General features: G+C 72.0%; 53 protein-coding genes, 4 tRNA genes and 2 pseudogenes (1 of these 59 running past the window's edge). 42 read left to right on the plus strand and 17 right to left on the minus strand.

The window, feature by feature from the left end:
- Positions 1-1,175, plus strand: a 1,175-nt coding sequence (locus Ade02nite_RS12890; RefSeq protein WP_438870976.1) for a DUF8832 domain-containing protein, incomplete at its 5' end; no start/stop codon positions are given.
- Between the two features lie 61 nt (positions 1,176-1,236).
- Here the strand turns inward: Ade02nite_RS12890 and Ade02nite_RS12895 are convergent.
- Positions 1,237-2,367 carry a class I SAM-dependent methyltransferase gene (locus Ade02nite_RS12895; RefSeq protein ID WP_203761852.1) on the minus strand — a complete coding sequence of 377 codons (1,131 nt, stop codon included), beginning with the start codon at positions 2,365-2,367 and terminating at the stop codon, positions 1,237-1,239.
- Between the two features lie 94 nt (positions 2,368-2,461).
- Here Ade02nite_RS12895 and Ade02nite_RS12900 point away from each other — a divergent pair, with 94 nt between their 5' ends.
- Complete coding sequence (locus Ade02nite_RS12900; RefSeq protein WP_203761853.1) at positions 2,462-3,118, plus strand: biliverdin-producing heme oxygenase; 657 nt, start codon at positions 2,462-2,464, stop codon at positions 3,116-3,118.
- A gap of 4 nt (positions 3,119-3,122) precedes the next feature.
- Positions 3,123-3,422, plus strand: coding sequence for a DUF2470 domain-containing protein (locus tag Ade02nite_RS12905; RefSeq protein ID WP_203761854.1), 300 nt, complete (start codon positions 3,123-3,125; stop codon positions 3,420-3,422).
- A 773-nt stretch (positions 3,423-4,195) separates the two neighbouring features.
- Here the strand turns inward: Ade02nite_RS12905 and Ade02nite_RS12910 are convergent.
- The 3 genes and pseudogenes from Ade02nite_RS12910 to Ade02nite_RS12920 form a co-directional block, all read right to left on the minus strand.
- Positions 4,196-5,989: pseudogene (locus Ade02nite_RS12910) on the minus strand (DEAD/DEAH box helicase); the annotation flags it as partial.
- A gap of 242 nt (positions 5,990-6,231) precedes the next feature.
- A complete protein-coding gene (locus Ade02nite_RS12915; protein ID WP_203761855.1) occupies positions 6,232-6,456 on the minus strand; it encodes a DUF3107 domain-containing protein in 225 nt (74 codons plus the stop codon).
- Positions 6,457-6,494: 38 nt separating this feature from the next.
- Entirely contained in the window at positions 6,495-7,154 is a 660-nt protein-coding gene (locus Ade02nite_RS12920; protein WP_203761856.1) for a TetR/AcrR family transcriptional regulator, read from the minus strand.
- Between the two features lie 143 nt (positions 7,155-7,297).
- Between Ade02nite_RS12920 and Ade02nite_RS12925 the strand changes: the two genes are divergently transcribed.
- The 5 genes from Ade02nite_RS12925 (at position 7,298) to Ade02nite_RS12945 (ending at position 13,787) form a co-directional block, all read left to right on the plus strand.
- Entirely contained in the window at positions 7,298-9,688 is a 2,391-nt protein-coding gene (locus tag Ade02nite_RS12925) for a hypothetical protein (protein WP_203761857.1), read from the plus strand.
- Entirely contained in the window at positions 9,685-10,647 is a 963-nt protein-coding gene (locus Ade02nite_RS12930; RefSeq protein WP_203761858.1) for an alpha/beta hydrolase, read from the plus strand. The genes Ade02nite_RS12925 and Ade02nite_RS12930 overlap by 4 nt, the downstream gene beginning before the upstream one ends.
- A 69-nt stretch (positions 10,648-10,716) precedes the next feature.
- Positions 10,717-11,583 (plus strand): DUF3152 domain-containing protein, encoded by an 867-nt coding sequence (locus tag Ade02nite_RS12935; protein ID WP_203761859.1) that lies wholly within the window; start codon positions 10,717-10,719, stop codon positions 11,581-11,583.
- 106 nt (positions 11,584-11,689) lie between these two features.
- A complete protein-coding gene (gene moeZ / locus Ade02nite_RS12940) occupies positions 11,690-12,871 on the plus strand; it encodes an adenylyltransferase/sulfurtransferase MoeZ (protein WP_203761860.1) in 1,182 nt (393 codons plus the stop codon).
- 106 nt (positions 12,872-12,977) lie between these two features.
- Positions 12,978-13,787: a prenyltransferase/squalene oxidase repeat-containing protein gene (locus Ade02nite_RS12945; protein ID WP_203761861.1), complete on the plus strand. Its 810-nt coding sequence runs from the start codon at positions 12,978-12,980 to the stop codon at positions 13,785-13,787.
- Between the two features lie 4 nt (positions 13,788-13,791).
- Here Ade02nite_RS12945 and Ade02nite_RS12950 read toward each other — a convergent pair whose 3' ends face one another.
- Both Ade02nite_RS12950 and proB read right to left on the minus strand, forming a co-directional pair.
- Positions 13,792-15,036, minus strand: a complete 1,245-nt coding sequence (locus Ade02nite_RS12950) for a glutamate-5-semialdehyde dehydrogenase (RefSeq protein ID WP_203761862.1) — start codon at positions 15,034-15,036, stop codon at positions 13,792-13,794.
- Positions 15,037-15,047: 11 nt separating this feature from the next.
- Positions 15,048-16,160, minus strand: a complete 1,113-nt coding sequence (gene proB / locus Ade02nite_RS12955; protein ID WP_203761863.1) for a glutamate 5-kinase — start codon at positions 16,158-16,160, stop codon at positions 15,048-15,050.
- Between the two features lie 61 nt (positions 16,161-16,221).
- On the opposite strand from proB, the gene Ade02nite_RS12960 reads away from it, so the two are divergent.
- Positions 16,222-16,524: an MGMT family protein gene (locus tag Ade02nite_RS12960; protein ID WP_203761864.1), complete on the plus strand. Its 303-nt coding sequence runs from the start codon at positions 16,222-16,224 to the stop codon at positions 16,522-16,524.
- Positions 16,524-17,327, plus strand: a complete 804-nt coding sequence (locus Ade02nite_RS12965) for a class I SAM-dependent methyltransferase (protein ID WP_203761865.1) — start codon at positions 16,524-16,526, stop codon at positions 17,325-17,327. The genes Ade02nite_RS12960 and Ade02nite_RS12965 overlap by 1 nt, the downstream gene beginning before the upstream one ends.
- Here the strand turns inward: Ade02nite_RS12965 and Ade02nite_RS12970 are convergent.
- The gene (locus tag Ade02nite_RS12970; RefSeq protein ID WP_203761866.1) at positions 17,320-18,000 is read right to left on the minus strand and encodes a TetR/AcrR family transcriptional regulator; all 681 of its coding nucleotides are present in this window, start codon (positions 17,998-18,000) and stop codon (positions 17,320-17,322) included. The genes Ade02nite_RS12965 and Ade02nite_RS12970 overlap by 8 nt on opposite strands.
- 102 nt (positions 18,001-18,102) lie before the next feature.
- Here Ade02nite_RS12970 and Ade02nite_RS12975 point away from each other — a divergent pair, with 102 nt between their 5' ends.
- Entirely contained in the window at positions 18,103-19,035 is a 933-nt protein-coding gene (locus Ade02nite_RS12975) for an NAD-dependent epimerase/dehydratase family protein (protein ID WP_203761867.1), read from the plus strand.
- A 320-nt stretch (positions 19,036-19,355) separates the two neighbouring features.
- On the opposite strand, the gene Ade02nite_RS12980 is transcribed toward Ade02nite_RS12975, so the two are convergent.
- Positions 19,356-20,747 carry a gamma-glutamyltransferase gene (locus tag Ade02nite_RS12980; RefSeq protein ID WP_203761868.1) on the minus strand — a complete coding sequence of 464 codons (1,392 nt, stop codon included), beginning with the start codon at positions 20,745-20,747 and terminating at the stop codon, positions 19,356-19,358.
- A gap of 49 nt (positions 20,748-20,796) precedes the next feature.
- Here Ade02nite_RS12980 and Ade02nite_RS12985 point away from each other — a divergent pair, with 49 nt between their 5' ends.
- From Ade02nite_RS12985 to nuoH, 6 genes are all read left to right on the plus strand, one after another.
- Positions 20,797-22,125, plus strand: a complete 1,329-nt coding sequence (locus Ade02nite_RS12985; protein ID WP_203761869.1) for an MFS transporter — start codon at positions 20,797-20,799, stop codon at positions 22,123-22,125.
- A gap of 72 nt (positions 22,126-22,197) precedes the next feature.
- The gene (locus tag Ade02nite_RS12990) at positions 22,198-23,676 is read left to right on the plus strand and encodes a pyridoxal phosphate-dependent decarboxylase family protein (RefSeq protein ID WP_203761870.1); all 1,479 of its coding nucleotides are present in this window, start codon (positions 22,198-22,200) and stop codon (positions 23,674-23,676) included.
- Positions 23,677-23,680: 4 nt separating this feature from the next.
- Positions 23,681-24,280 carry an NADH-quinone oxidoreductase subunit B gene (locus tag Ade02nite_RS12995; protein WP_203761871.1) on the plus strand — a complete coding sequence of 200 codons (600 nt, stop codon included), beginning with the start codon at positions 23,681-23,683 and terminating at the stop codon, positions 24,278-24,280.
- A gap of 11 nt (positions 24,281-24,291) precedes the next feature.
- Positions 24,292-25,590, plus strand: coding sequence for a DUF2252 domain-containing protein (locus Ade02nite_RS13000; protein ID WP_203761872.1), 1,299 nt, complete (start codon positions 24,292-24,294; stop codon positions 25,588-25,590).
- Between the two features lie 94 nt (positions 25,591-25,684).
- Complete coding sequence (locus Ade02nite_RS13005) at positions 25,685-26,341, plus strand: NADH-quinone oxidoreductase subunit C (RefSeq protein ID WP_203761873.1); 657 nt, start codon at positions 25,685-25,687, stop codon at positions 26,339-26,341.
- The gene (gene nuoH / locus Ade02nite_RS13010) at positions 26,341-27,300 is read left to right on the plus strand and encodes an NADH-quinone oxidoreductase subunit NuoH (protein ID WP_203761874.1); all 960 of its coding nucleotides are present in this window, start codon (positions 26,341-26,343) and stop codon (positions 27,298-27,300) included. Before Ade02nite_RS13005 ends, nuoH begins: the two co-directional genes overlap by 1 nt.
- Position 27,301: 1 nt before the next feature.
- Here the strand turns inward: nuoH and Ade02nite_RS13015 are convergent, their stop codons facing one another.
- Positions 27,302-27,571 (minus strand): hypothetical protein, encoded by a 270-nt coding sequence (locus Ade02nite_RS13015; protein ID WP_203761875.1) that lies wholly within the window; start codon positions 27,569-27,571, stop codon positions 27,302-27,304.
- 202 nt (positions 27,572-27,773) lie between these two features.
- Between Ade02nite_RS13015 and Ade02nite_RS13020 the strand changes: the two genes are divergently transcribed.
- The 8 genes and pseudogenes from Ade02nite_RS13020 to Ade02nite_RS13055 all read left to right on the plus strand — a co-directional run bounded on the left by Ade02nite_RS13020 (position 27,774) and on the right by Ade02nite_RS13055 (position 37,455).
- Positions 27,774-28,424, plus strand: a complete 651-nt coding sequence (locus Ade02nite_RS13020) for a NuoI/complex I 23 kDa subunit family protein (RefSeq protein ID WP_203761876.1) — start codon at positions 27,774-27,776, stop codon at positions 28,422-28,424.
- Positions 28,421-28,931: pseudogene (locus Ade02nite_RS13025) on the plus strand (NADH-quinone oxidoreductase subunit J family protein); the annotation flags it as partial. The gene Ade02nite_RS13020 and the pseudogene Ade02nite_RS13025, both read left to right, overlap by 4 nt.
- 445 nt (positions 28,932-29,376) lie before the next feature.
- Positions 29,377-29,745, plus strand: a complete 369-nt coding sequence (gene nuoK / locus Ade02nite_RS13030; protein ID WP_203761877.1) for an NADH-quinone oxidoreductase subunit NuoK — start codon at positions 29,377-29,379, stop codon at positions 29,743-29,745.
- Positions 29,742-31,637: an NADH-quinone oxidoreductase subunit 5 family protein gene (locus tag Ade02nite_RS13035; protein ID WP_203761878.1), complete on the plus strand. Its 1,896-nt coding sequence runs from the start codon at positions 29,742-29,744 to the stop codon at positions 31,635-31,637. The genes nuoK and Ade02nite_RS13035 overlap by 4 nt, the downstream gene beginning before the upstream one ends.
- The gene (locus Ade02nite_RS13040) at positions 31,634-33,091 is read left to right on the plus strand and encodes a complex I subunit 4 family protein (RefSeq protein ID WP_203761879.1); all 1,458 of its coding nucleotides are present in this window, start codon (positions 31,634-31,636) and stop codon (positions 33,089-33,091) included. The genes Ade02nite_RS13035 and Ade02nite_RS13040 overlap by 4 nt, the downstream gene beginning before the upstream one ends.
- A gap of 58 nt (positions 33,092-33,149) precedes the next feature.
- Positions 33,150-34,613, plus strand: coding sequence for an NADH-quinone oxidoreductase subunit N (locus tag Ade02nite_RS13045; protein WP_203761880.1), 1,464 nt, complete (start codon positions 33,150-33,152; stop codon positions 34,611-34,613).
- 534 nt (positions 34,614-35,147) lie between these two features.
- The gene (gene htpX, locus Ade02nite_RS13050; RefSeq protein ID WP_203761948.1) at positions 35,148-36,035 is read left to right on the plus strand and encodes a zinc metalloprotease HtpX; all 888 of its coding nucleotides are present in this window, start codon (positions 35,148-35,150) and stop codon (positions 36,033-36,035) included.
- A 151-nt stretch (positions 36,036-36,186) separates the two neighbouring features.
- A complete protein-coding gene (locus Ade02nite_RS13055; protein WP_203761881.1) occupies positions 36,187-37,455 on the plus strand; it encodes an MFS transporter in 1,269 nt (422 codons plus the stop codon).
- 92 nt (positions 37,456-37,547) lie between these two features.
- Here the strand turns inward: Ade02nite_RS13055 and Ade02nite_RS13060 are convergent, their stop codons facing one another.
- Genes Ade02nite_RS13060 through Ade02nite_RS13070 form a run of 3 tightly spaced genes read right to left on the minus strand, consistent with a single transcriptional unit; the run spans position 37,548 to position 40,105 of the window.
- The gene (locus tag Ade02nite_RS13060) at positions 37,548-38,213 is read right to left on the minus strand and encodes an MOSC domain-containing protein (protein WP_203761882.1); all 666 of its coding nucleotides are present in this window, start codon (positions 38,211-38,213) and stop codon (positions 37,548-37,550) included.
- Positions 38,210-39,043 carry a GNAT family N-acetyltransferase gene (locus tag Ade02nite_RS13065; RefSeq protein WP_203761883.1) on the minus strand — a complete coding sequence of 278 codons (834 nt, stop codon included), beginning with the start codon at positions 39,041-39,043 and terminating at the stop codon, positions 38,210-38,212. The genes Ade02nite_RS13060 and Ade02nite_RS13065 overlap by 4 nt, the downstream gene beginning before the upstream one ends.
- A 42-nt stretch (positions 39,044-39,085) precedes the next feature.
- Positions 39,086-40,105, minus strand: coding sequence for an LLM class flavin-dependent oxidoreductase (locus Ade02nite_RS13070; RefSeq protein WP_203761884.1), 1,020 nt, complete (start codon positions 40,103-40,105; stop codon positions 39,086-39,088).
- A 123-nt stretch (positions 40,106-40,228) separates the two neighbouring features.
- Between Ade02nite_RS13070 and Ade02nite_RS13075 the strand changes: the two genes are divergently transcribed.
- Positions 40,229-42,355: an acyltransferase family protein gene (locus Ade02nite_RS13075; protein ID WP_203761885.1), complete on the plus strand. Its 2,127-nt coding sequence runs from the start codon at positions 40,229-40,231 to the stop codon at positions 42,353-42,355.
- Here the strand turns inward: Ade02nite_RS13075 and Ade02nite_RS13080 are convergent.
- On the minus strand, positions 42,352-42,810 hold the full coding sequence (locus tag Ade02nite_RS13080) for a DUF1707 SHOCT-like domain-containing protein (RefSeq protein WP_239168725.1): 459 nt from the start codon (positions 42,808-42,810) through the stop codon (positions 42,352-42,354). The two genes, Ade02nite_RS13075 and Ade02nite_RS13080, sit on opposite strands and share 4 nt — an antisense overlap.
- Before the next feature lie 83 nt (positions 42,811-42,893).
- Here Ade02nite_RS13080 and Ade02nite_RS13085 point away from each other — a divergent pair, with 83 nt between their 5' ends.
- Positions 42,894-43,544, plus strand: a complete 651-nt coding sequence (locus tag Ade02nite_RS13085) for a class I SAM-dependent methyltransferase (protein WP_379037400.1) — start codon at positions 42,894-42,896, stop codon at positions 43,542-43,544.
- Here Ade02nite_RS13085 and Ade02nite_RS13090 read toward each other — a convergent pair.
- Complete coding sequence (locus Ade02nite_RS13090; protein ID WP_203761887.1) at positions 43,507-43,926, minus strand: arsenate reductase ArsC; 420 nt, start codon at positions 43,924-43,926, stop codon at positions 43,507-43,509. The two genes, Ade02nite_RS13085 and Ade02nite_RS13090, sit on opposite strands and share 38 nt — an antisense overlap.
- Entirely contained in the window at positions 43,923-44,642 is a 720-nt protein-coding gene (locus tag Ade02nite_RS13095) for an aquaporin (protein ID WP_203761888.1), read from the minus strand. The genes Ade02nite_RS13090 and Ade02nite_RS13095 overlap by 4 nt, the downstream gene beginning before the upstream one ends.
- Before the next feature lie 111 nt (positions 44,643-44,753).
- Between Ade02nite_RS13095 and arsM the strand changes: the two genes are divergently transcribed.
- Positions 44,754-45,602: an arsenite methyltransferase gene (gene arsM, locus Ade02nite_RS13100; RefSeq protein ID WP_203761889.1), complete on the plus strand. Its 849-nt coding sequence runs from the start codon at positions 44,754-44,756 to the stop codon at positions 45,600-45,602.
- Between the two features lie 153 nt (positions 45,603-45,755).
- On the opposite strand, the gene Ade02nite_RS13105 is transcribed toward arsM, so the two are convergent.
- A tRNA-Tyr gene (locus Ade02nite_RS13105) sits at positions 45,756-45,836 on the minus strand.
- Positions 45,837-45,996: 160 nt separating this feature from the next.
- Between Ade02nite_RS13105 and Ade02nite_RS13110 the strand changes: the two genes are divergently transcribed.
- The 3 genes from Ade02nite_RS13110 to Ade02nite_RS13120 are packed head-to-tail and all read left to right on the plus strand — an operon-like array spanning position 45,997 to position 47,656.
- The gene (locus Ade02nite_RS13110; protein ID WP_203761890.1) at positions 45,997-46,491 is read left to right on the plus strand and encodes a YajQ family cyclic di-GMP-binding protein; all 495 of its coding nucleotides are present in this window, start codon (positions 45,997-45,999) and stop codon (positions 46,489-46,491) included.
- A gap of 30 nt (positions 46,492-46,521) precedes the next feature.
- Positions 46,522-46,830: a hypothetical protein gene (locus Ade02nite_RS13115; RefSeq protein ID WP_203761891.1), complete on the plus strand. Its 309-nt coding sequence runs from the start codon at positions 46,522-46,524 to the stop codon at positions 46,828-46,830.
- Between the two features lie 16 nt (positions 46,831-46,846).
- Complete coding sequence (locus Ade02nite_RS13120) at positions 46,847-47,656, plus strand: sulfurtransferase (protein ID WP_203761892.1); 810 nt, start codon at positions 46,847-46,849, stop codon at positions 47,654-47,656.
- A 4-nt stretch (positions 47,657-47,660) separates the two neighbouring features.
- Here the strand turns inward: Ade02nite_RS13120 and Ade02nite_RS13125 are convergent, their stop codons facing one another.
- Entirely contained in the window at positions 47,661-47,987 is a 327-nt protein-coding gene (locus tag Ade02nite_RS13125) for a hypothetical protein (RefSeq protein ID WP_203761893.1), read from the minus strand.
- A gap of 466 nt (positions 47,988-48,453) precedes the next feature.
- Here Ade02nite_RS13125 and Ade02nite_RS13130 point away from each other — a divergent pair, with 466 nt between their 5' ends.
- From Ade02nite_RS13130 to Ade02nite_RS13180, 11 genes are all read left to right on the plus strand, one after another.
- The gene (locus Ade02nite_RS13130; RefSeq protein ID WP_203761894.1) at positions 48,454-50,988 is read left to right on the plus strand and encodes a putative bifunctional diguanylate cyclase/phosphodiesterase; all 2,535 of its coding nucleotides are present in this window, start codon (positions 48,454-48,456) and stop codon (positions 50,986-50,988) included.
- Positions 50,989-51,097: 109 nt separating this feature from the next.
- Positions 51,098-51,170, plus strand: a tRNA-Thr gene (locus Ade02nite_RS13135).
- 47 nt (positions 51,171-51,217) lie between these two features.
- Positions 51,218-51,290: transfer RNA gene (locus tag Ade02nite_RS13140), tRNA-Met, on the plus strand.
- Positions 51,291-51,398: 108 nt separating this feature from the next.
- Positions 51,399-51,566 (plus strand): 50S ribosomal protein L33, encoded by a 168-nt coding sequence (gene rpmG, locus Ade02nite_RS13145; protein WP_067495822.1) that lies wholly within the window; start codon positions 51,399-51,401, stop codon positions 51,564-51,566.
- 71 nt (positions 51,567-51,637) lie between these two features.
- Complete coding sequence (locus tag Ade02nite_RS13150; protein ID WP_203761895.1) at positions 51,638-52,084, plus strand: MaoC family dehydratase N-terminal domain-containing protein; 447 nt, start codon at positions 51,638-51,640, stop codon at positions 52,082-52,084.
- A complete protein-coding gene (locus Ade02nite_RS13155) occupies positions 52,081-52,470 on the plus strand; it encodes a MaoC family dehydratase (protein WP_203761896.1) in 390 nt (129 codons plus the stop codon). Before Ade02nite_RS13150 ends, Ade02nite_RS13155 begins: the two co-directional genes overlap by 4 nt.
- Before the next feature lie 118 nt (positions 52,471-52,588).
- Positions 52,589-52,661: transfer RNA gene (locus tag Ade02nite_RS13160), tRNA-Trp, on the plus strand.
- A gap of 107 nt (positions 52,662-52,768) precedes the next feature.
- A complete protein-coding gene (gene secE, locus Ade02nite_RS13165; RefSeq protein WP_203761897.1) occupies positions 52,769-53,137 on the plus strand; it encodes a preprotein translocase subunit SecE in 369 nt (122 codons plus the stop codon).
- Positions 53,138-53,214: 77 nt separating this feature from the next.
- Positions 53,215-53,937, plus strand: coding sequence for a transcription termination/antitermination protein NusG (nusG, locus tag Ade02nite_RS13170; protein ID WP_203761898.1), 723 nt, complete (start codon positions 53,215-53,217; stop codon positions 53,935-53,937).
- A gap of 68 nt (positions 53,938-54,005) precedes the next feature.
- Entirely contained in the window at positions 54,006-54,719 is a 714-nt protein-coding gene (rplA, locus tag Ade02nite_RS13175; protein ID WP_203761899.1) for a 50S ribosomal protein L1, read from the plus strand.
- Positions 54,720-54,788: 69 nt separating this feature from the next.
- A protein-coding gene (locus Ade02nite_RS13180; RefSeq protein WP_203761900.1) for an ATP-binding cassette domain-containing protein crosses the window boundary here: on the plus strand, positions 54,789-55,487 show its 5' portion. The gene runs 267 nt beyond the window's last position; the window shows 699 of its 966 coding nt (coding positions 1-699); it begins with the start codon at positions 54,789-54,791; its stop codon lies beyond the right edge, outside the window.

Below are 55,487 nucleotides of genomic sequence, written 5' to 3' on the forward strand. Positions count from 1 at the left end.
GGCCCAGCGGGGCGGGCGCGGGCGAGGCGCGGGCCGGCGATGCGGGCGCGGACGAGGGGGGGTCCGGAAAAGCGCAGGAGCCCGTCGTCCTGGGCATCGTGGGCGAGCGCCGAGTCAAAGCGCAGCGCGAAGGCCGGCCGAAGTCCGGTGCGCGGTCCGTGGAGGCTGCGGAGGCGGATGCGGCGGGCGAGCCGGAGTTGGCTGCCGAGACGCCGGCGGGGGACAAGGCTGGGTTTCGGCTGGCCGCTTTCGGGGCCGTGTTGATCCTGGTGCTGTTCGCCGGGTATGGGCTGGGGCGGCTCAACAACTCGACCGCGTCGGCGTCGGCGCCACCGACTACGGGGGCGGGGACAGGGGCGTCCAGCGGTGCGGGGATGGCCGGGATGACGGTCGACGAGAGCCAGCCGCATGTGCACAGCACCGATGGCACGGTCACGCAGGGCGGTGCCACGTCGACCATGGCGATGGGGGCCGCGATCGGCGGGCTGTCGCTCAGCTCGGGCGGGGTGACGCTCGTGCCGGCGGAGACCGCGTTCCAGGCCGGCAAACGGCAGCGGCTCAGCTTCAAGATCACGGGGCCGCAGGGTGCGGCGGTGACGACGTACGCGATCGTGCACGACAAGCCGTTGCACCTGATCGTCGTGCGGCGGGACCTCAGCGGGTTCCAGCATCTGCACCCGGTCATGGCCTCGGACGGGACGTGGAGCATCGACCTGACGCTCGCGCGGCCGGGGATCTACCGGATGATCGCGGACTTCACCGCGGTGGTCGGCGGGCAGCAGGTCGCCACCACGCTCGGCAGCGACCTCACGGTTGCCGGCGACTACGCGCCCGAGGCTCTGCCCGCGCCCGCTCAGGCTGCCGAGACCGGGGGCTTCCGGGTCGCGTACGAGGGGAAGCCGGACACCGCCTCGACCCAGCCGCTCCTGATGAGCGTGACCGGTGCGGACGGCAAGGGCGCCACGCTCGACCCCTACCTGGGGGCCTTCGGGCACCTCGTGGTGATGCGGGAGGGCGACCTGGCCTACGTCCACGTGCACCCGGAGACCCAGCTCGTCGACGGTAAGGTCAAGTTCTGGCTCGCGCTGCCCAGCGCCGGCAGCTACCGGATGTTCTTCGACTTCCAGGTCGCCGGCACCGTCCACACAGCGGCGTGGACGGTCCGCCTCGGCTGAGAACGCCGGTGCGCCTCAGCTGAGAACGCCGGCGCGCCTCAGCTGAGAACGCCGGTGTTCCTCAGCTGAGGAGCATCTTCTCCAGCGCCGGGGTCACGCCCCACTGGGACGTCAGCGCCTCGTACTCCGCCCGCTGGGCCTCGGTCGGGGGAGTCGTGCTCTTGCGGGCGCGCAGCAGCAGGTTGCGCGGGGTGTGTGCCGAGTCGATGAACTCGACGACCTCGACCTTGTAGCCCCGCTGGCGCAGCAGGGCCGCGCGCAGGGAGTCGGTCAGCACGTCCGCGAACCGCTCGCGCATGATCGCGTGGCGGGTCAGCTCGCCGAACGGTGCGGGGGCGGGGCGGCCCTTCAGCTGCGCCGCGATGTCGTGGTGGCAGCACGGCGCCGCCAGCACCCACTCGGCGTTCCAGCCCACCGCGCGGGCCAGCGCCTGATCGGTGGCCGTGTCGCAGGCGTGCAGCGCCAGCACCAGGTCGGGCTCGAACGGCACCACCGCGTCCTCGATCGTCCCCGCCACGAAGGTCACGTCCGCCGCGCAGCCCAGCCGCTCGGCGACCTCCGTGTTGCGCACCCGCTGATCCTCGCGGACGTCGACCCCCACGACCTGGACCTTCGCGCCCCGGCCGGTCAGGTACCGGTAGGCGGCGAAGGTCAAATACGCGTTTCCGCAGCCCAGGTCGACGACGCGCAGCGGCGACGGCAGCTCGGACGGCAGCGCGGCCGCCAACGACCTCAGGAACGCGTCGACCTGGCGCCGCTTGGCCGCGTTGCCCCCGATCACCTCGAAGAGCGGGTCGCCCGGATCGAGCAGCCACTGCTTCGCCCGGTCGTGGGCGCCGGGCGCGGGAGCGGCGACGGCGGCCGACCGATGCACCTGAGCGTCACCCTTCTTGGTGACTCGCAGTTGCAGCGTGCCCGTGGACGACTCGACGTGCCAGTTGCCGAACGGCTCCGCGAGCAGCTCGTCGAGCTCCGGCGAACCGGGCGCGACGTTGCGCGTGAACGGGCGCGAGCCGTCGTTCGTCACGATCTGCAACCGCGGGCCGGACTTGAGTGTCACGGGGCGCACCTCAGCTCGTACCACTGAAGGGGTCTGACCCCGGCGCTTGCCGGCCGCCACCGCGCGGGTGAGACCGGGAGCAAGGATCATGTCCCGGACCTCGGTCAGGGCGTCGTCGAGCGATTGCGGCATCCCTCCATGATGCCTCGGATCTTCGGGCACCCTCGAGGTTGCCTGCCGCCGCAAAAGACTAGGCTGTCGGCGCGAGAAGCGAGGTGCCACGCCGATGTCGTTGATGGCCGACCCGCCCGGGGCCGACCGGCTCTCCGTTCGCGTGCGCCGCGGCACGAGCGCCTGGCACGAGGCGGCGCAGCGCAGCGGCTTCCTCGACGCGCTCGCGGCCGGACGGCTGCCCTGGGAGGCGTACGCGGACCTCACCGCGCAGCACTGGTTCATCTACGAGGCGCTCGAGTCGGCCGCCACCACGATGGCCGACGATCCGGTCGTCGCCACCTTCCTCTTCCCCGAGCTGCGGCGGCTGCCGTCGCTCGAGGCAGATCTGCGTTTCCTGTACGGGCCGGCCTGGTCCGACCACACGGCAGCGCTGCCCGCCACCACCGTCTACTGCACGCGGTTGCGCGACGTGGCGTTCCGCGCGGCGACCGGCTTCGTGGCGCACCAGTACACCCGCTACATCGGTGATCTGTCCGGCGGGCAATACCTGGGCCCGGCGATCGCGAGGTCGTACGGCCTGGACGGCGACGGTCACCGGTTCTTCGTCTTCGCCGGCGTCGACCCCACCTCGTTCAAGGCGCACTACCGCGCCCTGCTCGACGCCGTGCCGTGGTCGCACGCCGAGCAGAACGAGTTCATCACCGAGGTCGCCGAGGCGTACCGCCTGAACATCGACATGCTCGGCGAACTACAGCGCAGATGGAGCTGACACGATGACCGACCCGTTCCCGCCCGAGGTGGTCGAGCAGATCGCCCACCACATGAACGGCGACCACGCCGACGACAACGTGCTGATCGTCCGAGGGCTGGGCGGCATGCCGACGGCCACGGCCGCGCGCATGTCCGGCATGGACGCGGACGCCATGGAGTTCGCCGCGGTGGTCGACGGCATCGAGGTCCCGGTGCGCATCCCGTTCTCCGAGCGCCTCACCGAACGCCGCCAGGTCCGCGCCGAGGCCGTCCGCATGTATCACGACGCCTGCGCCGCGCTCGGGGAGCAGCCCCGCCACTGACCGAGCGGGGCCGCCTCCAAGTTTGTACGGGGCTCAGGCGCGCGTCGCGGGCCCCAGCTCTCGGCGGGCCGGGGTCACGTGCTTACCCAGCTCTCGGCGGGCCGGGGCCACGTGCTTACCCCAGCTGTTGGCGGGCCGGGATCACGCGCTTACCCCGGCTGTTGGCGGGCCGGGGTCACGTGTCTACCCCGGCTCTCGTCGTCGGGTGAGGTCCGCGTGCCGGCCCGCTTTCTGGCGCCCGGGTCAGGCGCTTGAGCCGGGCGCCGCCTCTTGTCGCTCGGTCAGGCGGTGGTGCCGACGCCGGCTTCGGAGCCGCCGGTCATCTCGGCGGGAGCGTCGGAGCCCTCGGCGGCGGCACCGGAGCCGGAGCCCCGGCTGCCACGGCCGCCCCGGCGACGGCGACGGCGCGGCTGGTCGTCCCCGTCACCCTCTCCATCGCCCGACGAATCGGAAATGTCGGAAATGTTCGAGGAGGCGGTGATCGACAGCGCGTCGGTGGAGGCGACGGGCTCACCCGTGGTGCTCGATGAGCCCATGGTGCTGGACGAGCTCATGGTGCTGGATGAGCCCATGGTGCTGGAGGAACTCGCGGGGCTGGAGGAGCTCGCGGTGCTGGATGAGTCCGCGGTGCTGGATGAGTCCGCGGTGCTGGATGAGTCCGCGGTGCTGGATGAGTCCGCGGTGCTGGCGGAAGCGGTGGCGCTGGAGAGCGAGGCGGCGCGCTTTCCAGCGGAGGCCGCACGCTTGCGGGTGACCTTCGCAGGTTCGCCGCCGGCGGTGGGCTGGCCCTCGGAGCCGCCCGTGCCGCCGCTGCTCTCCGTGCCGCCGCTGCTCTTCGTGCCGCCGCTGCTCTCCGTGCCGCCGGTGCTCTCCGTGCTGTCGGAGCCGTCGGAGCCGTCGGAGAAGAGGGGTGCGGTGGCGGCTACGCGTCGCCGGGTGCGCGTGCGGGGTTTGGCCGTCCGCTCCTCGGTGCCGTCGCCGATCTCGGCCGTGGCGGCGCCGGCCTCGACGGCCGAGGTGGAGGCCGTGTCGACAGCTGAGGTGGAGGCCGTGTCGACGGCCGAGGGGGAGGCCGTGTCGACAGCACCGGGCTCGCCCGGCTCCGTCACGCGGCGACGGCGGCGCTGGCGCTTCGGGCGGTCGGTGGCCGCCGCCTCCTCGTCGCCGCCGGTGTTCGACGGGGCCGCGCCGCCCCGGGGGCGGCCACCCCGGCCGCGGCCGCCGGGCTCGCGGCGACCTTGGCGGCGGCCGCCGCCCAAGTCCTCCTCGACCTCGGCGGACAGGCCCGCGCGGTTACGCTCGGCGGTCGGCAGCGTGCCCGACACGTCCGAGGGAATGTCCAGGTCGCTGTAGAGCGCCGGGCTCGTGTGGTAGGTCTCCGGCGGCTGCGGCATGTTGAGGCCCAGCGACTTGTCGATGAGCGCCCAGCGCGGCATGTCCTCCCAGTCGACGAAGGTCACCGCGACGCCGGTCGCTCCGGCGCGGCCGGTGCGGCCGATGCGGTGGGTGTACGTCTCGGGGTCTTCCGGGCAGTCGTAGTTGATCACGTGGGTGACGCCGGAGACGTCGAGGCCGCGGGCGGCGACGTCGGTGGCGACCAGCACGTCGATCTTGCCGGTGCGGAAGGCGCGGAGGGCGCGCTCGCGGGCGCCCTGGCCCAGGTCGCCGTGGACGGCGGCCACCGCGAAGCCGCGGAAGTCGAGGTCCTCGGCCACCTTGTCGGCGGCGCGCTTGGTGCGCGTGAAGATCATCGTGAGGCCGCGGCCGCGGGCCTGGAGGATGCGCGCCACCATCTCGAGCTTGTTGAGCGGGTGGGTGCGGTAGACGACCTGCTTGGTCAGCGGCGACGCGCCGCTGTCGGCGGTGTGGCCGGCGTGGATCGTCACCGGGTGGCTCAGGAAGCGCCGGGACAGCGCCACGATCGGGTCGGGCATGGTGGCCGAGAAGAGCATGGTCTGGCGCTGCTCGGGGAGCATGGCCAGGATCTTCTCGACGTCGTCGAGGAAGCCCAGGTCGAGCATGCGGTCGGCCTCGTCGAGCACGAGCGCCTTGATCGAGCCGAGCTTGAGCTGCTTCTGCTTCGCCAGGTCGAGCAGGCGGCCGGGCGTGCCGACCAGGATCTCGACGCCCTTCTTCAGGGCGTCGACCTGCGGCTCGTACGCCACGCCGCCGTAGATCGGCAGGACCCGGACGCCGCGGGTGCTGCCCGCCGCGGCCAGGTCGCGCGCCACCTGGAGGCCGAGCTCACGGGTGGGCACGACGATGAGGGCCTGCGGCTTGCCGTCGGCGCCCTCGCTCGGCGCGGTGACGCGCTCGAGGATGGGCAGGCCGAAGCCGAGGGTCTTGCCGGTGCCGGTGGGAGCCTGGCCGATCAGGTCGGTGCCGCGCAGGGCGATGGGGAGCGCGTATTCCTGGATGGCGAAGGCCCGGGTGATGCCGGCCTTGGCCAGCGCCTCGACGGTCTCGGCGCGGACGCCCAGCTCCGCGAAGGTGGGGCTGTCGGCGCGGACCGGAGCGCGATCGGTGACTGGTACCAGAGCGGGTTCGTTGGTCTCGATGTCGGTCATGAAGTTTTACGGGTGCCTCTCGTGGTGCGCCCGTAGGAACTCTGGGGCGCGGTATGGGTAGGGCGCGGGCCACACGCTGGAAAAGCGGGCCGCGCGCGGGTCGGCCGCGGCGATCGGAGGAGATCGACGTCGACGGCAGCCAGACCATCTTACCCGACGGAACGATCGTGCACCTCAGAGCGGATATACGCCGAGGGCGCCCCTCGTGGTGAGGGGCGCCCTCGGCGTATCGAGAAACAACCTCAGCGCGTGGTGAAGCCGAACGGACGAGTGTTCGACTCGGCGATCTCCACGTATGCCACCTTGGCGATCGGGATGATCACCTTGCGGCCCTTCTCATCGGTGAGCGACAGGACGCTGTCCTTGGCCATCGCCTCGGTCACGGCCTGCTCGACCTCCGCCGGGGTCTGCGCGCTCTCGAGCACCAGCTCACGCGGCGTGTGCTGCACGCCGATCTTGACCTCCACGGGGCCCTCCCTTTTCGCGGGTCTTACCGCTGGCAAGGCTATCCGATTTCCGACGCCGTGCCCCCCGATGCGCCGCCCTGGAGCGGGAAGCTGGCGATGCCGCGCCAGATCAGCGCAGCTACGAGCGCTTCGGCTTCAGCTTTGGGCGTACGCCGGCCGTTCGCCAGCCAGAACTGGGCCGACTGCCCGGCGGCGCCGACGAGGCCGGAGGCGAGCAGCTCGGCCTGGTCGCTGCTGAGGTTGGTGTCCGAGATGATCGTGTCGGTGACCGCCGCGATGCAGCCCTGCTCGACCCGCTCCACCCGCTGCCGCACCTGGGCGTCGTTGCGCAGATCGGACTCGAAGACGAGACGGAACGCCTCGCTCTCGTGGTCCATGAAGTCGAAGTACGCCCGGACGGCGCCCTTGACGCGCTCCTTGTTGTCGGTGGTGGCGTGCATGGCGTCGCGAACCTTGGCGATTATCGCGTCGCAGTGCGTGTCCAGCAGCGCGAGGTAGAGCTCCAGCTTGCCGGGGAAGTGCTGGTAGAGCACGGGCTTGGAGACGCCCGCCTTCTCCGCGATGTCGTCCATCGCGGCCGCGTGGTAGCCGTGCGCCACGAAGACCTGCTGGGCGGCGGCCAGCAGCTGCTTGCGGCGCGCGGAACGCGGCAGACGGGTCGGCCGTGCCGTCTGGGCCCCGCCGGACGGAGCGGTCATATCTGTCGAACCTCCAGGGGGAGCCTGCTCGGATTGCCCGGATCGGCGTGTGATGCGGTCGGCGGGCAATTGTCGCGACGCTGCAACTTATCGCCACTGCAACCACACGGTAGCCTCAGCGGGGGCGGAGCGAGGAGCGCGCGGTGGATGAATCAGGGCATTCCGGAGACACCGGAGCCGCGGACGGCGGCGACGGTGCCGATGCGCGTGAGCGCACCCGGGTGAACGGCTGGGCGACGCCCGACAGCCCCTGGTCCTACCAGGCGCCGGCGGCCGAGTCCGAGTCCGACGTGCCCGCCTGGCGGCGTTCGGGCGCCGAGAGCCGTGCTTTCCCGCGCAATCCGGCATTTCCCTCTTCCGCCGTGCCCGTGTCGGCCCAGCCCGCCACGCCGCGGCCCGCGTCGAGCGTTCCCGCCGCCACTCCCGCGCCGGCCCCGCCGGGCTTCGTCGACGCCGGCCGTACGGGCGAGATTCCCCCTTCCGGGGACCCGGAGCCGCCCGTCAGCCGATGGGAGGACAGGTCGCGCTACTCCAGTCTCCTGGCCCCGCGGTCCGACCCCGGTCCCGCGCCCGAGTCGCGCCCGCAGAGCCTGTCCACCGCCCCGCCGCCCACCGTCCTGCCGTCCGTCGCCCCGCCGTCCGTCGCCCAGACGAGCGCGCCCGCCGAGCCCGGCATGACCACCGGCGACCTGCGCGACACCGGCCTCACCTCCGGCGGCGCGAGCGAGCCCGGCCTCACGTCGGGCCCGATCCGCGAGCCGGGCCTGCGCACCGGCGACCCGCTGATGTCGTTGCGCCGCTTCGACGTGCCCACACCCAACAGCGCACCCCCTTATCCGTACGAGGGTGACCTCGACGAACAGGCGCAGGAGCCGCCCGCCACGCCGCCCATCACCCGGCAGCGCTCGGCGGTCCCGATGGTCCGCCCGGCCGCGCCCGGTGCCCGCCGCGCCGAGTGGGGCGCCGCCGAGTCCTCGCCCGAGCAGGCCCGGCACGCCCTCGACACGCCCGCCCAGGGCGTCCCGCGGGTCGAGCGCGTTCCCCGGCCCGAGGCGGCCGCCGAGGAGCCCGAGCCGTCGCGCCCGGCGTACGACCCGTCGAGCTACCCGCGCCGCCTGTCCTACGAGCCCCCCGCGCCTTACGAGCCGCCGCCCGCGGTTCCCTACGACCCGTACGAGTCCGCGCCGTACACCGGTCTCGGGAGCAGGCGGTCCGGCGAGCCGGACGCGCGCGGTCTTCCCCAGCGCGTCCCGGCCCAGCCGGACGTGCCCCAGGTCCCGGAGCCGCCATTGGTGGAGCCCACCGCCGAGACGCCCGCGCTGGCGCGGATCGCGACGCATCTGCGCCGCGGCGACGTGTTGCCCGCCGAGGAACGTCAGGAGGGTTTCGACGTGCGAGCGATCCTCGCCGCGGTCCGTGAGGTCGAGGGTGTGCGCGACGCCTCGCTGCGCTCCACCCCCGCCGGAGCGCACAGCCTGCGCCTCGACCTCGCCGAGGGCGCCGACCCGGCCGAGGTGAGCCGCCAGGTCGCCCGCCTGCTCCAGGACCGCATGGGCCTGGACGCCGCGATGCAGGGCGAGGGCCTGCGGCCGGCCGAGAGCCCCGCGCCCGCGCCGGTGTCGCCCTCCGCGCTGGTGCCGGCGGCCCGCCCGCCGCAGCCCGCCGAGCGCGTGCCGGAGCCGCCGCGCAAGCCCGTCTCCGCGCCGCCCGCCCCGCCGGTCGCCCCCGTCGCCGAGACGCCCACGGCGACGCGCCCGCCGGCCGACTCGCCGGCGCCCGCGCGCCCGGCCCGCCCGGTCTCGCCGCCCGCCACGCCCGCCCCCGCTCGTCCGGCCGCGCAGACCGCCGCGCCCGCCCCGGCTCGTCCGGCCGCGCAGGCCGCCACCCCCGCGCCGGCTCATGCGGCCCCGCCCACCGCCCCGGCTCGCGCGGCCGCGCCGCCCACCGCGCCGGCGCACGCGGCCGCCCAGCCCGTGGCGCCCGAGCGGGAGTCGCGCCGCGCCGAGCCGTACAAGCCCGACCAGCCGTACAAGCCGGAAAGGACGGACAAGGCGGAGACCGCCGAGGTCGTCCCGAGCGCCCTCGACTGCGGCCCGCCGCGTCCGCTCTATCCGGGCGAGCACCCCGGACCGCGTGTCGTCATCGAGAACGTGCAGGTCAACACGTTCGGCGCGGACGCCACGGTCGAGGTCAAGCTCGCCGTCGGCGACCGTACTGCCTCCGGTGTGGCCACCGGCCCCGCCGTCGACGGCTACCTGCTGCGGCTCTGCGCGATGGCCACGGCCGGGGCGGTCGACGAGCTGCTGTCCGCCTCGGACCACCCCGAGGGCCCGGCCCGGTGCTTCGTCGAGCACGCCGCGGCCGTCCCGTTCGGCGCCGCCCAGGTCGCGGTCGTCGTGCTGCTGCTCTCCTGCGGCGGCTGGGTCGAGCAGCTGGCCGGCTCGGCCGTGGTCACCAGCGACGACCGGCACGCGATGGTCCGGGCGACGCTGGCAGCGGTCAACCGGCGTCTTGAGGCACTCTTGACAAGATGAAAGGCGCGATCCTGGCCCCCGACAGCGCGCTGCTGCCGGAGGGCGAAGCACCCGCACCCTGGCCTGCCCGCCGCGTCGAGATCAACGGCGCGATGCTGCACGTCCGGGACACGCCCGCGACCGGCCCCGGCGCGGAGCCGGCCGTCTACGTGCACGGCCTCGGCGGCTCGTCGCAGAACTTCACCGACGTCGCCGGGATGCTCGCCGACCGGTTCGACGCGCGCGCCGTCGACCTGCCCGGCTTCGGCTACAGCGATCCGAGCCCGCGATACTCGATCCCGGCGTTCGCCGCGACGCTGATCGGCTATCTCGAACACGACGGGCGCGGCCCGGTCCACCTGGTCGGCAACTCCCTGGGCGGCTCCATCGCCGTACGCGTAGCCGCTCTGCGCCCCGATCTCGTCCGCACCCTCACGCTGATCTCGCCGGCGATGCCGTTCCTCGATCCGCGCCGCACGGCGCAGGGCCCGGTGCTGCCGTTGCTCGCGCTGCCCCGCGCCGATCGCTTGCTTGCCTGGGGAATGGCCCGGCTGACCGCCGAGGAGATGGCCGAGCAGGTGCTCGCGGCGTGCTTCGGCGACACGAGCAAGGTCACCCCGCAGCGCCGTGCCGAGGCGATGGAGGAGATCAAGCTCCGGTACACGGTGGCGCACTATCCCAAGGCATACCTCGGCACGCTGCGCGGACTGGTCTCGAGCTTCCTGCGGGCGTACCTGCCGGGCGCGAACTCGCAGTGGCGGCTCGCCGCCCGCGTGCAGGCGCCGACGCTGGTCATCGGCGGTCTCAACGACAAGCTGGTCGACGCCCGGGTGCCGGTGCAGGTGGCGCGCACGATCCCGGACAGCCGGCTGCTGATCCTGCCGGGAGTCGGCCACGTCGCCCAGATGGAGGTGCCGCGCCTGGTCGCCCGCGCGGTCGTCGGCATGCTCGACGACATCGGCAGCCCCGTCGGCCGATAAAAGCGACGCGGCCAACACAAGATCCATTGGGCGAGACAGCGCTTCCGGCATGTGCGACGCTGGCTGGCGATGATCGACGAAGCCACGGCCCCGCCCGCTGACCGCCCGCCCACCCGGCCGGACCGGTGGCGGCGCTGGTGGCTCGTCCTGTTCGCCCTGGTCATCGTCGTGGCCGCGGGCTTCGCGGTGGGCCGGCGCATCGAGCAGGGCAACCCGGCCGCCGCCGTTCCCTCGGCGACGTCCTCGTCGGTCTCGGCGGCGCCTGTCGCGCCCTCGCCGTCGCTCGAGGCGACCGCCAAGCCGTCGCCGTCGCCGTCGAGCGCTCCGCCGCTGCAGATCTCCGGCGCCGTGCCGGCTCATGGCCAGGGCGTCTTCTCGTACGCGTCCCAGCGCGGCCCGGTGCTCGGCGCGAAGGGGCCGCTGCGCCGGTTCAAGGTGGCCGTCGAGCGCGGCAGCGGGGAGGACGTCAACGCGTTCGCCGCCGTGGTGGCCGCGACGCTCGGCGACCCGCGCAGCTGGACCGGCACCGGTCAGCTGCGGCTCCAGCTGGTGCCCGGCGCCGAGAAGGCCGACTTCACCGTCTTCCTGGCGACCCGGGACACGGCCGGCAAGATGTGCCTGCAGGGCGGCACGAACATCCGGGTGGGCGGCGTGCCGTACACGTCGTGCCGGACGATCGGGCGGGCCATCCTCAACCTCGACCGCTGGCGGCTCTCGTCGGCGCCGTACCTCAAGGCCCGGATCCCGATCGCGACGTACCGGCAATACGTGATCAACCACGAGGTCGGCCACGAGCTGGGGCATCACCACCAGGGCTGCCCCAAGGCGGGCGGACCGGCCCCGGTCATGGTGCAACAGACCCTGACCCTGCGAGGCTGTACGGCGTACGCCTGGCCCACGCGCAACGGCAAGCTCTTCACCGGCCCGGCCGTCTAAAATTCCCGCATCCCGCATGTCGGGCCGGTGGTGATTGTCATGGCCCCCACCGGCCGGTACGAGCGACAATGGGTCCCGATCCTTACCGTCAACCCGGGGAGTTAACGTGGCACTGCCCCCGCTCGTCGAGCCGGCCGCAGAGCTGTCGATCGATGAGATCCGCCGCTACTCGCGGCACCTGATCATCCCGGATGTCGGGATGGACGGTCAGAAGCGGCTGAAGAACGCCAAGGTCCTCGTCGTCGGCGCGGGCGGTCTCGGCTCGCCGGCGCTGCTCTACCTGGCCGCCGCCGGTGTCGGCACGCTCGGCATCGTCGACTTCGACACGGTCGACGAGTCCAACCTCCAGCGCCAGGTCATCCACGGCGTCTCCGACGTGGGCCGGCCCAAGGCCGAGTCCGCCGCGGCGAGCATTCGCGAGATCAACCCGCTGGTGAACGTGGTCATCCACAACACCGCGCTCGACCGCGACAACGTCAAAGAGATCTTCAGCCAGTACGACCTGATCGTCGACGGCACCGACAACTTCGCGACGCGTTACATGGTCAACGACGCCGCGGTGCTGCTCGGCAAGCCGTACGTCTGGGGCTCGATCTATCGCTTCGACGGCCAGGCCTCCGTCTTCTGGGAGGAGCACGGTCCCTGCTACCGCTGCCTCTACCCGGAGCCCCCGCCGCCCGGCATGGTGCCGAGCTGTGCCGAGGGCGGCGTGCTGGGCGTGCTCTGCGCGTCGATCGGCTCGATCCAGGTCAACGAGGCCATCAAGCTGATCACCGGCATCGGTGAGCCGCTCGTCGGCAAGCTGATGGTCTACGACGCCCTCGAGATGGAGTACCGCAAGATCAAGGTCCGCAAGGACCCGAACTGCGCGCTCTGCGGCGACAACCCGACGGTCACTGACCTGCTCGAGGACTACGAGGACTTCTGCGGCGCGGTCTCGACCGAGGCCCAGGAGGCCACCGTCGACGCCACGATCACCGCCCGCGAGCTCAAGGACTGGCAGGACGCCGGCAAGGACGTGTTCCTGGTCGACGTGCGCGAGCCCGCCGAGTACGAGATCAACCGGATCCCCGGCTCGGTGCTGATCCCCAAGGGCGAGATCCTCTCGGGCGAGGCGCTGTCCCGCTTCCCGCAGGACCGCCAGATCGTGCTGCACTGCAAGTCGGGCGTGCGCTCGGCCGAGGCGCTGGCGGCCCTCAAGGCGGCCGGCTTCAAGGACGCGGTCCACGTCCAGGGCGGCATCGTCTCGTGGGTCAACACCGTCGACCCGTCCCAGCCGTCCTACTGATCTGTCATCAAGTAGTCACGCTGGGGAGTCATTCGTTGATTCCCCAGCGTGATTACCTGCCGAGACGGCACAGCGAAATGCATCCGGTGGTTGTAGCGTCACCGACGTGGTAGATATCGACGCCGCGATCGGGTATGTCGTCGCGCATGGTGACCCGGTGGAACGGGCTCGGCTCTCCTACCTGCGCACCGGGCAGCCCCCCGATCCGCAGGTGATCGAGCGCATCGTCGCCGGTCAGACCGAGAGCGGCGGCTGGCCCGCGGCGGCCGACGGCGTCATCGCGTCGGTCGACGCCACGGCGTTTCGGCTCAACGAGCTCGACGACCTGGGCGGCCTCCACGGCGAGCCGGTCGACCGGGCGCTCGCCTGGCTCGCCACCGTCCAGCGCCAGGACGGCACGTGGCAGGAGGACGAGTCGCTCGCCGAGCAGGCCCCCGCCTGGGCGATGCCGGGCGACCCGGAGGCGACCCTCTATCTCACCGCCCTCGCCGGCTTCTGGATGACCGTCGCCGAGTTCGAGGCCAACCCGCACCTCCAGGTGCCCGCCCGCTACGGCTCCGCGCTCGCCGCCGCGGCCCGCTGGCTGGTGGCACAGCTGCGCCCCGACGGCACCTGGCCGTCCTTCCTCGCGGCCGGCTGGCACGCGGCGGGCCTGCTGCACGGCCAGCAGTACTTCTACGAGTCGGCGCGGGTCCAGCTGGTGCTCGGCGACCGCCTGCCCGACATGGCCCCCGCCGACATCGCCTCCATGGCGGCCGCGCTGCGCCGCGTCCAACTGGGCGACGACTGGCTCCTGCAGAGCGCTCGCAAGCGCCTCGCCGAGACCCAGCGCACCGACGGCGGCTGGGACAGCGCCGAGGGCCCCGTCTTCGACGTCAACACGACGCTCACCGTGCTGCGCGCCTGCCGCGCCTGACCCGCTAGCGGGTGTGGCCGTTGCCCGTGACGATGTATTTGGTCGAGGTCAGTTCGGGCAGGCCCATCGGGCCTCGGGCATGCAGCTTCTGGGTGCTGATGCCGATCTCGGCGCCGAAGCCGAACTCGCCTCCGTCGGTGAAGCGGGTCGAGGCGTTGATCATGACGGCGGCGGCGTCGACGCGGGCGGCGAAGCGGCGGGTGGCCGTCACCGACTCGCTGATGATGGCCTCGGTGTGGCCCGTGCCGTGGCGGCGGATGTGGTCCAGGGCGTCGTCGAGCGAGTCGACCACCGCGACGGCGAGGTCGGCGGACAGGTATTCGGTGTCCCAGTCCTCGTCCGTTGCCGGGACCACGCTCTCGTCGTAGGCGGCCACGCGCGCGTCGCCGTGCACGGTCACGCCGGCGTCGGCCAGCTCGGGCAGGATCAGCGGCAGGAAGCGGTCGGCGATCTCCGCGTGCACCAGCAGCGACTCGGCAGTGTTGCAGGTGGACAGTCGCTGGGTCTTCGAGTTCATCGCGACCGCGAGCGCCTTCTCGAGATCGGCCGCCTCGTCCACGTACACATGGCAGTTGCCCACGCCGGTCTCGATCACCGGAACCGTGGACTCCTCGACCACCGCCTTGATCAGGGAGGCGCCGCCGCGGGGGATCAGGACGTCGACCAGGCCGCGGGCCCGCATCAGCTCCTTCACCGAGTCGCGCGTGGTGGCGTCGAGCAGTTGGATCGCGTTCGCCGGCAGGTCCGCGTCGGCGACCGCCTGGCGCAGCACCGACACGATCGCCGCGTTCGAGCTCAGCGCCGAACCCGAGCCGCGCAGCAGCACCGCGTTGCCCGACTTGAGGCAGATGCCCGCGGCGTCGGCGGTCACGTTGGGCCGGCCCTCGTAGACCATGCCGACCACGCCGAACGGCACCCGCACCTGACGCAGCTCCAGGCCGTTGGCGAGCGTCGAGCCGCGCACCACGTCACCGACCGGGTCGGCCAGCGCCGCGAGCTCGCGCAGGCCGTCGGCCATCGCGCGGATCCTCGCCGGCGTCAGCGTCAGCCGGTCGATCATCGCCTCGGAGAGGGAGGCGCCGCGCGCGTTGCGGACGTCGACCTCGTTGGCCGCGACGATGTCCGCCTCGCGTTCCTCCAGGCGGGCCGCCATCAGCAGCAGGGCGCGGTCCTTCTCGGCGCGCGTCGCGTTCGCCAGGTCGATCGAGGCCACCCGCGCGTCGGCGGCCTGCTGCGGGACTGTGCTCATGGGGGACCCCTTCAGAGGAGTACGAGGTCGTCGCGGTGGACTACCTCACGTTCATAGCCTGGGCCGAGCGCCGCGGCCAACTCGGGGGTCGACCGTCCCAGCAGCGCGGGCAGCTCGACAGCGTCGTAGTTGACCAGCCCGCGCGCGACCGGGGCACCCGATCCGGCGTCGACCAGGTCGACCGGGTCGCCCGCGGCGAACGACCCGTCCACCGCCGTGATGCCGGCCGGCAGCAGCGACTTGCGCCGTGCCACCACGGCGGCGACCGCGCCCGGGTCGAGGTGGAGCCGTCCGCGCGGCGCCGTGGCGTGCGCCAGCCAGAAGAGCCGGGCCGCCGGGCGGCGTGCCGCGGCCCGGAACAGCGTGCCGACCTCGTCGCCGGCGAGCGCGGCGCCGGCCATCGGGGCGGCCGTGAGCACGACGGGGATGCCGAACCCGGTGGCGATCCGCGCCGCCTCGACCTTGGTGACCATGCCGCCGGTGCCGACGCCGGACTTGCCCGGGGTGGCGATGCTGATGCCCGCCAGGTCCGAGTCGTCACCCACGTACGAGATCTTGCGGGATCGGGGGTCGGCGGGGCTGCCGGTGTAGAGGGCGTCCACATCGGAGAGGAGCACGAGCAGATCGGCGTCGACCAGGGCGGCCACCAGCGCGGCGAGCCGGTCGTTGTCGCCGAAGCGGATCTCTTCGGTCGCCACCGTGTCGTTCTCGTTCACGATCGGCAGGGCACCCAGGTCGAGAAGCTTGCGCAAGGTCCGGTACGCGTTGCGGTAGTGCGCCCGCCGCGTCACGTCGTCGACCGTGAGCAGCACCTGGCCGACCGTCAGCCCGTGCCGCGCGAAACCGGCCGTGTAGCGCCCGATCAGCAGGCCCTGGCCGACCGAGGCGGCCGCCTGCTGGGTGGCTAGATCGCGTGGTCGCCGGGCCAGCCGCAGCGGGGCGAGCCCGGCGGCGATCGCGCCGCTGGACACCAGCACCACCTCACGCCCGCCGGTCGCCAGACCGCCGAGCGCGTCGACCAGCGCGTCGACGCGCTGCTCGTCTATCCCGCCGGACGCCGTGGTCAGCGATGACGAGCCCACCTTGACCACGACCCGGCGCGCACCGGTCACTTCTTCGCGCACCTGGCCAATTGTGCTCGTCCGGACACCCGGGACCTGGCCGAGATCCCATATCGTGGCCCGGGTGACACCGCAGGAGTACGTCGAAGAGGTGCTTTCGCTCGTCGAGCGCATCCCCGAGGGGCGAGTCATGTCGTACGGAGCGATCGCCGACGTGCTCGCCGAGCTCTCCGGGCGTAACTCGGCCCGCCAGGTCGGCAGCATCATGGCCCGGCACGGCGGTGGTGTTCCGTGGCATCGCGTGGTCACCAGCGCGGGACGGCTGCCACCCGGCCACGAGCAGGAGGCCCGTCAACGGCTGCTGTCCGAGGGCGTCCCCCTCAAGGGTGACCATGTGGACATGGCCCGGGCGAGCTGGTTGCCCTGATGCAGACCGGTCAGCCCAGCCGCACGGCGATGAGTGCCGCGCGCTACCGGGCAGCGCATCAGCTCCTGGAGTCCGGCGAGATCTTCACAGACCCTCTGGCGGTACGGATTCTCGGCGTGCCCGAGGAGCAGTTGCTCGCCGACGCGCCCCGCCGGGCCATGCGCCTGTTCATCGCGGCCCGCACGCGCTTCGCGGAGGACGCCCTCGCGGCGGCCGTCGAGCGGGGCATCCGGCGGCTCGTGGTGCTCGGGGCCGGGCTCGACACGTTCGGCTACCGCAACCCGTACGCCCACCTCAGCGTGACCGAGGTCGACCACCCGGACACCCAGCGGTGGAAGCGGGAGCGGCTGGCCGCCGCGGGCATCGAGGTGCCGCCGTCGCTCACCTATCTCGGCCTGGACTTCGAGCGGGAGTCGCTGGGGGAGCGGCTGACGCTGGACGAGCCGGCGTTCTTCCTGTGGCTGGGCGTGGTGCCCTATCTGACGTCGGCGAGCTGCCTCGAGACGCTGCGGTTCGTCGCGGGGTGGGCCGGCAACGAGGTGGTCTTCGACTACGCGCAGTCGCCGGAGCGGATGGCGCCGCAGCGGCGGGCGCAGTTGGAGGCGCGAGCCTCGCGGGTGGCGCGGCTGGGGGAGCCGTGGCTGACCTACTTCGAGCCGCCGGAGATCGCCGCCGCGCTCGGCGGCCTCGGGTTCCGCGAGATCACCGACCTCGGGCCGTCGGGGCTGGCGGCCCGCTACTTCGGCAGGCCGGACGTGCCGCCCGAGACGCCGGGCGGGCACGTGCTGCACGCGGTCAGGTGAGGCCGATGCGGTCGGCCTCGCCGCGCATCTGATAGTCGAAGAAGCCGCGGCGGTCGTGGTCGACCGAGTTCTTGAGCTGGCCGAAGAGCTCGGCGCTGATCGCGCCGCCGAGGTGGATGAAGGCCGACAGCGCGGCGGCGACCAGCCGGGGCGGCGTGCCGGGGGTGAATTGGTCGGCGACCGCGGCCAGCTCGTCGGCGTAGCCGCCGCTGATCGGCTCGCGCTCGGCCGTGCGACCGGCCGCGTGCGCGTCCCGCACGATGCCGGCGATCAGCAGGATCACCCGGGTGGCGGGGCCGATCGTGTCCTGCGGCGCCTCGTAACCGGGCACCGGGCTGCCGTAGATCAGGGCCCACTCGTGCGGATGGGCGAGCGCCCACTCCCGTACGGCATGAGTGGTCCGCAGGAAGCGCTCGAGGTCGCTCGCCTCGCCGGCGGCGGCCCGCTCGGCGGCCTCGCCCACCGAGTTGTACGCGTCGATGATCAGCGCGGTGAGCAGCTCGTCGCGGCTCGCGAAGTAGCGGTAGACCGCGGACGACGCCATGCCCATGTCCCGCGCGACCGCCCGCAGGGAGAGGTTCGCCCCGTCCGTGACCAGGTGACGCTTGGCCACCGCCTTGATCTCTTCGGTCATCTCGGCCCGGACCCGGGCGCGTACTCCTGAGGCGCTCATGCGGACCAGTGTGCCATAACGAGAGCGGTGCTCTTGCTTTCGAGCGTCGCTCGTGCAATCGTTGTCCTCGACAGAGAGCAGTGCTCGCAAAGGAGAACAGCTATGTCGTCTCACGTCGTCGTCGGTTCCGGCCCGATCGGCTCCTCCGTCGCCCGCCTCCTCGCCGACCGCGGTGACACGGTCCGCATGGTCACCCGCAGCGGCGGCGGCCCGTCGCACCCGCTGATCGAGCGGATCGCCGCGGACGCCTCCGACGCGCGCCGCCTGACGGAGCTCACCGAGGGCGCCGAGGCGCTCTACAACTGCGCGAACCCCCGCTACACGGAGTGGGAGAAGCTCTGGTTCCCGATGAACGACGCGATGATTGCCGCAAGCAAGGCGGCCGGCGCGGTCTACGTGATCACCGGAAACCTCTATGTGTACGGGCCGCAGCCCGGCGGCCACATGGACGAGAGCACCCCGATGGCCGCGGTCGGCCGCAAGGGCAAGGTCCGCATCAAGATGTGGCGCGACGCCCTGGCCGGCGGCGTCCGGACCGTCGAGGTGCGCGGCTCCGACTACATCGGCGCGGGCGCGGTCGGCGTCTTCTCCTCGGTGCTGCTCCCCGCGATCGACAAGGGCAGCACGTCCGTGTGGGTGCCGGGCGACCCGGACCAGCCGCACAGCTTCACCTACACCGGCGACATGGCCACCACGATGGTCACGCTGGCCGGCGACTCCCGAGCCTGGGGCAAGGCGTGGCACGCGCCGACGGCCCCCGCGATCACCATCCGCGAGCTGGCCGACCGATACTGCGACCTGACCGGCAAGCCCCGGCTCACCCTGCACAAGATGCCGCGCTTCCTGATGCGCACGGCCGGCCTGGTCCACCCGATGAGCCGCGAGCTCGCCGAGATGGACTACCAGTTCTACGGCCCGTTCCACCTGGACAGCACGCTGACCGAGCGCACCTTCGGCCTCACCCCGACCCCTCTTGAGACCGGCATCCGCGAGACAGCAGCCGACGCAAAGGCCATCGCCTCCCGAACGATGTGAGCCTCCACCCTTTCGCCCCGCACAACGACGCGGCGCCGCGCCCGACCCGCGCGGCGCCTTCGCTTCTCCGGCGTGGCGCTGCCGTTACTTCCCGCGGCGCCTTTGCGTCTCCCGCGCGGTGCTGCTGTTACTTTCCGCGGCGCCTTTGCGTCTCCCGCGCGGTGCTGCTGTTACTTCCCGCGGCGCCTCCGCATCTCCCACGCTGCTTGCGTTACTTCCCGCGCGCCGCGGCCTCGTTTGCCGCGGCGCGTCCCTCGTTGCCCTTGCCTTCCTCACTTCCCGCGCGGCGCCTCTGCCGTATCTCGCGCGGGCGCGGTCCCTCAGAGGAGCAGGCCGACGCCGTCGCGGCGAGGGTCGCCGGCGGCGCCGGCCTGGCCCACCGCGGTCACGCCGCCGAAGTAGTGGTTGAAGCCGGGCCAGTGCCGGATGCGGAACCCGGCGGCGGCGAGCGCCGCCAGCTCGTCGCGGCGGCACCCCGGCTCCGCGTGCACGGTGTCGTCGACGACGTGGAACCGTGGCCGCCCGATGGCGCCGGCCATGTCGAGGCCGTCGACCAGCACCCCCAGCAGTGTGCTGATCAGCGCCGTCCGGATCCGCGAGGCGCCCGCCGACCCGGCCGCCACCGCCAGCTCCCCGTCCGGGTCGATCACCACGAGCGGGCACATGTTCGACGACATCCGCCGCCCCGGCGTCAGGTCGGCGGTGATCAGCTCGCCCTCGCCCAGCATCGAGTTGAGGTTGATGCCGAGCCCCGGCAGCCACACCCCCGACCCGAGCCCCAGCGTCGTGGTGACGACGCAGGCGTTCCCCTCGGCGTCCACCACCGAGACGTTCGTCGTGTCGCCGATCTTCTGCCGCCCCTGATCGCGCAGCGCGGTGGCCACCCCGACAGCGCGCCCCGGCTGGGCGAGATCCTCCGGCAGCCCCGCGATCGTGTCGACCGTCCGATTGAGATCGTGCCGCGCCCGCACCCGGTGACCGGCCAGCATCGCGTGATCGACCGGCGTCTCCAGCACCCGGTAGTCGGCCAGGTCCCGAGGCCCGAGGCTCCCACCGGCCGCCCGCACCGTGTCGACCATGAGCGCCGCGTACTCGCCGGTGTAGAAGATCTCCGGCCCGGCGCCCGCCAGCCTCTCCAGCGCCGCGCCGAGCCCGTCGTGGCGCAGCAGGTCGCCGGCCTGGAGCCGGCGCCCGCCGGGCATGTAGACCGCTGCCCCCTCACCCCAGGCCAGAGCCGGCGCGCAGGCGTCGAGCGTCTGCGCGTGCGCCGCGGGCACCCTCACCCCGCTGTGCGCGAGCTCGGCCGCCGGCGCCACCACGTCGGCCCACGGCAACCGCCCCCACCGCCGGTGCACCTCGCCGCAGCCCGCCGGCACGCCGGGCACCGCGACGCTCGCCCCGCCGATCGAGTAGACCTGCGGCATCCCGCCGAAGAACACGTCCACCGCGAGCATCGGACCGGCCTCGCGATCGCCGTCCGTGCCCGGCACCGACACGAAGAAGTCGAGGCACGTGACCTCCCCGCTGCCCGCGTCGAAGTAGGTGGCGAACCCGCCGCCGCCGAGTCCGGTGTAGATGGTCTCGGCCACGCAGCAGGCGAGCACGGCCGCGACCGCGGCGTCCGCCGCCGTGCCTCCCTCGCGCAGGATCCGCATCCCGGCCCCGGCGGTCGCCGGATGGCTCGCGGCGACTCCGGCAGGAATCCTTTTCATCCCGCGAAGCGTAGAGCTAAGCGCATGATCGTGGTTACCATCCGCGGTCATGACGACAGCGGGTCCCACCCCCGACGTACGGCCGGTGCCCGCCCTGTCTCGTCGGGTTTTGGCCGGATATTCGCTGGGATCGCTGGTGACCGGCGCGTTCGGCACCGTGCCTGGTTTGCTCCTCCTTCCCTATCTGACCGATACGTTAGGTGTGGCGGCTGGCGTCGCGGGCCTGCTCGTCCTGGTGCCGAAGGCGTGGGACGTCCTGGTCAACCCGGTCGCCGGCCGCATCTCCGACCGCAGCGGCGACCGCCGGCCCTTCCTACTGGTGGCGGGCCTGATCCTGGGCGTGCTCTTCGCCGCGATCTTCGCCGGCCCGGTGCGCAGCGGGGCCGGCGCCGGCGCGTACGTCGCCGTCGCCTTCCTCGCGGCCGCCACCGCCTACGCCTTCTTTCAGGTGCCCTACGTCGCGATGCCGGCCGAGCTGACCGACGGCTACGGCGAGCGAACCCGGCTGATGACGTGGCGGGTCGCGGTGCTCGCCCTGGCCATCCTGATCTCGGGCGCGCTCGCCCCGCTGGTGGTGGAACAGACCGGTGGGGGACTGACCGGCCATCGGTGGTCCGGCATCTTCGTCGGCCTCCTCATCGTCGTGGGCACGTTCGGCGTCTATTTCGGTACGCGCGGAGCCGCCACCCGCACCGCTGCGGCGGCCGAGCCCGACCTGCGCACGCAGTTGCGGGTCGCGGCGGCGAACCGCCCCTTCCGCGCGCTGCTCCTCTGCTGGGTGGTGCAGGCCGTCGGGATCGGCACGATGCTCGCCGGCGTGCAGTACTTCGCCGACCACGTCGTCGTCCGCGACTCCGGCGCCACCTTTCTCTTCGCCGCCTTCGTCGGGCCGGCGCTGCTCGTCATGCCACTGTGGACGCGCATCGGCCGCCGTCACGGCAAGCTGCGCTCGCTGATCGCCGGGTCGCTGCTCTTCGCGGTGGGCGCGCTCGCGCTGCTCGCCGCGCCGGCCCTGCCGCCGGCGCCCATCTACCTGATCGTCGCGGTGATCGGCGTCGGTTACGCGGGTCAGCAGGTCTTCGCGATGGCCATGCTTCCCGACTGCATCGCCCACGACACCGAGCGCACGGGCAAGAGGCAGGCCGGCGTCTTCACGGGCCTCTGGACGGCTGGTGAGACGCTCGGTCTGGCGCTGGGCCCGGGCTTGTACGCATTGGTCCTCCAAGTCTTCGGATATGTCTCGTCGTCGACGGGCGAGGCCGCCGCCCAGGACGACACGGCCAGGCTGGGCGTGTTGCTCGGGTTCACCGTGGTGCCGGCCGTGCTGGTCGCCGTTGCGGTCCCCCTATTACGCGCTTACCGGGACATCGGGCGGTAGATACTTCGGTAGGGGTCCGGGGCATACCTTCGTCGCTTATCCCGCCGTCGACCGTGGACTACCGTCAGCGGCATGTTCGAGGCCCTGCCCGCCAAGGGCGTCCCCGGTGACCAGATCCTCGCCGAGCTCCAGCAGCTGCGGTCGGCCGATCTGCCGACTCATGGCGGCCGCCTGTTCGCCTATGTCTACGATCCGGCGCTCGACGGCCTCGACGAGCTGGCCCGCGCGGCCCACGCGATCTCCGCGCATGTCAACGGCCTCGACCCCACGGCCTTTCCGTCGCTGCTGGCGATGGAAAACGCCCTGGTCGGCGCCGCGGCCGGCCTGCTCGGCGGCGACGAGCGCACGGTCGGCAGCGTCACCAGCGGCGGCACCGAGTCGCTGATCCTGGCGGTCAAGGCGGCACGCGACTCCCGGCCCGACGTGACGGCCCCGCGCCTGGTGGTCCCGTCCACCGCGCACGCCGCGTTCGCCAAGGCGGCGCACTACCTGCGCGTCGCCCTCGACGTCGTCCCGGTCGGCGCCGACCTGCGAGCCGGCCCCGCCGCGCTCGCCGAGGCGATCGGCCCCGACACCGTGCTGGTCGCCGCCTCGGCGCCCTCCTACGCCCATGGTGTGGTCGACCCGATTCCGGCGATCGCGGCCGTCTGCGCCGAGCGGGGCGTGCGCTTCCACGTGGACGCCTGCTTCGGCGGCTGGGTGCTGCCCTACCTGCGCCGCCTCGGAGCCGGCCTGCCCGCCTTCGACTTCTCGGTCCCCGGCGTCACCAGCATCTCGGTCGACCTGCACAAATACGCCTACGCGCCAAAGGGCGTCTCGATCCTGCTGCACCGCGACGAGGCCCTGCGCCTCCCGCAATACTTCGCGTACGCGGGCTGGCCCGGCTACACGATGATCAACCCGATCATCTCGTCCACCCGCTCCGGCGGCCCCATCGCCGCCGCACTCGCCACCCTCCGCCACATCGGCGACGCCGGCTACCTCGAGCTCGCCGCCGAGACCCGCGAGGCCGTCACCCTCCTGGCCGACGCCGTCACGGCCACCCCCGGCCTGCGCCTGGCCGCCCCACCCGAGACCACAGTCGTCTGCCTGACCTCCGACGCCGCGCCGGCCACAGCCGCCCCAACCGCCGTCGACCTCTTTGTTCTGGCCGATGAGCTGGCCGCCCGGGGCTGGCACACCCAGCCCCAGATGGCGTATGCCGGCATGCCTCCCACCATCCACCTGACCGTTACGGCCTCGGTCCGGGCCACGGCTCCCGGCTTCGCCGCCGACCTGGCCGACGCGGTTGCCGCCGCCCGGGCCGCCGGTCCCGTGGCCCTGCCCGCGCCCTTGCTCGAGGCCGCCGCCACCCTGACGCCCGAGCAGATCACCCCCGGCCTGATCGCCGGCCTGGCCGAGACGCTGGGCCTCGGCGGTGGCGACTTCAGCCGGATGGCCGCCGTCAACACCCTGCTCAACGCGGCGCCGCCGGCGCTGCGCGAGGCGCTGCTGACCTGCTTCCTCAGCCTGCTCCAACGTCCCGCCCCGGCGGGGCAGGAGGTAGGTTGAGGCTGTGGCCGGTCTGCCAGGTGTTCTCGGAGAGCCCATCAAGTTCGTGTTGAACTGGGGGCGGCGTTATTCGCTCTGGGTTTTCAACTTCGGGCTGGCCTGCTGCGCGATCGAGTTCATCGCGTCGAGCATGAGCCGCCACGACTTCATGCGGATGGGCGTCATCCCGTTCGCGCACGGGCCGCGGCAGGCCGATCTGATGGTGGTCTCGGGGACCGTCACCGACAAGATGGCGCCGGCGATCAAGCGGCTTTACGACCAGATGCCCGAGCCGAAGTACGTCATCTCGTTCGGGTCGTGCGCCAACTGCGGTGGGCCCTACTGGGACTCCTACTCGGTGACCAAGGGGGTCGATCAGCTGATCCCGGTCGACGTCTACGTGCCGGGGTGCCCGCCGCGGCCCGAGGCGCTGCTGCACGGCATTCTGCGGCTCCAGGAGAAGATCGCCGCCGAGCAGGCCGGGCCGGGTGGCGTCGCGCGCCCCGATCCGCTGGCCGCTCCGCGGGACGTCGCGTCGCTCAGCGCGCCAGCAGTGACCGCGCCGCGGGACGTCGCGTCACTCAGCGCTCCGATCGTGACCCCGCCGGGTGCAAGTGGGGACTAGTCTCCGCAGGTATGACCGATCACCGCGCGGACTTCATCATCGAAGTTCTGACCAGGGAATTCGGCGCTTTGATAGCGGTCGATCCGGCCGCGTTCCGGCGCAAGTTCCGCAAGATGGCCGCCTCGCCTTTCGCGTTCTACCGCGGTAGCGCCTCGCTCTTCTACGCGGACCTCTCGAGCGGCTACGCCGACGACCGGTTCCTCGACGAGCGCACCAGCCGCGTCTGGATCCACGGCGACCTGCACGCCGAGAACTTCGGCACCTACATGAACTCGTCCGGCCAGCTCGTCTTCAACGTCAACGACTTCGACGAGGCGTACGTCGGGCCGTTCTCCTGGGATCTGAAGCGCTTCGCCGCGAGCGTGGCGCTCATCGGCTACCAGAAGGCGCTCTCCGACGACAACATCACCGACCTGGTGACGACGTTCGCGCGCTCCTACCTCACCGAGCTGCGGGCCATCGCGAACGGCGGCGACGACGCGATCGGCTCGATCACCCTGGACAACGCGGACGGCGTGCTGCGCCGGGTGCTCCAGGAGGCGCGCCTCAACACCCGGGTCGACCTGCTCAACACGCAGACTGTGATCGACGACTACGAGCGCCGGTTCGCGCTGCTCGACGGCGTCTTCGAGACCGACGAGGCCACCGACGCCATGGTCAAGGAGGCCTTCGAGCAATACCTGACCACGCTGCCGCGGGCGACCCGGCCGGTGTCCACGCACATCAAGGACATCAAGCTGCGCAAGGGCGTCGGCATCGGCTCGGCCGGCCTGCCCAGCTACAACCTGCTGCTCGAGGGCCACACCCAGGCGCTCGAGAACGACGTCGTCATCTACATGAAGCAGGCCCAGGTGCCCGCCGTCGCGCGCTGGATCGACGACGAGCGCGTCCGCTCGTACTTCCAGCACCAGGGGCATCGCACCGCCGAGTCGCAGCACGCCCTCCAGGCGCACGCCGACCCGTGGGTCGGCTGGACCACGCTGGACGGTGTCGGCCAGCTCGTCGCCGAGGTCTCGCCGTACGCGGCCGACCTCGACTGGGCCGACGTCAACGAGCCCGAGGAGCTCACCGGCGTCCTCGCCGACCTGGGCCGGGCCGTCGCCCGCATGCACTCGGTCGCCGACGACGAGTCCAGCCACGATCTGGTCGACTTCTCCACCGAGGAGGCGATCGTCGCCGCCGTCGACAAGGACGAGGCCGGATTCGTGCGCCACCTGGTCGAGTTCGCCCACCGCTACGGCGACCAGGCCCGCGAGGACCACCAGGACTTCGTCGACGTCTTCCGCAACGGACGTCTCCCCGGCCTGTAGCAGCGGCCGCCAGAGGCTCGGGCGCCAGAGGCAACGGCCGCCGGAAGCAGCGGGCTCCTCCCCGGGCCGTGGAAGCACCCATAGGATGGGCGCCATGACGCCTGAAGAGGTCGGCGAGCGGCTCGTGGCGCTGCTGACGGACGACTCCCCGGACGCGCCTCCGGGCGAGATCGTCGCCGGCCTCTCCGGTGGCGGCCCCGGCCACGAGCGCGCCGTCGTCGACGTGCCCGTCGCCCGCTGGTGGGAGGCGGTCGGCACGGCCAAGCACAACGGCGCCCTCGGCTGCGACTTCTTCGACTGGCTCTCCGCCGTCGACGAGGGTGACGACGGGTTCCGCGTCGTCGCCCACCTCTATTCGACCCGCCGCCGGCACGCCCTGCTGCTGCGCACCCTGGTCCCGCGCGACGAGCCGGTCATCGAGTCGGTCGTGGAGCTCTTCGCCGGCGCCGCCTGGCACGAGCGGGAGACGTACGAGATGTTCGGCATCTCCTTCGCCCGCCACCCGGGCCTGCGCCCGCTGCTGTTGCCCCCGGGCTTCGAGGGGCATCCGCTGCGCAAGGAGTTCGTGCTGGCCAGCCGGGTCGCCAAGGCATGGCCGGGCGCCAAGGAGCCGGGCGAGTCCGAGGCCGGCACGGCGAAGCGCGCCCCGATGCGCCCGCCGGGCGTGCCCGATCCGAATCAGTGGGGCCCGAAGGCCGCGCCGGCGGTCCGCGGCGGCGGAGCGCTCCCCGACGAGGGCACGGGCGACTGATGCCGATCTGGCTCGACCTCGCCATCCGGGTGCTGGCCGTCGTGGCCGGCTTCCTCGTGCTGCCGCTCGTCGTGGGCCAGACCGAACACAAGGTCATGGCACACATGCAGGGTCGCCTCGGCCCGATGTACGCGGGCGGCTACCACGGCTGGGCGCAACTGGTCGCCGACGGCGTGAAGTTCGTCCAGAAGGAGGACATCACGCCGCGCGACGCGGACCGCCGGGTCTTCCGGCTGGCGCCGATCGTGGCCCTCTTCCCGTACCTGCTGGTCCTGCTCGTGATCCCGCTCGGGCCGGGCGGTCTCGTCGCCCAGGCCCTCGACGTGGGCCTGTTCTTCGTGCTGGCCGTGCTCGGCGTCGGCGTGCTCGCCGTCCTCATGTCCGCGTGGGCCTCGGCCAACAAATACAGCCTGCTGGGCGGCCTGCGGGGCGCGGCCCAGCTGCTCGGCTACGAGCTTCCGCTGGTGCTCGCCGCGGCCAGCGTCGCCATGGCCGCCGGCACGCTCAGCCTGCCCGGCATCGTCGAGGCGTGGCGGCCGTGGTGGCTGCTCTGGCAGGCCCCCGCCGCCCTCGTCTTCTTCGTCGCCGGCCTCGCCGAGATCCGCCGCCCGCCGTTCGACATGCCGATCGCCGACTCCGAGCTGGTCTTCGGCTACATGACCGAATACACCGGCCTGCGCTTCGCGTTCTTCCTGCTGGCCGAGTACGTCGGCATCGTCGTCATCGCCGCCCTGACCACGGTCCTGTTCCTCGGCGGCTGGCACGGCCCCTTCGCAGATCAGCTCGGCTGGCTCTGGACCCTGGTCAAGATCTTCGCCGTCTCGTTCGTCATCATCTGGCTGCGCGTCAGCTATCCCCGCCTGCGCGAGGACCAGCTGCAACGTCTCTGCTGGCTGGTCCTCGTGCCGGTGGCCCTGGCCCAGTTGGTCCTGACCGCCGCGGTCAAGGTCCTCACGTAGCTCAGAGATAGCGCGGAGCGAGCCGCTTCACCGGAATCCGGATCGGCCAGGGCTCCTCCACACCCTGCGTCGCCTGATAGGTAGCCGGACAAGATTCTTCCAAGGCGACCATGAGGCGCATGGCCACGATCTGATGGACGTCGGTGGGGCAGGGGCGGACGAGAAGCACTCCATCGAGCAACTCACGACGCACGCCATCGTCCGGCCTCAGGTCCAGATCATCTGTAGTCCAGCTATCTTCGGGCGGCAGCCCGCTCATCGCGTCGATCATGCGGCGCTCCAGGAAGTCGGTCGTGTCACTCGAACGAGGCCGGCGTGGCGGTGTTCCACAGCGTCGTCCTCAGGAAAGGTCTCGAGATCGCGCGAAGTCCAGGTCATGCCGGCCTCTCCGGGAGCGTCGCGGAGGACCGTACCGGAAGATCTGATGGGGGTGTGCTCGCGTCACTCGGCCGGACGGGGCAGGATGTCTCTTTGTGAGTGACGACGGGGAGCGCGGCACGCCCGGCAAGGGCCTGGTCCAAGGGCTCGCGGTCACCCTCAAGACGATGACCAGGCGGTCCACCACCCAGCAGTATCCCGATGTCGAGCCCGATCTGCCGCCGCGGAGCCGGGGCGTGATCGCGCTGCTCGAGGAGAACTGCACCGTCTGCATGCTCTGCGCCCGCGAGTGTCCGGACTGGTGCATCTACATCGACTCGCACAAGGAGGAGGTCGTCGTCCCGGGGGCCGCCCGCGCGCGGCAGCGCAACGTGCTCGACCGGTTCGACATCGACTTCTCGCTCTGCATGTACTGCGGCATCTGCATCGAGGTCTGCCCCTTCGACGCGCTGCACTGGACGCCCGAGTTCGAATACTCCGAGGTCGACGTCCTCGACCTGCTGCACGACAAGGACCGGCTGGGCGAGTGGATGCGCACGGTGCCTCCGCCGCCCGCGCACGACGTGCTCGGCGAGCCGTCGAAGGAGGAGGCCACGGCGGAACGCAAGGCCGCGGGCCCGGGTGCGGCCACTGCCGCCAAGACCGCAAGGCCGTCTGTACGCCGGAGCGCGTCCCCAACCGCACAACGCCCCGCCCCCGCGTCCCGGGCCGAGCCGGCACCGGAGAACCCGGAGCCGGACAAGTGACCGTCGCGGACGCGCTGATGCTGGCTCTCGGCGTGATCGCGGTCGGCTCCGGCGCCCTCGTCGTCACCAGCGCCCACCTGGTCCGTGCCGGCTTCTACCTGGTGGTGAGCCTCGGCGCGGTCGCCGGCCTCTACCTGGTGCTCGGCGCCGAGCTGGTCGCGTGGGTGCAGGTGCTCGTCTACGTCGGCGCCGTCGTCGTGCTGCTGCTGTTCGCCGTGATGCTCACCCGCGCCCCGATCGGCCCGTCGCCCGACCTCGACCGTCCCGCCGGTCCCGCCGCGCTGATCGGCGCCGGTGTCGGCCTGGGCCTGTCCGTGCTGCTCCTGGACGCGTTCCGCTGGACCCGGTACGACCTGCCGCCGCCGGGCACCGGCCGCCGGGTCGGCGAGCAGATCTTCGGCGCCTGGGTGCTCCCGTTCGAGGTGCTCTCGATCCTGTTGCTGGCCGCCCTGGTCGGCGCGATCGTCCTCTCCCGCCCGGACATCGGCGCCCGCCCCGGACCGGAGGGCGCCGACGTCGTCGCGCCGCCGAGCCCGACCGGCGAGTCCGCCGAGGTGGTGGCCCGCCTGGAGCGCATCGCCGCCCGGCAGGCCGCCGCACAGGCCCGGGTGCGGGCGCAGCACGCCGCCGAGGCCGCCGCCGCGAACCAGGCCGCGGCCGAGGAGAGCGGCGGCGAGCCGGCCGAGCCCACCCGCGACGACGTGCTCCGGGAGCAGGCGCGCAACGTCGTCTTCCGCGCCCGCGAGGCCGGCCCGGCCCTCGGCGGCGAGGATCCGCCCGCGCCGGAGACCGGCCCGCGCCGCGTCGAGAACACGGTGGGCGAGCCGATCCCCGACGACGAACAGCCGGCGCTGCCCCCGGCGCCACCGAAGGCCCTCCCGCCGAAAGACACCGCGCCGCCGAAGGCCCTGCCGCCGAGAACGCCGGGCAAGGACGAGGGGGACGACGCCTGATGCACGCCGTCATCCCGTACGTCATCGCGGCCCTGCTCTTCGCCCTGGGCGTCTACGGCGTGCTGCGCAGGCGCAACGCGATCCTGGTCCTGATGGCCGTGGAGCTCATGCTCAACGCGGTCAACCTGATCCTCGTGGCGGCGGATGCCTCGATCAAGTCGACGCTGTCCGGCGTGCAACCGGAGGCCTGGGCCTATCCCGCGCCCGAGCCGAAGGCCGGTGCGATCTTCGCGCTCTTCGTCATCGTGATCGCGGCCGCCGAGGTGGGCGTGGGCCTCGCCATCGTGCTCCAGTACTACCGCCTGCGCCGCGCCGTGGTGCTCGACGAGGTTCCGCTGCACGAGCACGAAGAGCAGGAGGCCCGGTGATCGTCGCGCTGATCCCCGGCGTACCGCTGCTGCTGGGTCTGATCGGTCTGTTGCTGCCGCCGGGTGACGGCGAGCGACGCCGGCCGGCCGCCACGCTCGGTATAGTCGGCGCCGCCGCCGCACTGCTCGTGACGCTCGGCCTGTTGCTCTTCGCGCACAAGCCCGTCGAGGCGAGCACACACTGGGTGACCCTCGGGTCCGTCGAGCTGACGTTCGGCTTCTCGGCGGGCATGGCCGCGCTGTACGTGGCGCTCGCCGTCGCGGTCGTCGCGCTCTGCGTGCAGATCTACTCGGTCGCCTACCTGCACGACGATCCGCGCTATGCCCCGTACGCCGCTCAGGTCAGCCTCTTCACCGGCGCGATGCTGCTGGTCGTCACGTCGAGCGACCTGATCGGCACGCTGATCGGCTGGGAGGTGATGGGCGCCTGCTCCTACCTGCTGATCGGCCACGACCGCCGCCTGCCCGAGGCGCCCGCCGCCGCGGTGAAGGCGTTCCTGGTCACCCGCGTCGGCGACGTCGGTTTCCTGCTCGGCGTCGCCCTGCTGATCGTGGACGCGGGCACCTCGCGGATCGCCGCCCTGCTCGCGCACGACTACTCGACCGGCACGCTCACCGCCGCCCTGTTGCTGATCCTCGCCGGGGTCGCCGGCAAGAGCGCGCAGTTCCCGCTGCATACATGGCTGCCCGACGCGATGGCCGGCCCCACCCCGATCTCCGCGCTGATCCACGCCGCCACGATGGTCGCCGCCGGCGTCTACCTGGTCTTCCGGCTCTATCCGCTCTTCGACCGCTCGCCCGCCGCGCTCGCGGTGCTCGGCGTGATGGCCGCGGTCACCATCCTGCTCGGCGCGCTCAGCGCCACCGCGCAGGACGACCTGAAAAGGGTCCTCGCCTGGTCGACGGTGAGCCAGATCGGCTACATGACCGGCGCCCTCGCCGTCGGCTCGCCCGCCGCCGCGCTGTTCCACCTGCTCACCCACGCCGCGTTCAAGGCGCTGCTGTTCCTCGCCGCGGGCGCGGTGATCCACGCGGTCGGCACCAACTACCTGTCCCGCATGGGCGGGCTGCGCGAGCACATGCCGGTGACCTTCTGGTCGTTCGCCGTGGGCCTGGGCGCGCTCGCCGGCGTGCCCCCTCTCGCCGGTTTCTGGTCGAAGGAGAACGTGCTGACGGCCGCCGCGCACGCCACCGAGGGCGGCGAGACCGCGCCGGTGTGGGTGGCCTGGGTGGTCTGGCTCGCCGCGCTCCTCGCCGTGCTGATCACCGCCTGGTACGCGACGCGGCTGCTGCTCTGCGCGTTCTTCGGCATCTCGCGTGCGCACGGCCCGGACGGGCCCGACTGGGAGATCGGCTTCGACGACGCCCGTTACACCGCGCCGGCCACGCCGCACGACCCGCCAGGGGCGATGCGCTGGCCGATCCTGCTGCTCGCGGTCCCCGCTGCGCTGCTCGGCCTCGCCGCGTACGCGCCGGGCTTCCGTACCGCCCTCGAACTCGACGATCCCCACCTGGACGTCGCGATCGTCCTGCCGCTCGTGCTGCTCGCGGCCGGGGCGGGCGCCGCGTGGTGGCTCTGGCGTGCGGTCCCCGGCGTCGATCCCGCCGAGGCGCTCGGCCCGGCCCGGCACGTGTTCGCCAACGGTTTCCACCTCGACACCCTTCAGGACAGGGCAGTGGTACGTCCGGTACGCGCGCTCGCCAAGGTCGTCACCGCCACCGACGAAAGGGTGGTCGACGCCGCGGTCGAGGGCACGGGCACCGGCACCACCGGGGCCGGCGAGGTGCTCGCGATGGCTCACCGGGTGCCGCTGCCGACCGCCGCCGTTGCCGTGCTCGCCGGCGCCCTGCTGCTCGGCGCCGTGGCCGTCTGGTTCGGCGGTGTCGCATGACGATCTACCAGGTCGCGCTGGTCGCCGTCGTCCTGCTGCCGGCCGTCGGCGCCGGCGTCGTCGCCGTCTTCCCCGCTCGGCTCGACCGGGCCGCGCGGATCACCGGCACCGCCTTCGCCGCCGTCACGCTGCTGCCGATCATCCTGCTGCCGTTCGCGCGGCAGGCCGGCTGGACGGCGTACACGGCGAGCCCCGGCGCGCTGCGCCCGTGGACCGAGGTGGACGTCTCCTGGGTTCCGGCGCTGCACCTCGACTTCCACCTCGGCGTCGACGGCGTCTCGTACCCGCTGGTCGCGCTCACCGGCCTGCTCACGGTGCTCTGCGCCGCGTACAGCCTCAAGGGCCCGGGCCGCGCGCTGATCGCCCTGCTGCTGGTCCTCGAGGCCGGCATAGCCGGCACCTTCCTGTCGTTCGACCTGATCCTGTTCTTCCTCTTCTTCGAGGTCGTCCTGCTCCCGATGTACGCCGTGATCGCCGGCTGGGGAGGCGACGACCGCCGCCGCGCGGCTCGCAAGTTCGTGCTCTACACCCTCTTCGGCTCGGTGTTCCTGCTGCTCGGCGTCGTCACCGTCGCGGTCAGCGCGGGCACCGCCGACCTGCGCGAGCTCACCGGCGGCGCCGGGCTCGACCGCACCACCCAGTACGCGGCGTTCACCCTGCTCGCCATCGCGTTCGCGGTGAAGGCGCCGCTCTGGCCGCTGCACACGTGGCTGCCCGACGCGCACACCCAGGCGCCCACGGTCGGCTCGGTGATCCTCGCCGGCGTGCTGCTCAAGATGGGCACGTACGGCCTGATCCGGGTGGCCGTCGGCGTGACCCCGCAGGGCGCCGAGAAGGCCGCTCCCGTGCTCGGCATCCTGGCCGCGGCCGCGATCGTCGCCGGCTCGCTGATCTGCCTGCGGCAGACCGAGCTCAAACGGCTGATCGCCTACTCCAGCGTCGGCCACATGGGCTTCGTGCTGCTCGGCATCGCCACGCTCACCACGACCGGCCTCCAGGCCGCGCTGATCGGCAACGTCGCGCACGGTCTCATCACCGGCCTGCTGTTCTTCCTCGCCGGAGCGATCAAGGACCGGGCGCACACCGGCGAGCTGGCCGACCTCGGCGGCCTGCGCGAGACAGCGCCGCGGCTGGCCGGCGTCCTCGGCTTCGCCGCGATCGCGTCGCTCGGGCTGCCCGGCCTCGCCGGCTTCTGGGGCGAGGCGTTCGCCGTGGTCGCGGCGATCCAGCGAGGCGGTGGCCTGTGGACGACCCTCGCCGTGCTCGCGGCGATCGGCGGCGCGCTCACTGCGGCGTACTTCCTCAGGCTCCTCCGCCGCGTGACCCACGGACCCGCCGCCGCGCCGGTCTCCCCGGTCATCGCCGGGCGGGAATGGCTGGCCTGGGCACCGCTCGCCGCGCTCATCCTGGCGGTCGGCCTGGCGCCCGCGCTCGTGACGGGAGCCCTGCCATGACGGCGTTCTCCGGGCGGCGTCCCCTCATGACTGGAGCCCTGATGACTGGAGCCCTGCCATGACGGCCCAGTCGGTCGATCACGTCTCGCTGCTGCCTCTCTACGCGGCGGCCGGCACCGCGGTGCTGGTCCTGCTCGCCGACCTCTTCTTCGGCCGCCGCGTCGTCCTCGGCGCGCTGACCGCCGGCGGCATCGCCACCGCCGTCTGCGCGATCGTCGTCGGCGGCTCCCGGGCGGGCACCTTCTGCGCCCCCGGCGGCGGCGCCTGCTCGTGGGTGCCGAGCCCGCTCGCCGCGGTGGCCGCCGTCGTCTTCGCCGGCCTGACCGTCGGCGTGCTCGGCCTGTCCATCCCGTCGCTGCGTCTCGGCACGGCGCCGACGGGCGAGTTCTGCTTCCTGCTCGCCAGCTCGATGACCGGCGGCGTCGTCGTCGGCTACGCCGGCGACCTGATCACGCTGATCGTCGGGGTGGAAACCCTCACCCTGCCGCTCTACCTGCTCGTCGGCCTGCGCCGCTTCGCCCCCGGCGAAAAGGTCAGCACCGCGCCGGCCTCCGCGTCCATCACGTTCTTCCTGATCAGCGTGGTCTCGACGGCGATCGCCCTGCTCGGCGCCGCCCTCAACTACGCCGCGACCGGCGCCCTGCACCTCGACCGCCTGCTGAACGCGACCGGCCCGTTCGCCCCGGTCGCCGACGCCGGCGTGGCACTGCTGGTCATCGGCCTGGCCTTCAAGGTCGCCGCGGTCCCGCTGCACGCCTGGGCCCCCGCCACGTACGAGGGCGCCCCGCTGCCGGTCGCGGCCTACCTGTCCACGGCCTCCAAGCTCGGCGGCGTCCTGGCCCTGGCCGCGATCGTCGCCCGCCTCGACGCGGCCGCGCTCACCGCCGTCCTGGCCGTCCTGACCATGACGGTGGGCAACCTCGTCGCGCTCCGCCAGACCCGCATGGTCCGCCTGCTGGCCTGGTCCTCGATCGCCCAGGCCGGCTACATCCTGGCCGCCCTCGCCCTGGGCGCCCCCGGCGTGGCCCCCGCGGCGGCGTACGCGGTCTTCTTCGTCGTCCTGGAACTCATCGCCTTCGCCGTAGTGGTGGCCCTCCGCCCACCCGGCGCCGACGGCGGCCCCCTGCTCGCCTACCGAGGAGCCGGCCGCCGCTCCCCGTGGCTGGGCGCCTCCCTGGTCCTGGCCTTCGCCGGCCTGGCCGGCCTCCCACCCGGCCTGGCGGGCCTGTTCGCCAAGGTCACGGTGGTGGACGCCCTGATCGACAACAACCACGGCTGGCTGGCCGGAGTGGTCGCCCTCAACGCGGTGATCGGGTTGGCCTATTACGTGCGGGCGTCGGCGCTGCTCTACGCGACGCCGGAAAGGGTGGGCATCGCGGTCGCCGACCCGGCCCTGCTGGAGGCGGCCACCCATCCCCGGCTGCCTGTGTCCCGCGCAGTGGGCGCCGTCGTGGTCGCGGCTTCGCTGGTGGCGGTGGCGCTCGGGTTTGCGCCGCAGGTGCTCTTCGACGCGCTGGGCTGAGATCGCGCCCTGGTCTGGGGTTGCGCTGGTCTGGGGTTGCGCTGGTCTGGGGTCGCGCCGGTCTGTGCCGCGATGATCTGGTGCCGCGCTGATCCGCGTCGCGCCGGTCGGGCATTGCCCCGACGAGGCTGCCCGCCCGGGGGCTGACCCCGGCGCAGCCAAGACCCCGCCCTCCCAAGGGGGCCCCGACCTTCGAGGCAATCCTCCAGGAAATCTGGAGGATCGTGTGGAGGGCTGTGGATAACGCCTACACCTGTGGAAAACGCCTGCCGTCGCCGCATGTGCTGGCCGGCGGGGTGTCCATGGACGTGTGCTCGCGGGAGCGGCGAGCGTCAGGAGGCAACGCGCCGAGTCTCGGGATATGACGTGCGAAATCCGGCGAGGCGGTGAGCGCTCCGTACGAGACCCTGGCGGTAGCTGAAGTCCGGCGATAAGAGAGCCGCCCCCACCCCGCGTTCAGCGAACTCACAGTCCGTGACGGATGAATTTCCGGGTGTGCGGCGTTCCATGGGAGGCGTGACCTACCCGGTCCGCATGCCGAAGGAGTTCCTGTTGCACAGCCATCACAACGGTCTCAAGACGGCCGCTCTGCTCGGTCTGCTCACGGCCATGATCCTGGCGGTGGGTTACTGGCTCGGCGGCAGCGGCGGCCTCGTGTTCGCGGTGTTCCTCTCGCTGGCCCTGAACGCCGGCTCCTACTTCTTCTCCGACAAGCTGGCCCTGCGGGCGATGCGGGCGCAGCCGGTCAGCGAGGCCGAGTTCCCGGCGCTCTACCAGATCGTGCGGGAGCTGGCGACCACCGCGGGCCAGCCGATGCCGCGGCTCTACGTCTCGCCGACGTTGCAGCCGAACGCGTTCGCGACCGGCCGCAACCCTCAGCACGCCGCCGTCGCGGTGACCACGGGCATCACCCAGCTGCTCGACCGGCGTGAGCTGCGGGCCGTCATCGGCCACGAGCTCTCGCACGTCTACAACCGCGACATTCTCATCTCGAGCGTGGCCGCCGCGCTGGCCGGCATCGTCACGAGCCTCGCGCAGCTGGCGATCTTCCTGCCGCTGGGTGGCGGCTCGGACGACGACGACAGCCCCAACCCGGCCGGGCTGCTGCTGATGCTGATCCTCGGCCCGCTGGCCGCGACGATCATTCAGCTCGCCATCAGCCGCAACCGGGAGTACCAGGCGGACGCCGACGGTGCCGCGCTGACCCGCGACCCGCTGGCCCTCGCCAGTGCGCTCGAGAAGATCCAGTACGGGGCGCACCGCCTGCCCCTGCCGGCGGACAACCGGCTCACCAGCGCCGCCCACCTGATGATCGCCAACCCGCTGCGGGGTGGCGGCATCGCGTCCCTCTTCTCCACTCACCCGCCGATGGAGCAGCGCGTCGCCCGCCTGCGTCAGCAGGCCGGGGCCGTCTACCGCTGATCCGCTCGTTCCACTGGGCCGCTCGCCGAGGAAGGCGGGCGGCCCAGTGCTGTGTTTCCCGACACCAGCCCTCATATTTCGGATGTGTGACGCGGCGCGGAGCGTTAGGGTCGTCGGCTGGTTCGGTCGTTACAACAGCAAGGAGGCGGGCGTGACCGCGTTGCGTCAGTACCTGGGCGTTTGGCACCTGCCGGGCGGGCGGGTCCTGCTGAGCGTGGGGATCCTTGCCCGGCTAGGCATCGGCATGACCCCGTTGGCGCTGCTGCTTCTCGTGCAGCAGGAGACCGGCCGGTACGCTGCCGCGGGCCTGGCCGGCGGCGTCTACGCCCTCGCCGGCGCCGCCCTCAGCCCGATCGCCGGGCGCCTCGCCGACCGCATCGGCCCGTCGCCGATCCTCGTCGTCACCGCGATCCTGCACCCGCTGGCCCTGGTGGCCCTGGTGCTCGCCGGCCGCGGCGGCGAGACGGCCCTGCCGTGGATCTTCGTGGCCTCGGCGGTGGCCGGCGCCACCTATCCGCCGCTGACCGCCGCGATCCGTCGTGCGTGGACGGACATGACCGACGTGGGCGGCGGCAACCACCATCTCCGCGGCGCCGCGATGGCCGCCGAGACGTCCCTGTTCGAGCTGGTCTTCGTCCTCGGCCCGATACTCGTCGCCGCCCTGGTCGTGCTCACCGGCAATCCCGCCACGGCCCTGCTCGGCGCGGCCGGCGCGACCCTCTTCGGCACCCTGGCGATCGCCCGGCTGCCCGTCATGCGGCACCGGGTCCGTCACGAGACTCTCGACTCGGCGCGCGGCCTCGGCCCGCTCAAGGTGCAGGGCTTCCCGGCGCTCATGCTCTGCGTCGTGGCCCTCGGCATGGCCTTCGGGGCCGCCGGCGTCATCGTTCCCGCCTACGCCACGCACCACGGTGGCGGCGACGGCCTGGGTGGCGTGCTGCTCGGCATCTGGGGTGTGGGCAGCGCCATCGGCGGCATCTGGTTCGGCACCCGCCGTCCCGCGATGCCCCTGCCCCGCCAGTTCGCCTGGCTGCTGGCCGCCGTCTCGATGAGCTTCCTGGTGCTGGCCTTCATGCCGAGCCCGCTCTGGCTGGGCGCGGCCCTGGTCCTCGGCGGCGCCACGATCGCTCCGGCCCTCACGGTGGAGAGCAACCTGGTCGGCCGGCTCGCTCCGCCGTCGATGCTGAACGAGGCGTACACCTGGATCGTCACCGTCTCGGTCACCGGTAGCGCCGCCGGTGGTGCGGTGGCCGGCGCGATCGTCGACCGCCCGGGCGGCCTGCCGTGGGCCTTCGTCTTCGCCTCCGCCGTCCTGCTGGTGGCCGCCATGGTCGCGGCCGTCCCGCACGGCTCGATCGCCAAGGGCGACCGCAAGGCCGCCGACCGCCTGCGCCAGGCCCTGGCCACAGAAGCGGCCTGAGAGCACGGCAACGACATCGAGTACGGCGGCAACGACAAGGACTACCTGTACGGCGACGCCGGCCGCAACACGGTCGTTCAGTAGTCAGCAGCTCACAGGCGCGTGACGCGGTCCTCCACCTCGGCCCGCAGGTGCTCCGAGATGCCCTCGGCCTCCAGGAGGCGGGGGAGCGACGCCGGGTCGAACATGTAGATGGCGAACGCCTCGGTGACGGTGATGCCTCGCGACGGGCGGTGGATCACCGTGACCGGGTCGCCGGTGCGGACCTGGCCGGGGGTCACCACGCGCAGGTAGGTGCCGGTGCGGTTGGCCCGGGCGAAGCGCTTCAGCCACTTCGGCTCGCCCATCTTGGCCTGGAAGGTGGCGCACGGGATGCGCCCGAAGGTCGGCGACAGCTCCAGGGTGTCGCCGATGCGCCAGACCTCGCCGATCAGGGTGGCCGTCAGGTCGAGGCCCGTGGTGGTGAGGTTCTCGCCGAACATGCCGTCGGGCAGGGTGCGGCCCAGCTCGGCCTCCCACCACTTGTAGTCCTCGCGGGAGTACGCGTACACGGCCTGGTCGTCGCCGCCGTGGTGCTCGATGTCGCCGATCTCGTCGCCGACGATGCCGCTGTGCAGGCCGGTGCGGCGCGGGCCGGGCGCGCGCACGTCCACCGGATGGTCGACCGGCTCCTTGTAGATGCCGGTGCGGCCCACCTTCTTCGCCGGGTTGGGGCGCATCGCGCCGACGTTCACCGAAACGACCATGCCGTCTGTCATGCCGCGAACTCCAGGATCACTCGATCTTCAACGGGACGGTAGCCGAGCCGGCGGTAGAGCCGGTTGCTCGTCGGGTTGGCCAGGTCGGTGTTGAGCACCACATCGCGCACGCCGGTGGCGAGGGCCGACCGGGTGGCCGCGACGGTGGCGCCGGCCGCGTAGCCGTGGCCGCGCTGGTCCGGCGGCGTGTAGACGATCTGCACGCGGGCCATGCCGGCGTCCGGGCGCGAGTGGATCGCCATCGCGACGGGCCGGCCACCGTCCTCCCAGATCAGCAGGCCGCCGTACGCGATCCGGTCGTCGACGGCCGCGCCGAGGTCACCGTGGTGCGCCTCGCCGATCTCGTCGTGGAACGCGGCGTGCCACTCCATGAGCAGCGACCGGTCGGCGTCGGTGGCGAGACGCGCCCGGCCCGGCGGCGCGGGGTCGGCCAGCTCCCCGAGCCGGTAGAGCCGGGTCCGGCGGGTCGCGGTGGCGGACTGGCCGGTGCGCCGCTGCCACGCGGCGGCGAAGGCGTCTTCCGCTTCGGCCAGGAGATTCACCGCGGGGGTCAGGGGTACGGCGGCCGCGGCGGCCGGCACGGCGTCGGCGGGCAGCGGGCTGACCATCATCGGGTGCGGCGGTGTGCGCAGGAGCACACCGTCGACGGTGCCTTCGGCCGTACGCCAGAAGCCGAGAACCGGATCCTGCGGCCCGTACGTGTGCGGGCCCCGCCGGCGCAAGGCGTCGATCACCGTGAGGAAAACGGTGTGCTGGACCGGCCGGGAGGCCAGGAACTGCCCCGCGGCCGCGTCGAACTCGTCGATGTCATCGGTCAGCCGCCAGCTCATGCAGCGATCCTTGCGACGCCGGCCGGGCCGCGCATCTGTTTTTTACAGGCCCCACGCCTTGGCGATGCGGACGAGGGAGTCCTGGCGCGTGGCCGGGTCGTAGACCGTGCCGGCCAGCATCAGCTCCTGCGCGCCGGTGCGCTCGACCAGCTCCGCCAGCCCGGCGACGACCTCCTCGGCGGTGCCCGCGTATTGCGTGCCGGGCAGCGAGTCGAGCAGGCTGCGGTCGAGGTCGGTGAGCTCGACGGCCGCGGCGGTCTCGGGCGAGACGATCGGGCCGAGGCGGCCGGTGCGCAGGCTCAGCGCCATGATGCGGCTGGGGCCGGCGAGGTACTGCGCCTCCTCGGTCGTCTCGGCGGCGATCACCGAGGCGCTGACCATCGCGTACGGCTCGGGGTAGCGCGGTGACGGCTTGAAGCCGGCGCGGTAGAGGTGCAGCGCGTTGTCCACTTCGGAGCTCATCGCGAAGTGATACGCGTAACAGAAAGGCAGGCCGAGCGCGGCGGCGACCTGTGCCCCGTACGTGGAGGAGCCCAGCATCCACACCTCGGGGTAGCTCTCGGCGACCGGGGTGGCCCGCAGGTGTGACGCGGCCTCGGTCTCGATGCGCTCGTCGCCGAGCAGTGCCAGCACGGTCTGGAGGTGCTCGGGGAACTGCTCGACGGTCAGATAGGGCGAGACGCCGCGCAGCGCCGCCGCGGTGGCCTGGTCGGTGCCGGGCGCGCGGCCGATGCCGAGGTCGATGCGCCCGGGGTAGAGCGCCTCGAGGGTGGCGAACTGCTCGGCGACCACGAACGGCATGTGGTTGGGCAGCATCACGCCACCCGATCCGACGCGGATCGTTGTGGTCTGTGCGGCCACCGCGCCGATCAATACGGGCGGCGAGGTGGAGGCGACGGCCGGCATGTTGTGGTGCTCGGCGACCCAGAACCGGGCGTAGCCCAACTGGTCGGCGGTCTGCGCGATCTCGACCGTGCCGCGCAGGGCATCCGCACTGGAATGCCCCTCACGCACCGTAGCCAGGTCGAGGACGGAAAGTGGGACACGGTCCGCGGTGGTCACGATTCGACCCTAGCGCGTGCCCTACCCCGTCGACCTGTGGGCAGGGCCTGGGTATCTTGTGCTCTGGCCGTGAAATCCCAGCTCCGCACCCTGATGGACGACCAGCGACTGGAGTAGCCACACATGGTGTCCACCACCGTCGAAGCCCGGGAGGCCCCGGCCGGCGCACCCGCGAGCCGGGCCGAGGGAGCCCACATCGGCTTCCGCCCGGACATCGAGGGTCTGCGGGCCGTCGCCGTGACCCTGGTCGTGCTGAGCCACGCGGGGCTGAGCACCTTCGCCGGCGGATATGTCGGCGTGGACGTCTTCTTCGTCATCTCCGGCTTCCTCATCACCACGCTGCTGCTCAAGGAGCTGACCAGGACCGGCCGGATCTCGCTGCCCGGCTTCTACGCGCGCCGGGCGATCCGCCTGCTGCCGGTCTCGACCGTCGTCGTGGTCGCGACGATCGTCGCCGCCGGGCTCTTCGTGCCGGCGACCCGGTTCCGGTCGATCACCGAGGACGGGCTGTTCAGCACCTTCTACGGGATCAACTGGCGGTTGGCGTACGAGGGGACGGACTACCTCAACGCGACCGCCGAGCCCTCGCCGCTGCAACACTTGTGGTCGCTCGCGGTCGAGGAGCAGTTCTACCTGATCTGGCCGCTTCTGCTGCTCGCCGTCTGGGCCGGCCGGCGGGCCCGGCGGCGCGCGGCGATCGCGCTCACCGCCCTGGTGGTGGTGTCGCTCGCGCTCAGCGTCCAGCAGACCCGGCACGCCGAGCCGTGGGCCTACTTCGGCTCGCACACGCGCGCCTGGGAGCTGGGCATCGGTGCGCTCGTCGCGATCGCGGCCGGCCGGCTTCGCCGTACCCCCAAGGCTCTTGCCGCCGTGCTCACCTGGGGTGGCCTGGTGGCGGTGCTCGTCGCCGCGCTGCGCTACAACGAGGCGACGGCCTTTCCCGGGCACGCGGCCCTGCTCCCGGTGCTCGGCACCGCCGCGGTGATCGCCGGCGGCTCGTCCGCGGAGGGCTGGGGCGCCGGCCGGCTCATCGGCACTGCGCCCTTCCGGTTCATCGGCAAGCTCTCGTACGGCTGGTACCTGTGGCACTGGCCGATCCTGATGATCTGGCCGCTGGCGTTCATGCGCGACCCCGGCGTGAAGTCGAACCTCGTGTTCGCCGCGGGTGCGCTCGGGCTCGCCTTCGTCACGTACCACCTGGTGGAAAACCCCGTCCGGACGAGGCCGTGGCTGCGGTCGCGCGCCCGCCGCGGTCTGGCCCTGGGCCTCGTCCTCTCGGTCTCGACCGCCGCGATCGCCCTGGTCGCCGGGCGGTTCACCCCGCCGATCCCGACCGGGCCGGCCACCCTCGACACCGCCGCCGAGGTCGGTGCCGCGGCCGACCCGGCGGCCCGGCTCGCCCAGCTGGTCAGCGGCTCCGTGCGCGGATCACGGCTGCCCGAGAACGTCACGCCGAAGCTCACCGACGCGAAGCGGATCGACCCGAAGATCTACGACGACCTCTGCCACCTCGGCTACCCGCAGAGCGAGCAGAACCGGCCCTGCGTCTACGGCGATCCGAACGGCGCCAAGACCATGTACCTGATCGGCGACTCGCACGCGGCCGCCTGGTTCCCGGCCGTCGACGAGGCCGCCCGCGCACAGGGGTGGAAGCTCGTCACGCTGACCAAGGCCGCCTGCCACCTGCCGGAGGTGCTCGCCTTCAACCCGATCCTCAAGAGGCCGTACACGGAATGTGTCGCCTGGCGTGACCAGGTGCTCGACCGGGTCGCGGCGGCGCGGCCGGATCTGGTGGTCATGGCGACCACCGACCTGGACAGCGGCATCTACGACGAGAACAACCAGCTGGTCCCCAGCGTCGGCCCGCAGGACAACCCGGTCTGGGTGAGCGCCTGGCAGCAGACGTGGGACAGGCTGAGGGGCATCCCGAAGGTCCTGATCCAGGACACGCCCTACCCGCTCGACGAGGCGCCGGAGTGCGCCGCGACGAACCCGCGCCAACTCTACAAATGTGACCGTACGGTGAATCGCGCGATCCGCGAGCCGCAGCGGCGCGCGTCGGTCGCCGAGCGGGCCGCGCGCAACGGCATCCGGGTGATCGATCCGACGCCGTGGTTCTGCACGGACCGGACCTGCCCGATCGTCGTCGGCAACACCCTCGTCTACAAGGACGACAACCACATCACAGTCGCGTACGCCGAGGTGCTCGGGCCGGTGCTCGAACGAGCGCTGTTTCCCGCGCGAAGCTAGCGACGCTGCTGCTGGTGGCGGATGGCCTGGACGCCGACCGTCACCGCGCCGAGCGCCGCGCCGGGCACGAGCAGCCACACCGGCCACGGATAGACGTCGCCGTCCACAGTGGCGGCGACCAGGCCGAAGACCACGAGGTTGACGACGGCCAGGGCGGCCCAGATGGTCCAGAGCACCATCATCGCGGTGGGCAGCCGGCGCAGCTCGCGGCGCCGCTCGGCGTCCCGGCGGGCGCGCACCTCGCTCGCGCTCAGCCCCGGCCGCGGCAGGTCGGTGAGGAGCACGAGCAGTTCCTGGTACGTCTTCGACGCGTACGCCGTGCGCACCCGGTCGTCGTACTCGTCGAGGCTGAGCCGGCCCTCGTCGAGCGCCGCCTTGAGCTGCTCGGCCACCTTGTGCCGGTCCGCGTCGGCGGCACGCATCGTCTCGATGTCGGTCCGGACCTCTTTCGTCATCGGACCCTCCTTTACGCACCCCCGCCGACGGCGTCAGGCTATCGGAGCGGCACCAACGATCGGCAGGGGGAAAAACCATGAGACTGCGGCCCGTGCCGTCCGGCTACGCCGAGGTCGTCGCCCGCAACCGCGAGTCGTACGGCCCGGACGCCGCCACCGAACGCGACGGCTTCGCGAAACAGCCGTGGAAGATGTCGGAACGGTCCGCCTTCCTCGACCGCCTGCGCGCCGCCGAGGCGACGACCCTGCTCGAGATCGGCTCGGGCACCGGGCAGGACAGCGCCTGGTTCCAGGCCGCCGGGCTGGACGTCACCGCGATCGACCTGTCGCCCGCGATGGTCGAGCGCACCCGCGCCAAGGGGGTGCGCGCCTACGCCCGCGACGTGCTCGACCTGGGCTTCCCCGCCGAGTCGTTCGACGCCGCCTACTCGATGAACGCGCTGCTGCACGTGCCCACCGACGCGCTGAGCGACGCCCTGCTGTCGATCAGCTCGGTGCTGCGCCCGGGCGGCCTGTTCCACCTGGGCGTCTACGGCGGCTCGCCGGAGGAGGGCGTGGCCGACGAGGACCACCACGTCCCGCAGCGCTACTTCGCCTTCCGCTCCGACGAGCAGCTGCTGTCGTACGCCGCCCGCCACTTCGAGGTCCTCGACTTCCACGTGGTGCACGCGGCGGACGGCGTCCGCTACCAGTCGCTCACGCTGGTGCGCCCCGTTCCGTGGCCAGCTCGGTGATCAGCTCGTCGACGCGGGCCCGGATCTCGTCGCGGACGCCGCGGACCACCTCGATCGGCTGGCCGGCGGGGTCGGTCAGCCGCCAGTCCTCGTAGCGCTTGCCGGGAAAGTAGGGGCAGGCGTCGCCGCAGCCCATGGTGACGACGACATCGCTCACCTCGACGGCTGCCTCGTCCAGCTTCCGCGGTTGCGCGCCGGTGATGTCGATGCCGACCTCGGCCATCGCCTGGACCGCCACCGGGTTGATCCGCTCCGCCGGCTCGGACCCGGCCGAGCGCACCTCGACCCGGTCCCCGGCGAGGTGCCGCAGCCAGCCGGCGGCCATCTGCGACCGTCCGGCGTTGTGCACACAGACGAACAGGACACTGGGCTTGGCGCTCATGCTTGCCTCCGATGATCAGTTGTTGCGCCGGCAGAGCTTCTCCCGACGGCCGGAAACCACCACGCGACAGCCGCGACGGCGAGGAGCGCACCCGCGAGCTGGGCGACGACGAAGCCGGGCGCCGAGCCCGGTGCGATGCCGGCGAAGGTGTCGCTGAACATGCGGCCGATCGTGACGGCCGGATTGGCGAAGCTGGTGGAGGAGGTCCACCAGTAGGCGGCGCCGATGTAGGCGCCGACCGCCGCCGGAGCCGTCGTGAGCCGGCCCGAGCGGGCCAGCGAGACGATCAGCAGGAGCAGGCCCGCCGTCGCCACGACCTCGGCCAGCCACAGCCGTCCGCCGTCGCGATCGGTGCGGGACGAGGTGACGGCGGACAGGCCGGACATCACGTTGGCGAGCGCCGCGCCGGCGATGGCGCCGAGGGTCTGCGCCACCGCGTAGCCGGCCGCCTCCCGGCCGCTCAGGCCGGTGCCGGCGCGACGGCCCAGCCACCAGTCGACGGCCGAGACGACCGGATTGAAGTGCGCGCCGGACACCGGGCCGAACACGAGGATCAGCGCGCCCAGGGCGAGCGCGGTGGCGATCGCGTTCTCCAGCAGCTGGAGCCCTCCGTCGGCGGGGGACAGGCGGGACGCGGCGATGCCGGACCCGACGACCGCGGCGACCAGCAGGCCCGTGCCGGCGAACTCGGCGCTCAGCCGGCGCGCCGGGCTCACGCCGGCGCCCCGAGTTGTTGATTTGACACTCGTCGAGTTTGACAGACGTCGAATCCGCGGAGCAAGCTGGTAGCAATTCGACGTCCATCGAAATCACTTCGGAGGTCCGCCATGACCGAGCCCGTCACCATCGTCAGCGCCGAGGAGGCCGCCGCGGCCACGTCCGCCCCGAGCTGCTGCGGCGGTCCCGCAGTCGCCGAGGAGGGCGCCGCGGCCACGTCCGCCCCGAGCTGCTGCGGCGGTCCCGCAGTCGCCGAAGAGGGCGCCGGCATCCGGGAGCAGGTCCGCGCTCGCTACGCCGACGCCGCCACCCGGGCCGCGGAGGGCGGCGGCTGCGGCGGCGGCGACCTCTACGCCGAAAATGAGCAGGGTGAGCTGCCGGAGGCGGCCCTGCGAGCCAGCCTGGGCTGCGGCAACCCGCTGCGCGTGGCCGACCTGCACGCGGGGGAGACGGTCCTCGACCTCGGCTCCGGCGGCGGCATCGACGTGCTGCTCTCCGCCCGCCGGGTCGGCCCCACCGGTCACGTGCACGGGCTCGACATGACCGACGAGATGCTGGAGCTGGCCCGCCGCAACGCCGCCGAGGCCGGCGCCACCAACGTCGAGTTCCACCGGGGCCACATCGAGGAGATCCCGCTGCCGGACGCGTCGGTCGACGTCGTGATCTCCAACTGCGTGATCAACCTGTCTGCCGACAAGCCGTCCGTCTTCGCCGAGATGCACCGCGTCCTGCGCCCGGGCGGCCGGGTCGGCGTCTCGGACGTCGTCGCCGAGGATCACCTCACCCCCGAGCAGCGCGGCGTGGTCGGCGACTGGTCCTCCTGCATCGCGGGCGCCCTGTCCCGCTCCGAGTACATCGAGGGCCTCACCGCGGCCGGCTTCGCCGACGTCAGCGTCGAGTTCACCGGCGGCTACGCCGAGGGCATGCACGCCGCCATCGTCCGCGCACGCCGACCCTGACAAGCGCCGACCCTGGCACGCGCCGACCCTGGCACGCGCCGGCCCTGACACGCGCCGACCCTGACACGCGCCGACCCTGGCACGCGCCGACCCTGGCAAGCGAAACGGCCCCGGACCGCGTCTGGCGCGACTTCCGGGGCCGTTCTCTGCCTGTGGCGGGTGAAGGATTCGAACCTTCGTAGCTTTCGCGACGGATTTACAGTCCGCTCCCATTGGCCGCTCGGGCAACCCGCCTGGGCACACCACTGCGGTCTCCCGCAGCAGCGAGACACAGGATAGCCGTACCGCAGGGCGGCCTCGCAACCGGGTACGGTCGGCATGTCGGGGGCCGGGCGCCGGCCTCCGTCCCCCGAGACGTGACCATCGACGTACGCGAGTTTCGCAGGAGTCTTTCATGCCAGCCAGCCCGTCTTTCGACATCGTGAGCAAGGTCGACCAGCAGGAGGTGGACAACGCGTTCCACCAGGCGGAAAAGGAGCTTTCCACCCGCTTCGACTTCCGCGGTACGGGCACGAGCATCGCCAAGTCGGGTGAATCCGGCGTCACCATCACCTCCGAGACCGAGGAGCGGGCCACCGCCGCGCTCGACGTGTTCAAGGAGAAGCTGGTCAAGCGGAACATCTCCCTGAAGTCGCTGGACGCCGGCGAGCCGCGGCAGTCCGGCAAGACGTACAAGATCGATTGCCGGATCATCGAGGGAATCGAGTCCGACAAGGCCAAGGCGATCAGCAAGAAGATCCGCGACGAGGGCCCCAAGGGCGTGCAGGCGCAGATCCAGGGCGACCAGCTGCGGGTCACCGGCAAGAAGAAGGACGACCTCCAGGCCGTGATCAGCCTGCTGAAGGCGGAGGACTTCGGCGTCGCCCTCCAGTTCACCAATTACCGCTAAAAGGGCGCGCGATCGTCCCAGACTGGGGCCATGAGCACCAGTACGTGGACCCTGGTGGTCGGCGGGGTGGCCGGTGCCGCGTTGGCGATCTTCGGAGCGTCGATGCTGATCACCGGCCGGGCCCCGCAGGCGACCGCCCGTGCCTTCCGCAGCATCCGGGACGCCGGCTTCTACCACCTGCTCTTCGGGGTGGGGCTGGGGTTGGTGGTGCTGGGCACGGGCTTCGACAGTCCGGTGGTCACCTTGACCGTCACCGTCCTCGCGGTGGCCATGGTCGGGGTGGCGCTGGTCCGTTTCCGCCCTCGTGCGCGGCGACGGGAGCATCACGCAGGCAAATAAGGAGAGAGGTGGAGCGTTGATCGAGCCGGTGGTCGATGTCGACTGGGTGCGGGCACACCGGGACCGGCTGGTCCTCGCCGACGTGCGGGCATATCTGGACGGTCGTTCGGGTCGCGAGGCCTACGGCCGCGGCCATCTGCCGGGTGCGGTCTTCGTCGACCTCGATCGCGATCTCGCGGCTCCGGCGAGCCCGGCGGCGGGGCGTCACCCCCTGCCGGCCCCCGAGGCTTTCGCCGCCCGCATGAGCGAGCTCGGCATCGGTGACGGCGACACGGTCGTCGCGTACGACGACGCGGGCGGCGTGATGGCCGCCCGCCTCGTGTGGATGCTGCGCGCGCTGGGCCACGACGCCGCCCTGCTCGACGGCGGCTTCGACGCGTGGGACGGCGAGCTCGAGACCACCGTCCCCGAGCGGGCGCCCGCCCGCTTCGCGGCGCGGCCGTGGCCCGCGGACCGGCTCGCCACCATCGACGACGCCGTGGACGGCGCGAACGTGGTGATCGACGCCCGCCAGCCCGAGCGCTTCCGCGGCGAGACCGAGCCGATCGACCCGCGCCCGGGCCACATCCCCGGCGCGCGCAGCGTCTCGTGCCGGGAGAACGTCGACGCGAGTGGCCGGTTCCTTCCCGCCGAGGTGCTGCGCGAGCGCTTCGCGGCCGCGGGTGTCACCGACGGCGCCGAGGTCGTCTCCTACTGCGGTTCGGGCGTGACCGCCTGCCACAACCTGCTTTCCCTGGAGCGGGCCGGCTTCGCCCCGGGCCGTCTCTACCCCGGTTCCTGGTCGCAGTACGCGGCCACCGGCCGTCCCGCGGCGACCGGCGCCTGACGCTCTAGGAGACCTGCTCCTCGGCCCAGCGGTTGTGCGCCTCCCAGGCGGCCTGCTTGGTGCTGCCCAGCGCCGCCCCGATCTGGGTCCACGAGGCCCCGGCGTCGCGGGCGGCGCGCACCATCGCCTGCCGCCCGTACCCGGCCTTGCGGATGACGACCTCGTTGAGCGCGAGCAGCTCCAGCGCCTCGGCGCGGCTCAGCGGCTCGCCCCGGTCCCCGGCCATCGAGGCCAGCGCGGTGCGCATCCTCAGCTCGTCGTAGCGCGTTGTAGCCGAGGACAGCGTGTGCTGGCGCTCCAGATCGTCGGGGGTCACGGAGTAGGCAGTCACGCGCGACAGCGTGGCGTCAGGACCGCTTGACGTCAAGGCATCCTGACGGGGGCGATGCGAATTGCCCTCACTTCTCCCGTTATTTCGGACGTAAAGTCGTCAATTCTGCGCTCGGGTATGGGGGGATTAACTCAACCGTTCGGTCAGGATTTCGGAATGTGCGGTTTCGACTCGCCGGTGAGCGCTGCCTGTCGCACACCTGGTGTGGCACCATCATGTGACCCCCTACCGAAGCCTGTTACACCTCACAGGAGCCATACATGTCTGCAAGGAAGCTGGGCCGCCTCGCCGGCTTGGTTTTGGCCATCGCTGTCGCCTTCGGTGGCGTGGCCGGCCTGAGCGGGCACCCGTCTGCTGTCGCCACGGGGGCGTCACCCACCAGCAATCTCGTGGTGGATTGGGAGTAAGGGTTCAGCCGCGCATCAACCTGGCGTTGCGGGACCGCGTCGACTGACGAGGGAGTGCAATGGTCGGGCGACCGCGGGCAGGACGGCGGTCCGGGCGCTACGCCTGGTTGATCACCAACCCTCTGGCACTGTTCGCCCTCATCTGCGCCATCGCGTTCTGGATCCAGGATCCGGACTGGTATGAGGAATGGCCCGGCGCGCTCGTCGCGCTGGCGGGCATCATCGTCGCGTACATCGGCGTGATCAACGTGGTGATCCGCCGGAACACGATGAGCTTCTACATCACCGAAGTGCCGTTCCTCCTCGCGCTCTACTATCTGCCCCCGGTCACGGTCATCGTGGTGATGACGCTGGCCGCGCTGGTCGCCAAGCTCACCCGCGGCGCCGTGCTGGTGCCGAGCAAATTCTGGTTCAACGTCGCCAAGTCGTCCGCGGGCGCCGCGGCGGCCGTGCTCGTCCTGTCCGCCATGCCGCCGATCCGCGGCGCCGGACCGGGCACCTGGGTCATCCTCTTCGCCGCCGTCGGGGTCAGCGTGCTGGTCGAGGTCCTCAGCCTCGCCGCCGTGATGGCCGTCGTGCAGGGCGGCCGCGCGGGACAGGACGTCATCCGCGGCTCCCTCTCGATCTGGATCGGCGCCGGCGTCAACGTCGTTCTCGGCCTGATCTTCCTGGTCGCCCTGGTGGCCACCGAGTGGTCGGCGGTGCTGCTCGCGATCCTGGTGGTCGCGCTGGTCCTCATGCTCCGCTCGTTCACCGAGTTCTTCCGGCAGCACCGCACGCTCGCCGACGTCTACGAGCTCACCAAGGCCGTGCGCGACGAGAGCAGCGACGCCGGTCTGCCGGACGTCATGCTCGAACGGGTGCGGGCGCTGATGCGCTCGGAGTACGCGACGCTCTGGCTCTCCCCGCAGGGCCGCCATCCCGAGGTGCTGCTCACCGCCCGCGTCGAGAACAAGGGCCTGCTCGACCTCTCGCCGACCCCCGCGGCCGTCCGCGAGCAGGCGATCGCCGACGGGCACACCCTGGCGGTCGGCAATCAGTTCCCCGGCGCCGAGCCGCTGCGCCAGGCGCTGCGCGACACCAAGGTCAAGGACGTCATCGTGGTGCCGCTGCGGTCGGGACACACCCCCATCGGCAGCCTCGAGGTGATCAACAGGCTGGGCGACACCCGTACCTTCCGCCCGGCCGACGTGCAGGTGCTCGAGACCATCGCCGCGCACGTCGCCGTGGCCGTCGAAAATGCGCGCCTGGTCGACCGGCTGCGCTACGACGCCTATCACGACCGGCTCACCGGGCTGCCCAACCGGCGGCGGATCACCGACGCGCTCGCCGAGTCGGTCAAGGTGCGCGCCGAGGACGAGGTCGTCGCCGTGCTCCTGTTCGACGTCGACGGCCAGCGCGACGTCAACGAGTCGATGGGCCACGCGGCCGGCGACAAGCTGCTCGCCGAGGTCGCCGGCCGGCTCCGCGGCATCTCCGGCCCCGGCGCGCTGGTCGGCCGCATCGGCGGCGACGAGTTCGTGATCACCCTGCGCGCCGAGAGCACCGAGGCGACCGTCCAGCTCGCCACCGAGATGCGCGAGCAGCTGCGCGGCCCGATGACCGTGGGCACGCTCACCCTCGACCTCGACACCGCGGTGGGCGTGGCCGTCTACCCCGATCACGGCGCCGACCCCGAGACGCTGATCCAGCGCGCCGAGCTCGCCGCCAACGCCGCCAAGGTCCTCCCGTACGGCGTGCAGCTCTTCCACCCGGCGCTGGAGTCCCGGGCGGTCCGCCGCCTCGGCATCGCCGCCGACCTGCGGGTGGCGCTCGACAGCGGCGCGATCGACGTCTACTTCCAGCCCAAGGTGACCCTCAAGGACAGGCACCTGGTCGGCGTGGAGTGCCTGGCCCGCTGGCAGCACCCCGCGCAGGGCGAGGTCGCCCCCGAGGACTTCATCGCCGTGGCCGAGCACACCGGCCAGCTCTCCCGGCTCACCGAGGTGGTGCTCACCGAGGGCCTGCGGCGCTGTCGCGAGTGGGCCGACGAGGACCGGCCGCTCTCCATCGCGGTCAACCTCTCGGTGCGCACGCTGCTCGACTCCCGCTTCCCCGACCAGGTCGCCACGCTGCTGGAGCGCTACGGCGTGGCCGCCGCCCAGGTGACCTTCGAAATCTCCGAGCCCGGCATGCTCGGCGACATCGAGCGGGTGCTGCCCACCCTCTACCGGCTGCGCGATCTGGGCGTGCGGCTGAGCGTCGACGACTTCGGCACCGGCGCGTCCTCACTGTCCTATCTGAGGCAATGGCCCGTCCACGAGGTAAAGATCGACGACAGCTTCGTGCAGGGCATGGCGACCGACACCGGCGACCTGGCGATCGTGCGCGCGGTGGTGAGCCTGGCCCGCGAGTTCGGTCTCACCGTGGTCGCCGAGGGCGTCGAGAGCGAGCTCACCCTCGACCTGCTCGAGGAGATGGGCTGCGAGATCGGCCAGGGCTATCTGTTCAGCCGCCCGCTGCCGTACGAGCGCCTGGAGGCCTGGTTCTCCGCGCAGACCGAGCCGGCCACCACCCCCTCGGGTGAGGTCCGCAAGCTCCGAGCAGTGGGCTGACCTGTGGTTTCACGATGTTGGGGGAGTCGATTTCACCCCCGAGACCAGGCCGTGTAGTCTTACTCCTGCGCAGCAAGCGAGAGATCGCGCTGGGTTTGCAGTACAGCTCGCCCCCTTAGCTCAGTCGGCAGAGCGTCTCCATGGTAAGGAGAAGGTCTACGGTTCGATTCCGTAAGGGGGCTCTACCGGGTTCGTTCCCGCCGCAGGCGCTGGACTTGAGCCTGGCTTCGGCGGTGTAGCTCAGTTGGCAGAGCAAGCGGCTCATAATCGCTGTGTCGCCGGTTCAAGTCCGGCCACCGCTACTTGTGTGAGAGGGATCCCGTCCCGGGGTCCCACTTTGCATGTCGGCAGCTCTAGGGCGTACTCTGGAGCGTCGTTGATTAACCCCGTTAGCAGGAAGGCAATCCGTCGTGGCCAAGGCGACCGACGTCCGTCCGAAGATCACCCTGGCGTGTACGGAGTGCAAGGAGCGGAACTACATCACCCGTAAGAACCGCCGCAACGACCCGGACCGCATCGAGCTGAAGAAGTTCTGCCCCCGGGACGGCAAGCACACCCTGCACCGCGAGACCCGCTGATCTCAGCGCCTCACCAAGCTCTCCCTGCGCCGTCCGGATCCGTCCGGGCGGCGCAGAGTAGTTTGTGGGGCATGCCCCTCGACCAGTCATTTGTCGGCCGCAGCTGGCCGGCCACCGAGCCTTACCAGGTCGGCCGCGAAAAGATCCGCGAGTTCGCCCGCGCGATCGGCGCCACCGACGCCGAGTACCACGATCCCGAGGCCGCCCGCGCCCTCGGCTACGCCGACGTGGTGGCCCCGCCCACCTTCCCGGTGGCGATCACGATGGCCGCGAGCCGGCAGATCATCGAGGACCCGGCGCTCGGGCTCGACTACAGCCGCGTGGTGCACGGCGACCAGAAGTTCGCGTACGCCCGGCCCGTGGTGGCCGGCGACGCGCTGGTCTGCGTCAACTCGGTCGACGAGATCACCTCGCGCGGCGGTCACGACTTCCTGACCACCCGCACCGAGGTCACCACCGAGGCCGGCGAGCCGGTCGTGACGGTGTGGTCCAAGCTGGTCCAGCGCGGGGAGGCATGACGATGGAGCCGCAGACCTTCCGGGTCACCCGGGCCGACCTGGTGCGCTACGCGGGCGCCTCGGGCGACTTCAACCCGATCCACTGGAGCGACCGCGTCGCGACGAGCGTCGGCCTGCCCGGCGTGATCGCGCACGGCATGTTCACCATGGCGCTGGTCGGCCGGGCGGTGACCCACTGGGCCGGCGCGCCCGACGCGGTGGCCGAGTTCAGCGTGCGCTTCTCGCGGCCCGTGCCGGTGCCGGACACCGACGAGGGCACCGAGGTGGTGGTCACCGCCACCGTGAAGGAGACCACCGACGACGGGCTCACCCGGCTGGCGCTGACCGCCACCTGCCAGGGCGAAAAGGTCCTCTCGCTGGCTCAGGCGGTCATTCGCAAGCGATAGGGCGAGCCCGGGTTGGGCGAACCGCCTGTGAACCCGTACACTGGTGCGCCGTGGGGCAGTGACCCCCCGAGTTCGCCTGCACCAAAGAGGCGGACCCGAGGGATCGGCCGCCTCGCGAAGGGGTGTAGCTCAATTGGCAGAGCAGCGGTCTCCAAAACCGCAGGCTGCAGGTTCAAGTCCTGTCACCCCTGCGCAAGCCCTCGTAGACGTGCCCGCCCGGTGCGCGGTCCGCACGACACCGCGCCGGACGAAGCGCCCGCGGGGACCCCATCACCACCGATGACGGAAGTAGGGCGCCATGGCCGAGAGGAACCGACCCGGTGACGCCGGCGACCCGGCCGACGACGAGGTGTTTGACGACGCCGTCGAGGACGACAAGGACGTCCCGGGCGACGACGACGCCGAGCCGGTAGGCCGCGGTGGCACCGCGCTCGCCGAGCGCACGCCGAAGGCGAAGAAGGAAGCGCGCAGGACCGGCTTCTTCGGCCGCATCGGCGGTTTCTTCCGTGAGGTCGTCAGCGAGCTGCGTAAGGTCATCTGGCCGACGCGCAAGGAGCTGCTGACCTACACCACGATCGTCATCGTCTTCGTGGCGGTCATGACGGCGATCGTCGGCCTGCTCGACCTCGGCCTGGGCAAGGCCGTCCTCTGGGCCTTCGGCGGCTGAGAAAGGCTCGCCGAGGGCGCGAGCCCGCGGGCGTGACCGCCCGCATTCGAACATGACTTACCTGGAAGTGAGCGAGCGTGCCTGAGTACGACGAGGAGACCGCGGAGTCCGTCGACGAGCAGTCGTCGGTGGCGACGGCGGACGACGACGAGTCGGTCGAGGCCGCCCAGCCCGAGCCCGCGACCGCGGCCGTGGAGCAGGACGAGGACTACGACCCGGTCCAGGAGCTGCGCCAGAAGCTGCGCTACGCGCCCGGCGACTGGTACGTGGTGCACTCCTACGCGGGTTACGAGAACAAGGTCAAGACCAACCTCGAGACCCGCATCACGAGCCTCGACATGGAGGACTTCATTTTCCAGGTCGAGGTGCCGACCCGCGAAGAGGTCGAGGTCAAGGGCGGCAAGCGCGTCCAGGTCAACAACAAGGTCTTCCCGGGCTACATCCTGGTCCGCATGGACCTGACCCCCGAGTCGTACAGCTGCGTGCGCAACACGCCCGGCGTGACCGGCTTCGTGGGTGCCACCGACCGGGTGGACCGGCCCGCGCCGCTCTCGCTCGACGAGGTGCTCAAGTGGCTCGCCCCTGCCGTCGAGCAGGAGGAGAAGAAGGCGAAGCCCGAGGTCAAGGTGCTCGACTTCGAGGTGGGCGACTCGGTCACCGTCACCGACGGCGCGTTCGCCTCGCTGCCGGCCTCGATCAGTGAAATTAATGCCGACCAGCAGAAGTTGAAGGTTCTGGTCTCCATCTTCGGCCGTGAGACGCCGGTGGAGCTCAACTTCAACCAGGTCACCAAGATCTGACGCAACACAGCAGTCAGTGGGAGGGCCGTCTCCACGAGCGGCCCGCCATCTACCACAGGAGTAAGAACATGCAGCGCAGCAAGGGCTACCGCAAGGCGGCCGAGGCGATCGACGCCAACAAGCTCTACGAGCCCGCCGAGGCCATCAAGCTGGCCAAGGACGCGAGCCCGACCAAGTTCGACGCCACCGTCGAGGTCGCCATGCGTCTCGGTGTCGACCCGCGTAAGGCCGACCAGATGGTCCGCGGCACCGTCAACCTGCCGCACGGCACCGGCAAGACCGCCCGCGTGATCGTCTTCGCCCAGGGCGCGAAGGCCGAGGAGGCCCTCGCGGCCGGCGCCGACGAGGTCGGCACCGACGAGCTCGTCGCCCGCATCCAGGGCGGCTGGCTCGAGTTCGACGCCGCGATCGCCACCCCGGACCAGATGGCCAAGATCGGCCGCATCGCCCGGATCCTCGGCCCCCGCGGCCTCATGCCCAACCCGAAGACGGGCACGGTCACCATGGACGTGACCAAGGCCGTCAACGAGATCAAGGGCGGCAAGATCACCTTCCGGGTGGACAAGCACTCGAACCTGCACCTGATCATCGGTAAGGCCTCGTTCTCCGAGGACCAGCTGGTGGACAACTACGCCGCGGTGCTCGACGAGATCCTGCGGGCCAAGCCGTCCGCGGCCAAGGGCAAGTACCTGAAGAAGGTCACGGTCACCACGACCATGGGCCCCGGCGTCCAGATCGACCCTAACGTGATCAAGAACGTGAAGGCCGGCGCCGACGCCTGAGCCGCATAGATCATCGAGAACGCCCCTGGGGGACACCCCGGGGGCGTTTTCTGTGGGAGGCTTCCGGTCGTGCGCTTCGACGGAGTGTGGTTCCGCTACGGGCGCCGCCTGCCCTGGGCCCTGCGCGAGGTGTCCGCCACCGTCGAGCCCGGCAGCACCATCGTCGTGCTGGGCCGCAACGGCGCCGGCAAGTCGACACTGCTCCAACTCGCCGCGGGCGTGCTGCGCCCGGTGCGCGGAGCCGTCCACGACCGGCCGCCGGTGGTCGGGTGGGTGCCCGAGCGCTTCCCCGCCGACCAGCCCTTCACGGCCGGCCAGTACCTGCGCCGCATGGCCGAGCTCCGCGGCGTCGGCCCCGGCGCGGCGGGGGAGTGGATCGAGCGCCTGCTGCTCACCGAGCACGCCGGCACCCGCCTCGCCGACCTCTCGAAGGGCACCGCGCAAAAGGTGGGCGTCGCCCAGGCCCTGCTCCGCCGTCCCGGCCTGCTCGTGCTCGACGAGCCGTGGGAGGGCCTGGACGCGGCCGCCCGCACGCTGATCCCCCAGATCGTCGCCGAGGTGACCGCCTCGGGCGGCATCGTGCTGGTCAGCGACCACCGCAACGAGATCGCCGGCCTGCCGGGCGCGACCCACTGGCGGGTCGCCGAGGCAAGCCTGCACGCCGAGGGCGACACCGGCCACGAGGACGAGGTCATCGTCGAGGTCGCCGTCCGCCGCGCGGACGTCGACCAGGCGGTGGTCCGGCTCCGTGCCGAGGGTCACCGCATC

The organism is Paractinoplanes deccanensis (genome assembly GCF_016862115.1).
GTDB classification, from domain to species: domain Bacteria; phylum Actinomycetota; class Actinomycetes; order Mycobacteriales; family Micromonosporaceae; genus Actinoplanes; species Actinoplanes deccanensis.

What these genes read in the sequence shown, in the direction of transcription:
- Ade02nite_RS12895 (WP_203761852.1), bottom strand. Translation starts at nt 2,367, where the DNA reads ATGCCGCAATCGCTCGACGACGCCCTGACCGAGGTCCGGGACATGATC.
- Ade02nite_RS12900 (WP_203761853.1), top strand. Translation starts at nt 2,462, where the DNA reads ATGTCGTTGATGGCCGACCCGCCCGGGGCCGACCGGCTCTCCGTTCGC.
- Ade02nite_RS12905 (WP_203761854.1), top strand. Translation starts at nt 3,123, where the DNA reads ATGACCGACCCGTTCCCGCCCGAGGTGGTCGAGCAGATCGCCCACCAC.
- Ade02nite_RS12920 (WP_203761856.1), bottom strand. Translation starts at nt 7,154, where the DNA reads ATGACCGCTCCGTCCGGCGGGGCCCAGACGGCACGGCCGACCCGTCTG.
- Ade02nite_RS12930 (WP_203761858.1), top strand. Translation starts at nt 9,685, where the DNA reads ATGAAAGGCGCGATCCTGGCCCCCGACAGCGCGCTGCTGCCGGAGGGC.
- Ade02nite_RS12935 (WP_203761859.1), top strand. Translation starts at nt 10,717, where the DNA reads ATGATCGACGAAGCCACGGCCCCGCCCGCTGACCGCCCGCCCACCCGG.
- Ade02nite_RS12950 (WP_203761862.1), bottom strand. Translation starts at nt 15,036, where the DNA reads ATGAGCACAGTCCCGCAGCAGGCCGCCGACGCGCGGGTGGCCTCGATC.
- Ade02nite_RS12965 (WP_203761865.1), top strand. Translation starts at nt 16,524, where the DNA reads ATGCAGACCGGTCAGCCCAGCCGCACGGCGATGAGTGCCGCGCGCTAC.
- Ade02nite_RS12970 (WP_203761866.1), bottom strand. Translation starts at nt 18,000, where the DNA reads ATGAGCGCCTCAGGAGTACGCGCCCGGGTCCGGGCCGAGATGACCGAA.
- Ade02nite_RS12975 (WP_203761867.1), top strand. Translation starts at nt 18,103, where the DNA reads ATGTCGTCTCACGTCGTCGTCGGTTCCGGCCCGATCGGCTCCTCCGTC.
- Ade02nite_RS12980 (WP_203761868.1), bottom strand. Translation starts at nt 20,747, where the DNA reads ATGAAAAGGATTCCTGCCGGAGTCGCCGCGAGCCATCCGGCGACCGCC.
- Ade02nite_RS12985 (WP_203761869.1), top strand. Translation starts at nt 20,797, where the DNA reads ATGACGACAGCGGGTCCCACCCCCGACGTACGGCCGGTGCCCGCCCTG.
- Ade02nite_RS12990 (WP_203761870.1), top strand. Translation starts at nt 22,198, where the DNA reads ATGTTCGAGGCCCTGCCCGCCAAGGGCGTCCCCGGTGACCAGATCCTC.
- Ade02nite_RS13000 (WP_203761872.1), top strand. Translation starts at nt 24,292, where the DNA reads ATGACCGATCACCGCGCGGACTTCATCATCGAAGTTCTGACCAGGGAA.
- Ade02nite_RS13005 (WP_203761873.1), top strand. Translation starts at nt 25,685, where the DNA reads ATGACGCCTGAAGAGGTCGGCGAGCGGCTCGTGGCGCTGCTGACGGAC.
- nuoH (WP_203761874.1), top strand. Translation starts at nt 26,341, where the DNA reads ATGCCGATCTGGCTCGACCTCGCCATCCGGGTGCTGGCCGTCGTGGCC.
- Ade02nite_RS13015 (WP_203761875.1), bottom strand. Translation starts at nt 27,571, where the DNA reads ATGATCGACGCGATGAGCGGGCTGCCGCCCGAAGATAGCTGGACTACA.
- nuoK (WP_203761877.1), top strand. Translation starts at nt 29,377, where the DNA reads ATGCACGCCGTCATCCCGTACGTCATCGCGGCCCTGCTCTTCGCCCTG.
- Ade02nite_RS13040 (WP_203761879.1), top strand. Translation starts at nt 31,634, where the DNA reads ATGACGATCTACCAGGTCGCGCTGGTCGCCGTCGTCCTGCTGCCGGCC.
- Ade02nite_RS13045 (WP_203761880.1), top strand. Translation starts at nt 33,150, where the DNA reads ATGACGGCCCAGTCGGTCGATCACGTCTCGCTGCTGCCTCTCTACGCG.
- htpX (WP_203761948.1), top strand. Translation starts at nt 35,148, where the DNA reads ATGCCGAAGGAGTTCCTGTTGCACAGCCATCACAACGGTCTCAAGACG.
- Ade02nite_RS13060 (WP_203761882.1), bottom strand. Translation starts at nt 38,213, where the DNA reads ATGACAGACGGCATGGTCGTTTCGGTGAACGTCGGCGCGATGCGCCCC.
- Ade02nite_RS13065 (WP_203761883.1), bottom strand. Translation starts at nt 39,043, where the DNA reads ATGAGCTGGCGGCTGACCGATGACATCGACGAGTTCGACGCGGCCGCG.
- Ade02nite_RS13075 (WP_203761885.1), top strand. Translation starts at nt 40,229, where the DNA reads ATGGTGTCCACCACCGTCGAAGCCCGGGAGGCCCCGGCCGGCGCACCC.
- Ade02nite_RS13080 (WP_239168725.1), bottom strand. Translation starts at nt 42,810, where the DNA reads ATGACGAAAGAGGTCCGGACCGACATCGAGACGATGCGTGCCGCCGAC.
- Ade02nite_RS13090 (WP_203761887.1), bottom strand. Translation starts at nt 43,926, where the DNA reads ATGAGCGCCAAGCCCAGTGTCCTGTTCGTCTGTGTGCACAACGCCGGA.
- arsM (WP_203761889.1), top strand. Translation starts at nt 44,754, where the DNA reads ATGACCGAGCCCGTCACCATCGTCAGCGCCGAGGAGGCCGCCGCGGCC.
- Ade02nite_RS13110 (WP_203761890.1), top strand. Translation starts at nt 45,997, where the DNA reads ATGCCAGCCAGCCCGTCTTTCGACATCGTGAGCAAGGTCGACCAGCAG.
- Ade02nite_RS13115 (WP_203761891.1), top strand. Translation starts at nt 46,522, where the DNA reads ATGAGCACCAGTACGTGGACCCTGGTGGTCGGCGGGGTGGCCGGTGCC.
- Ade02nite_RS13130 (WP_203761894.1), top strand. Translation starts at nt 48,454, where the DNA reads ATGGTCGGGCGACCGCGGGCAGGACGGCGGTCCGGGCGCTACGCCTGG.
- Ade02nite_RS13150 (WP_203761895.1), top strand. Translation starts at nt 51,638, where the DNA reads ATGCCCCTCGACCAGTCATTTGTCGGCCGCAGCTGGCCGGCCACCGAG.
- Ade02nite_RS13155 (WP_203761896.1), top strand. Translation starts at nt 52,081, where the DNA reads ATGACGATGGAGCCGCAGACCTTCCGGGTCACCCGGGCCGACCTGGTG.
- secE (WP_203761897.1), top strand. Translation starts at nt 52,769, where the DNA reads ATGGCCGAGAGGAACCGACCCGGTGACGCCGGCGACCCGGCCGACGAC.
- rplA (WP_203761899.1), top strand. Translation starts at nt 54,006, where the DNA reads ATGCAGCGCAGCAAGGGCTACCGCAAGGCGGCCGAGGCGATCGACGCC.